The following is a 40,949-nucleotide window of genomic DNA, read 5'->3' as shown; positions in this document are numbered from 1 at the left end:
AATTTATGCCCCGATTAGTTCTTTGTTAGTATTGTTTTTGGAAGGAAGACAAAGGTCCATATTTTTTATTTCAAAAAAAATATTGCACTTATTGATTATTTAAAAATATATTTGTATGTATATTTAAGCAATAAAAATGATACACACAAAACACTCATTAAGAGTGCGTTACGGAGAAACAGACCCTATGAAATACGTTTATTACGGCAATTACGCAGAGTACCTCGAAATTGGCAGAGTAGAACTTTTCCGAAGCATAGGAATGTCTTATAATGAGATTGAAAATCAGGGAATTTGGCTGCCTGTTTCAGAGTATAAAATCAAGTATCTGCGCCCTGCTTTTTACGATGAAAAACTGGAAATACATACCTATATCAAGAAAATTCCGGGGGTGAGGATTGAGTTTGACTATGAAATTTTCAACGAAGAAAAAATCAAAATCACCGAAGCCTCCACTACTCTTTTCTTTCTGGATGCCGGGACAAACAAAGTAGTAAAATGTCCGGATTATCTCATGAAACTCATTAAAGAGAACTGGAATGAATAAATTTCAATCATAATAATAAAATAATGAAGATTGCATTTTTAGGACCGCAAGCCAGTTTTACGCAGCTTGCCGCTATACAGCTTTTCCCTGACGAAGAACTTATCCCTCAGCCCAATATTCTGGATTGCTTTATAGCCGCGGAAAAAGGTGACGTTGACAAAGCTGTAGTACCTCTGGAAAATTCTATTGAAGGTACAGTTTCCATGACGCTTGACTATTTATATAAAACACCCGGAATTAAAATACAGGCAGAAGCTGTCATGCCCATTGCCCATCATCTGATGATACATCCGGATTCTGATCCGCAGAATATTGATAAAATCTACTCACATCCGCAGGCGTTGGCTCAGAGTTTCCACTATCTCGATGAGCATTTCAAAGATATTCCCAAACAGGATTTCTCTTCCACGGCAGCGGCGGCAAGGCACGTTTCGGAAAACCCTGACCGGAATCTGGCGGCAGTGGCAAATCAGTTTGCAGCCAACCTGTACGGACTGAAGATCATTCATCGCAATATTCATGATTTTGAGCAGAATCATACAAGATTTATTGTCATATCTAAAGAACCTTACCGCTATGAAAATGAAAATCTAAAAGTATTAGGGGAAAAATCAGGCTTGCTTATCACCCTTCCTGAAGATCATGCCGGAGGGCTTCATCAGGTTTTATCGGTATTTGCATGGCGGAAGATGAACCTCAGCAAAATAGAATCCAGAACACTGAAAACCGGACTTGGAAATTATTTTTTCTTTATCAATGTCGTCGGAAAATGGGAATCTGCCCTTTACCAAAATGCTTTGGAAGAGCTGAAAGCACTGGATGCCGAAGCTTATTTCCTGGGAAGTTACCATGAGTTTTATCTGGAAAGCTGAAACCGGCAACAATTTCAGCGATTCATGGTTTTAAAATTTAAATATTAACCACTGATAATCCATCGTATCGCTGATATGATGGATTAATCATATAGGTTTAAAAAACATTTGATTATATTTGAGTTCACTTAAAAAAGGAAAATAATGTATATCCTGGTCATTATCTTACTTATAATCATTATTATTCTCTTCAGCAATCTGAATAAAAGGATCAGGATTCTGGAAAACGAAATTTCTGAAATCAGAAAAAAACATTCCGAAAACGAAACTGCTGAAGTACAAGACATTTCTGAACCTATTGCAGTCGCATCAGTAGAGCAACATGATGAACAACCTACAATTCCCATTCTGAAACAAGAACCCAAAGACCGACTTGCTCCCCTGTTCGATTTTTTACAGCAAAACGCCTTAACGATAGCCGGAATTTTCACACTTGTACTTGGCATCGGGTATTTCGTAAAATATGCCATTGACAAAAACTGGATCGGCGAAATTGCAAGAGCAGGAATAGGATTTGCCTCCGGAGCAGGAATCATTTTAGTCGGACATTTTCTCCGCAGAAATTATGCTGCTTTTGCATCTATTATTACCGGAGGTGGTATTGCCGTATTATACTTTACCACCACTATTGCATTCCGTGAGTATCATTTGTTTTCGCAGACGACTGCATTCTCCGTTACTTGTCTCATTACCCTGATATCCATATCACTCTCCTACTATTATAAAAGTGAAATCCTCATTATCTTTTCGCTTTTCGGTGGGTTTCTGGCACCTTTAATGATAAGCAACGGGGAAAGTAATTACCCTTTTTTATTCATCTATATTACCGTTATTAATACCGGAATGCTGGCAGTAGCATTTCTTCAGAACTGGAAAAGTATCGGCTGGATCGCTTTTCTTTTTACTTATCTATATCTTTTTTACTGGACTGTTGAAAAAACAGAGATCGTCACAGTATATTTTTATATGGCGAGCTATATCATTTTCTATGCTTTTGCTTTGCAGAATTATTTCAGAAAGGGTGTTTTATCTTCATGGGATATCGTAATGCTGATACTGATTAATTTTACAAGTATCATCGGAACGGTTTATATTTTTAAACAATTAGGATACGAACCCATCATTATTTTCCCTGTCGCCTTTACTATAATCAATGCCATTCTTCTTTACAGGGAATATAAAGAAAGAAAATCCGGCATCAGCCAGTCGGTATTTGTGGGGATGACGGTGAGTCTTCTCACGGTAGCTGTTGCTTTACAATTTAAGGCACATTTAATCACCAGTGTCTGGGCTATTGAAGCCACTCTTCTGTTATTTATCTGGAAGAAAACCAATCTCAGCATTTTCAGGATCTTTTTTTACATCATATTTCCTTTGGTCATTGTTGCCCAAATGATGACCTGGGCAGAATACATTGATGCGAAAAATCTTACGATCGCCTTCAATCCTATATTTCTCACAAGCTCTGTAACAGTATTTACCACCTTTGTCAATTTAATCTTACTCAAAAAAATCCCCGGAAGCAGAGAACAGGACAACAGCTTTTTTGAAAATACATTTACCGCTGTAAGCTATGCCGTAATTTATGTAGCCCTTTTACTTGAGATTATTTATCATATTTCTGAGAAACCGATGATAATCATTTTCAGTATCGGAATGTTGTTTAGTATCTATTATATCTTTACCTTAATACTGTTCAGAAAGAAGCTGGAAATCGGGCATATTCTGGAAACAGGTCTGCTGTACATCTTCTTATCCCTGATTATTTTTGACACCACCATCGCCGGCACCGGAATGATATCCGATATTGTAATGAAAAAAGCTGATCTGAACTCTTTTATTTTCTACGGATTATATCTTGTTCCTCTGATCTACACCGTACTGAAGATCCTTCCGGATTCGTCTTTCTTCAGAATCGGCATATCCTATTGGCTGCTCTCCATAACTATTGTTACAACAGTGAGTATGGAATTGTATCACCTCTATATATTGCTCATTGCAGAGAACATTTCAGAAGTTACAGGACTTCAGAAACATTTCAGTCTGCTTTATCTCCCGATCATCTGGGCGGTTATGGCAAGTATTTTCATTTATAAAGGATTAAAAAACAATGCCCGGGAATATGGTAAAGCCGGATTTGCCCTTCTGATCATTACAATTTTAAAGCTATACCTGTACGATGTCTGGGAAATGGATAATGTTTCAAGAATCATTGCTTTCATCATATTGGGGATCATCCTGCTGTTGAGTTCTTTCTTATTTCAGAGGCTGAAAAATATATTGAAAAGTATGGTTGAGAAAAAGGAAGAAAACAGGGAAAGTGACCACTCTCAATTATAAAAAAAAGTTTTATTTATAAATAATCTTTAAATTATTCCAAAATTAAATTCACATTTTATAAAAAATAACTATATTTATCACGTTTTTAATACGCACTTATTCCAAAACCTATGAAAAAATTACTCTACTCTTTTTTATTACTGGCTTCTGCTACTTTATTTGCCCAGAAGAATACATCTACAAAATTTGCTGTGGCCAATGATGTTGTCGGAACAGTAGATATGTTTACTGCCAATCATAAAAATGCGATTCAGAGTACGCGTACCTTTAAATCGGCGGCAGAACTTCCGCAAAATCTGAAAAAATTCAGTTTTATTGCAGACAACGGCCTGGTAGAATACAAGCTAAAACCCGGTCAGACCAACATCGACAGAATTGCGGTTTCAGACATCAACGCACAGTTCGGGTTTCCAAAAGATACTCCGGTACTTATTGACGGCTACGAATTCACTAACTCTGATACTTTAATTTTCGGAGATATCCTAAACAAAATGGAAGCTGTAGACTACAATGGTAAAAAAAGTGGCATCCGTTTCAACAAAGCAATAATTTCATAAAATCATATTTAAATCAAAGGATACTTCTAGAAGTATCCTTTTTGTTTATCGTAAAATCAGTAAGATAAAACTTGCGTTTAATATCTCTAATACCTGTCATTCCATTTCTTTTTCAGTTCCTCGTATATCTTTTTCTCGGTGGCATTATTTCCCGGTTCATACAGCTTCACATCCCGGATCTCTTCCGGCAGGAAATCCTGATCTATAAAATTCCCTTCATATGAATGTGCATACTTATACTCTTTGCCATAATCCAGATCTTTCATCAGTTTGGTAGGCGCATTTCTGAGATGTAGTGGCACAGGCAGATTACCTGTCTTTTTTACCAGTGCCAACGCTTCATTGATCGCCATATACGTTGAATTGCTCTTTGGGGAAACAGCCAGATATACAGCCGTTTCACTCAAAATAATTCTCGCTTCCGGATTTCCTATCACGTTTACTGCCTGAAAACAATTATTGGCAATCACCAAAGCATTCGGGTTGGCAAGACCTATATCTTCCGAGGCAAGTATCAGCATTCTTCTCGCTATGAACTTAATATCTTCACCGCCTGCCAGCATCCTCGCCAGCCAATATACGGCACCGTTAGGATCACTTCCGCGCATCGACTTGATGAAAGCCGAAATAATATCATAATGCTGCTCCCCGTTTTTATCATACAGCGCCATCGTTTCCTGCAGAACTTCCAGAACATCATCGTTAGTAATCTCCGATTTAGAAGAACCTTTATACTGATTAAGCACCAGCTCCACAGAATTAATGAGCTTTCTGGCATCCCCTCCGGAATACTGGATCATCGCTTCCTTTTCGGTAATGGCAAAATCTGTCTTTTCATCCAGATTAAATCTTTCAAGGGCAATATCTATTAATTCCTCAAGCTTTTCATAGCTTAATGCTTTCAGAACATACACCTGACTTCGGGACAGCAATGCGGAAACCACTTCAAAGCTTGGGTTTTCGGTAGTGGCACCGATCAGGACAATCCAGCCTTTCTCTACGGCATGAAGCAGAGAGTCCTGCTGCGATTTGTTGAAACGGTGAATTTCGTCAATAAATAAGATTGGTGATTTCCCTGAAAAAAGATTCTGCTTCTTGGCATCTTCTATCACGTCGCGTACATCTTTTACTCCCGATGAGACAGCAGAAAGCTTATAAAATTTTCTTCCTGACTGCTCCGAGATAATTTCAGCAAGCGTAGTTTTCCCCGTTCCCGGCGGTCCCCAGAAGATGAGAGAATTCAGCGAATTATTCTGCAACATTTTCCGTATCGTACCCTTCTCTCCTGTCAGGTGCTCCTGTCCCAGAACATCATCCAGTGTCTTCGGCCTTAATTTTTCGGCTAATGGAATATTTTGATTCAAGATATTTTAATTATTTGTTTGAGTTGATGTATTGATGTATTAGATATGAATACATTTTATTACTCACAAAGGTAGACAAAGTATTTTTTTAAATTATATATTACCCGCTGTGCATTTGATTCATTTCGTCACTTTGAATAGATTTTTGAAAAAATTATATCGAGAAGTTGAGCTACCAGCCGTCTGCATCCATAGGTTCTCGATACATTTTTCGCAGCTTCACTATAAAAAACATCTGAGCTAACAATACTCCCGCGGATTGAGCAGATTGAGCGGATTTTTTTATTAAAATCTGCTTAATTACCATGATCTGCGGGAGCTTATTTTTCCAGTGGCTTCGGATTGGCTGGTCAGCAATTGGATAAAAAATTTCTATCATTATGCATTCGATATACCTTCGTCAATTCGAGTGTTTGTTCGTAACAAAGTGAAGAAAAAAATGTATCGAGAATGAATTTATCTTCAAAATCACAACTTCTCGATACGATTTTTTTCAAAAATCTACTCGAAGAGACGAAAATTAATTCAAAATGCACAACTAATATTTACTCAAAAAAGAAACCCGCCGGTGATTGGCGGGTTACAATAATAGGTTTTATAAATATGTTATTGTTGTGAAGGAGGCTGCTGATTATTCTCCGGAGCAGCCGTATCCTTTCGGTTTACCAACAGTACATTGTATTGATCGGTAAGGGCATTCAGTTGATTAATAACAGTGGCGTAAGGCGAAGGTGAAGTTTCCACCAGAAGATGAAGTGCATCGATACGATCGCGTAATGCATAATAAGCGGCATTTACCTCTTCCCTTTTTGATTTAATGGTATCCGGATTTGCATCACCATATTCCTGGGTTCGGGAAAGATACTTTGCATTGAACTGGTCGTTGGCATATTTCAATTCATTTACCCAATCTGACAAATCAAAATAGGTGATCGCATCCATCAGTTCCGGTTTATTTTCCCAGTCGCGGATCAGGTTGTTGAGGGTGGCAGTTTCCGCTTGGTAATTCAGTCTTGGGATACCGCTTCCGTACAATGCAATATTATTGAGAATCAATTGTGCTTTCTGTCTTTTTACGTTGTCATAATGGTAAGACTGTGATAATGCAAAGTAATTGATCCCATTGATGGCATTGTCTCTTCTTTCATCCAGCAACAAGAGTTCCCTTGTCTTATCGTTAGCCAAAGCTTTTTTTGTAAAGCGCCTCCAGCTCCGCAATTCTGGCATTAAAAGCCGAAAGTTTGGTATCGATCTGTAAAGTTTCGGGATTGTTCAGGGCGATAATTCCTGAGAAATCTTTCACGTATTGCAGATATTCTGCGTTGCGGAGTAATTGTAGTTCAATTGTATTCATAATTTTTTAACATTGTTTGCGTTTTTTTATCAAGAAAACCTGTTGCGAGGGTGCAAGAAGGTTTCCTGCTTTCCGGAAAGTTTGTCGCAAGGGTGCAACAGCCTTTCTGGTTTACCAGAAAAGTCATTACAAGGGTGCATGGAACTTTCTGGTCTTCCGGAAAAGTCATTGCAAGGGTGCGACAAGCTTTCCGGAAAATGAATGACATCAATTTCTCAATTCATTCATTTCCATCACAAATATATGATTTCAGATAATATGTGCAAATATTTTTATTGCATCTATTATTATTTTAAATAAGAGGATATTCTTCAAACCAACAAATCGACCAACCCTATAATTTCTCCGACAAACACGCCTCCGGACTGCCGAAACTTCTGATAGATTTAAACTAATTTCCAATTTTTTAGCCTATTTTTGCAATGTTTTGAAACCTACAGCCAACAAGATCATCACTTTTCCTCTGGTAATTCTCATCCGGTTTTACCAATGGTTTATTTCGCCGCTGCTGCCTAAAAACTGCAGATACGAGCCTACATGCTCACATTATATGGTGAAAGCATTACAGGTACACGGCCCTGTTAAAGGATTCTGGCTGGGGGTAAAAAGAATTTCAAAATGCCATCCCTGGGGAGGAAGCGGCTATGATCCCGTTCCCCCTAAAAATTGTAAACATTAGAATAAAACAAACTACTAAAAAAATAGAAATGAGTAATATTTTTTTTCAGAATCTATCTCGTCATTTTTGCATTGATTACCCAATGTCTTTTTGCACAGAACTATCCGGACGGAATGTCGGAAGGAACTTTAAAAGTGAACTCTACCAACGTTCCCGTAAAGATCTACAGCACCACAGAATTGGGCGACCTTAATGTATTTCCTGACAGAAATGTAAACGGAAATGTACTGATCATTCTGAACGAATCAAACTTTGAGCCTGCTTATTTTAATATTGGTGCTCTTACCCTGGATAAGCTGAAACAGTCAAAATATCAGCTTTTGGATAAAAATTTCAAGCTTATAGAAAGTCCTGCAACAAAGGAAAACATTGAGTCTTTTAAATATGCCGTAAAATCTGACAAACCCATTGCTTCGACAGATCAGGTAAGCCTGGAAACTCCTTTTAAAATCTGGGATCCTTCAAAAGGGATTGTGCTTGGACCAATTACCCTGCACTTTTACAGCTTAATGTTCATTTTTGCATTCGGTTTCGGGTATGTTTTAATGACTAAAATATTTAAGATTGACAACGTTAACCAAAAATATCTTGAACCATTATTTACCTGGACATTGGTGGGAACAATTCTCGGAGCACGTCTGGGACACGTTATCTTTTATCAGCCGGAATTATTTAAAGAAGATTTTTGGAGTGTATTCTTGCCCATCAGCACCAAAAATGGTTTTCACTTTACAGGTTTTTCCGGATTGGCTAGCCACGGAGCAACCATTGCTTTGATCTTTACTACTCTTTATTATTCATTTAAAATCATTAAAAAAAATCCTTTCTGGGTATATGACAGGCTGGGAATCGTAGTCTCTCTGGGCGGTGCATTTGTAAGATTGGGGAATTTTTTCAACTCTGAAATTATTGGAAAACCAGCAGATCCCAACTCTCCTTTTGCTTTACTTTTCCCGCAACAGAGCAGTGAGTATGGGGTGACTGTTCCCCGTTATCCTTCACAGCTGTTTGAAGCTTTCGGATATGTATGTCTGTTTGTTCTTTTATGGATATTATACAGAAAAACCAACAAGAAATACCAGCAGGGATGGTTATTCGGACTGTTTTTCATCATTCTTTGGGCCATCAGATTCTTTGTAGAATTCCTGAAAGAACCTCAGGGAGACGAATTCATCCAGTTTGGAGGATTAAATACAGGACAGGTTCTATCAATCCCTTTTATGATTGCCGGTGTTGTGATCATGATTATTTCTAAGAAGTTTAAAATTACGCAGGCAGAAAACGAAAAACCTGAATAATTAAAAAAATATAATTACGGAACAGCCGTTAAAAAAAAGCAAGTCTATTAAGGCTTGCTTTTTTGTATTCTTACATCTATTTCCTATCCGTCTATCATCTACCCTTTTTTATAAAACCTTCTTAACCTTAGCATTCAATTCAGTAAAGACATTCCCGAATTCAGCAATAACATCAGTAGGCAGCATCGATTCCTTTGAATATTTTTCTGCCGCAAGCTCTGCCGCCTTTCCATGAAACCAGACTCCCAGAATGGCAGCTTCTTCTTCAGAATATTGCTGGGCCAGTAATGAGGTAATAACCCCTGTCAGAATATCTCCGCTACCTCCTTTTGCCAGTCCGGAATTTCCTGTAATATTGTAAAATACTTTTTTCTCCGGAGTGATGACCTGCGTATGATGATCTTTTAAGACGATATAAATCTGAAGTTCATAAGCCTTATTTTTAGCTAATACCGTCCTTTCAAAAGAATTCTCTGTCTTCCCGAAAAGTCTTTCAAATTCTTTCGGATGAGGCGTAATAATGGATCTTTGCGGAATTAAAAAAAGATTGTCATGATTCTCAGCAATTATATTTAATGCATCAGCATCCAAAATCAAAGGCTTTGAGTAATTTTTTAAGAATTTTAAAAGGCTTTCCGATGTTTTTTTGTGGGTTCCTAAACCAGGGCCAATTCCACATACGGCGGTTTCATCAATTTCGAACCGGTCGATATAGTCGGCACCCCCTTCTATAAACATGGCTTCCGGGTCAGATGTTTGCAAAATTTCATAGCCACATTTCGGAGCCAATATAAAAGTAAGGCCGGCACCTGTCTTTAGAGCTGCTCTTGTAGAAAGTACTGCCGCACCCATTTTCCCATAACTTCCTCCCACAATAGTAACCTTTCCGTAGGTCCCTTTGTGCGAAAATTCATCCCTGATCTTAAATATATTTTTAATCACTCCATCATCGATCACAAGGTCACCTGTTTCGGTATCGTCAATATAATCCTGACTTAAATTGATATCCAAAACCTGAACTTTTCCTGCAAACTTTCCGGTTTCGGTATGGAAAAAACATTTTTTCCAAAACTGAAAGCTCAGCGTATAATCTGCCTTAAAAACCACAGCATCTGTATTGAAAATACCATCTGCCAAAAGTCCTGAAGGAAGATCGATGGAAATTTTTATATTATTTTTCAGGTTTAAAAATTCTACAAGATCCTTCATTTCATTCTCTAAACTTCTTGAAAGTCCGGTTCCGAAAAGCGCATCGATAATCACTGTTCTGCTGTCAAACCGGTAGTTCATTGCTTCTTTGAATTCTCTTACCGTTATTCCTGATATTTCTTTGATCTGCTTAAAATTTTCCTGAGCATCTGGTGAAAACTTCGCTTTGGAATTGGTGAATATATCAATATCAAAACCCTTCTGATACAGTAATCTTGCAACAGCAAAGCCATCTCCTCCATTATTGCCGCTTCCACAGAATATGGCGAAATTTCTGTGATGATTACAATTCTCGGAAATCCAGTCTACACATGCTTCTGCCGCCCTTTCCATAAGTAGGATTGAAGAAATCGGCTCATTCTTTATCGTATATTGATCGCAATTGCGAATCTGCTCTGCCGTGAAAATTTTCATTGAAGTCGTTTTAGTGATATCGTAAGAGCAATTTACAAAAAAAGTACATTTAAAAATATACATTAAAGGATTTATCATAATATATTGGGAAGAAATTTATACTGGACCTATAATTTATTTATTGTGATTTCCATTAAAATATAAATAATTCCACATTTTTTTGTAACTTAATTCCCTGTTTTCGGATAAAAAAACTAAAAAAATATAATATGGGATTTGTAAAAGAATTTAAAGAATTTGCATTTAAGGGTAATGTTCTTGATCTTGCTGTCGGTGTGATCATTGGTGCTGCTTTCAGTGCGATTGTCAAGTCATTTGTAGATGACATCATCACTCCTCTCCTGCTGAATCCTGCGTTGGAAAAAGCGAACGTAAAGAACATCGCAGAACTTTCCTGGGGAGGTGTAAAGTACGGTAATTTTTTATCTTCCGTGATCAGCTTCCTGATTGTCGCCTTTGTGTTATTCCTCTTAATTAAAGGAGTGAACAGTCTTAATAAAAAACCGAAAGAAGAAGCTCCTGCCGCACCGGTAATTACTGAAGACCAGAAACTGCTGATGGAAATCAGAGATCTTTTGAAAGCTAAGAATAATGCATAAAAGAAAAGCACTTCAACCCGAAGTGCTTTATATATTTTCTGGTACAGTCAATTACTGAATCTGTAGAATACTTGAGATCTGCTCTGCCAGCGAAAGCCCGATTCTATCCTGCGCTTCCAGTGTAGACGCGCCTGTATGAGGAGTCATAGAGATCTTAGGATGGCTCAGAATTTCCTTTGAAGGTGTCGGTTCGTTAATAAATACATCAAGACCGGCAAACCTCACTTTCCCGGAATTCAATGCTTCAATTAAAGCGGTTTCATCAATTACTCCGCCTCTTGAACAGTTGACAATGGCAACACCGTCTTTCATCATTTCAAACTCATTTTTACCGATCATATAACCGTCTTTCTGAGCCGGAACGTGAAGGGTAATAAAGTCAGAATGCTTCAAAACATCGTGAAGCGGTTCTGTTTCAATATCTACATTGATGAACTGCTTGTTGTAAAAAGTCACCTTAATGCTTGCCTTTCCGACATTGCTATCTGCTGCAACGACTCTCATTCCAAGACCCAGAGCGATTTTAGCCACTTCCTGCCCGATTCTTCCCATTCCTACAATACCGATGGTTTTTCCTTTCAGTTCGATACCTGCTGCATATGCTTTTTTAAGAGCCGCAAATTCTGTATCACCTACTACAGGCATTTTTCTGTTGGAATCCTGCAGAAATCTTGCCCCCGAAAACAAATGGGCAAAAACCAGCTCTGCCACCGACTCTGAAGATGCTGACGGAGTATTAATCACGTGGATTCCTTTTTCTCTTGCATAATCCACATCAATATTATCCATTCCTACGCCGCCACGCCCGATAATTCCCAGAGACGGACAGTTGTCGATGATATCTTTTCTTACCTGTGTTGCACTGCGTACAAGCAGCGTACGGATCTTGTGTTCATTAATGTAATCCATTAAAAGCTCCTGGGGAACTTTGGTGGTAATTACTTCAAAACCTTTCTCAGTTAATGCATCAATACCGGATTGATCCAAACCGTCGTTTGCTAAAACTTTCATAAACTTTGTAGATTATTGTAGTAAAGATTAAAAGACAGACCAGTTTATAGTAGAATTAATCGTTTAATCTTTAAATTAATTTTTTTATTCTTCTTCTTTGAAAACTTCAATGGTTACCTGTTTTTCTACCAGATCAGTAAATTTCCCTTTGTATCGCGTAGCTCTTACCAGATGATTGTCGATCCAGTGATAGTTTCCGCCTCTTGGCTTTCCGCATAACACACTATGATACTTAAATCCGTGTTTATCGAGCCAGTCGATGGTGATCTGTTTAAGGTTTTCAGTTCGCGAGGTAAAAAAACAAATCTGATGTCCTTCGTCGTACCATCTGTTGATGGTTTCCAATGCATCAGGAAAAGGTTCGCAGGTAACCATTCTTTCGGGTTCTTCGTTCGGAACATCTTCTGTAATGGTTCCATCGATATCGATCAGGTAGTTTTTTACGCCGTCTTTTAAGATAGGGCTAATGTGCTCTTTGTACTCTAATTCCATCATAAAAATTTGAATGGCAAAGTTACGTCTTTTACATCAATAAGCCCTGTTAAACTTAGTAAATGTTAATTTTTTAAACCTAAATCAAATATTTAATGAATAATTTTAATCAAGACTAATAATTTTTACAATTAAAGTTAAAAATATTCTTTTTAAGGGTAATAAAATTCTGAGATCTGCTTTCAATTTAAATTCAAAATCATGATGTTTAACCAAAAATTTCCAAAATACATTTATTACACTTACATTTGTAGAAATGGAAGAATACGTAGTTTTAGTAGACTCTGAAGATCAGGTTACCGGCATGATGGAAAAGCAGCAGGCACACATCAACGGTCTTCTGCACCGCGCTTTTTCGGTATTCCTGTTCAACAGCAAAGGTGAAATGCTTTTGCAGAAAAGAGCTGCGGGAAAATACCATTCTCCCTTAAAATGGACCAATGCGGTATGTTCTCATCCGAGAATGGAAGAAACTTACCTGGAAGGGGCAAAACGCAGGGTAAAAGAAGAACTCGGAATTGAAACTGATCTTTCGGAAAAATTTAGTTTTATTTATAAAGCCGATGTCGGCAACGGGCTTTGGGAACATGAACTTGATCACGTGTTCGTGGGGACATTCGAGGACGAATTTCATCTGAATAAAGAAGAAGTTGAAGAAGTAAGATACATCACCATAGAAGATCTGGATCGGGAAATGTCCGAAAACCCCGAAAACTTTACTGAATGGTTTAAGATCATTCTTGAAGAATATAAACATCATTTTAATTCATGAAAAAAATTATTCCTGCTTTCCTTTTATTCGTGGGAACGCTGCTGTTTGCACAATCCATTCCTTCAGAGATCTATGAAAGTGAAAACTACTCTATCACCCATCCTGCCGGCTGGAAAGTGACCAACAATGATGAAATTATCAATATTTTCCCGCCTAATCAGATAGGAGCCATTACCATTTCAGAATATCACGATCTGAACCTCCCAAAAACGGAAACCAAAAAATTTATCCTTGCTCTTTACAAGTCTTCCGATGACGAAAAGAAAGTGATCTCTAAAGGAAGTAAAAAAGGATATACAGAATATTTTTACGAGTACTTCGACGAGAAAGAAAAGCTTTTTTGGCTTACAAAAGTCTTTCAGAAAGACAAGGATCTTTACCTGATTTCCATTAACTGCGGGCAGAAATACTGGAGCGGGAATTATGTAAAACTTTTTAAAGAAGCATTCAACAGTTTTAAATTAAAGAAATAGAAATAATAATTAAATATGAAGAAAACAGCATTGTACGACAAGCACGTTTCTTTGGGCGCTAAAATCGTACCTTTTGCAGGTTTTGAAATGCCTGTACAATATTCCGGAGTGACGGAAGAACATTTTGCAGTAAGAGAAAAGGCAGGATTGTTTGACGTTTCCCACATGGGACAGTTTTTTATTGAAGGAGCGGGTTCCAAAGAACTTCTACAATACGTTACGACCAACAATGTAGATGCTCTTGAAAACGGAAAAGCTCAGTATTCATGTCTTCCTAACGAAAATGGAGGAATTGTGGATGATCTTATCGTTTATAAAATGGAAAACGATAAATATTTCGTGGTCGTTAATGCTTCAAACATCGATAAAGACTGGAATCATATTTCAAAATACAATACTTTCGGGGCAAAAATGACGAATGCTTCAGACGACATGTCTTTATTGGCAGTTCAGGGTCCGAAAGCAACGGAAATTCTTCAGAAATTAACAGAAACCAATCTTTCGGATATTCCTTATTACCATTTTACAGTCGGTTCTGTAGCAGGGGTGAATGATGTGATCATCTCCAACACGGGATACACAGGAAGCGGAGGTTTTGAAATTTATTTTAAAAACGAAGATGCCGTAACGCTTTGGGATGCTATCATCGAAGCAGGTCAGGAAGAAGGAATTATTCCTTGCGGACTTGCTGCCAGAGATACTTTAAGACTTGAAAAAGGATTCTGCCTCTACGGAAACGATATCGACGACACTACTTCTCCTATCGAAGCTGGCTTAGGTTGGATCACGAAATTCGATAAAGATTTTGTTTCCAAAGATACTTTCGCGAAACAGAAAGAAGAAGGCGTAACCAGAAAATTGGTTGGCTTTGAATTGACCGATAAAGGTGTTCCAAGACACGACTATCCTGTTGTAGATGCGGAAGGAAATGTGATTGGAAAAGTAACTTCAGGAACACAGTCACCAATGAAAAAAGTTGGTTTAGGTCTTGCGTATGTAGATAAACCTCATTTCAAGTTAGGTTCTGAGATCTTTATTCAGGTGAGAAATAAGAATATTCCTGCCCAAGTGGTGAAGGCACCATTTGTATAACATTCATATTCAATTGTCAAAGTGAAAATTTTTGAGAAGTTTTAATAATACTGTAAAACCTGCCCTTTCAGCAGGTTTTATTTTTTTAAGGAGCTTGATCCGGCTTGGAATTTATGCTGAGCCGGTCGAAGTACTCTATCTTTTTTCCTCACCCTAAATCCCTCTCCTCGGGAGAGGGACTTTCCAGCAGCTAAAAAGGATGCCATTTCTGTCCGGGCTAGGGCTTGGTCTTTCCATTCAATGTATGTTTTTTTGTGAATGTTTACCACGATAGAAGGAATTACTTTACACCAAAAAATTCTCTCAAAGCTTCCACATTTTTTTTGTCATTCCCAACAAAAATCTGTTCATCCGTCAGAAAAACCGGGCGCTTCAGGAATGTATAATGATCCAATAATAATTCTTTAAAATCATTTTCTGTTAAAGACTTTACGTCAAGCCCTCTTAACTTGATCTGTGTCGATTTTTTTGCTGAACAATGCTTCGTAAGATTTTGTAAGGCTGTACATCTCCTGCAGCTCTTCTTCCGTCAGCGGCTGTTTTTTTATTTCGTGCATTTCCCAGTCTGTAAGATCAAACTGTGCCAAAATTTTTCTGCAGGTATCGCATGTATTTAAATGAAATACTTTTTTTCATATAAGATGGTATAAATTTTATTTTGAAACGAAAACACTAAAGTTTTCTTTTTTCAAAAGTAAGATTTAATCTAAGATTTTAAAAATTATAAATACCTTTTATTCAAATTTTAAAAGGATGGATAACAAACCAATTACTTTTCAGTTTATTTCCGAGCCTTCTGATGTAAATTACGGTGGAAATGTTCACGGTGGAAGCGTGATGAAATGGATCGACCAGGCCGGCTATGCATGTGCAACAACATGGAGCGGGAATTATTCTGTTACAGTTTATGTAGGCGGAATTAGATTTTATGAGCCCATCAAAATTGGGGAAATCGTAAAGGTTGAGGCACAGGTTATTTACACAGGTTCATCCAGCATGCATATTTCTATTAATGTATTTTCAAGAAATCTCAAGCAGCCGAACTTTGATAAGAAGACACACTGCATTATCGTTTTTGTTGCTGTTGATGAAAATGGCAAAAAACTCCCTGTCCCCAAATGGATTCCCGAAACCGACGAGGAAAAACGGCAGGAACAGTACGCCAAACGCCTGATGGAGCTGAGAACACAGATCGAAGATGAAATGAAACCCTTCCTGTAATGCTGAGAAAAGACTTTATAAAACTTTCGTCCCTGGGATTCTTAGGTTTCTATTCCTGCGGAATTTTTAATGTAAAAAACAGAGATAAAACATTGGCTATTCAGTTATACACCGTTCGTGATGCAATTGCAGAAGATCTTGAAAAAACACTGGAAAGACTCTCTAAGATGGGTTTTACAGGACTGGAAATTTATGGTTATAATGGCACTTTTTTTCGGTAAAAGCAGAAACGAATTTCAAGCTCTGTTGAATAATCTCGGTTTAAAGGTGATCAGCTCACACCACACTACCGGAATACTTCATAATGATAAAGGAACGTTATTGAACAATTGGGAAAAAACTGTTGAGGATTTACATTTTATTGGTTCAGAATACATGGTTTGCTCTTATCTTTTTCCTGAAGAAAGAACGGTTGAGAATTATAAAAAACTTCCCGGGTTATTTGATACATCCGGAGAAATTACAAAAAGTGCCGGAATTCAGTTTGCTTATCACAATCATGATTTTGAATTTGAAAAATTTGACGCTATTCAAAATATTTATGATTTTATTTTAAATAATACTTCATCCGATCTGGTTAAAATGGAACTGGATCTCTACTGGATCATGAAAGCCGGAATTGATCCTTTACCTTATTTTGAAAAATACCCGCAAAGATTTCCATTGTGGCATGTGAAAGACATGAAAGCCAAAACAAAAGACTTTGCGGAAATTGGTAATGGAACCATCGATTTTAAAAGAATTTTTACAGCTAAAGAAAAAGCCGGTCTTCAGCATTGGTTTCTGGAACAGGATTCCAGTGATAAAAATATGTTTGAAAGTATTCGTATAAGTCGTGATTTTATTATTAAAAACGATTTCTTTCTAAAATAATTTTTATATTTGTGCAGTAAAAGGAAATGGTGTTCTTCCTTACCCAACCGCTTTTTAAGCTGATGACGCCTGATTAAAAGGATTATTAACAGTAATTTGATCAGGAAAATTATGTCACAAAATTCAAAGACTTTAAGCCGAAAAACAACAATTCATCTCCGATTTTTCTTACGGAAATATCCTGCATTATTATATGTTATCAGATGGTTCTCGATCAGTATTATCATCGGAATTCTTGTAGGAACTGCTTCTGCGGGATTTTTAGAATCATTGTCATGGGCTACAAATTTCAGAGAGAAGCATATGTGGCTGATTGCTTTTCTGCCATTGGCCGGGTTGATCGTCGGAATGTTATATTATTACTACGGAAAAAATGTTGAGGCAGGCAATAATCTGTTGCTTGAAACGATCCATGAGCCGGGCAAAGAAACTATTCCTTTCAAAATGGCTCCTTTTGTTTATCTGGGGACGATAGTCACTCATTTTTTTGGCGGATCAGCAGGACGTGAAGGAACAGCTCTGCAAATGGCAGGTGCTATTTCAGACCAGTTTACCCGTCTTTTGCGACTCAATCAGAATGAAAGAAAAGTATTAATTATCTCAGCAATTGCGGCGGGATTCGGTTCAGTTTTCGGGACCCCTTTAGCCGGCGCAGTTTTCGGATTGGAAGTTTTTTTAATCGGCAAAATACGCTACAACGGTATCTTTCCTGCTTTTGCCTCCGCTATTCTGGCAGATCAGGTGACCAAACTCTGGAAAGTACAACACACTCATTATCATATTGATTTTATTCCGAAAATTGACTTTTTATCATTTACATACTGCATTGTAGCCGGAATTTTATTCGGAGTTTGTGCTGCAACCTTCAGTAAAATGATGCATAGGACGAGTGTTTTTTTCAAATCAAAAATAAATTATCCGCCATTTAGATCTTTATTTGGTGGGGTAATTGTCGCTCTCGCAGTATTTGTAATGGGCACAACAAGATATATTGGGCTTGGAATTCCTGTTATTGAAGAAGCTTTCGGTAAACAGCTCCCTCTATATGATTTCGCTTTAAAAATGCTTTTTACAGTGATTACCCTTTCGGCTGGTTTCAAAGGCGGTGAGGTTACCCCATTGTTTTTCATCGGCGCTACATTAGGCAGTGCGCTTTCTATTATTATCCCTCTTCCATTTGCCTTATTGGCGGGAATGGGCTTCGTAGCCGTCTTTGCAGGCGCCACCAATACTCCGCTGGCCTGTACACTCATGGGAATTGAATTGTTCGGAGCTGAATGTGGGGTTTATGTAGCGGTGGCATGTATTGTTGCCTATCTGTTTTCAGGGAATAACAGCATTTATACAAAGCAAAAGATCGGAGAAGCTAAAAACAGCAGATTCACAGATCTTACCAATAAGAGTTTTGAAGATTTGTAGAATTTATTAAATGACAAAAACCTTCCGGTTTTCCAGAAGGCTTTTGCGTATTAAATGTGGAAATGTTTATTTCTAGTTGAAATAATTCTTAAATCGCCTGATTGCATGTATAAACCTGTGGGCAAGCAATGTACTGAATACAATACTTCGGTCCCGTTACAGACCCTGAACAGCTGCATCCACAAAGTGAAAGATCAGGTGTTCCGCTTACTCCTCCTGTGATGTTTTTAAGATCGGCTTTTTTTTAATTTTGTAGCATTTTTCAAAAAATTTTTCATTGTGATTTGAATTTAAAGATTATATATTTTAATTACATTCTCAAAGTTAAACAAATATTAATTATTCAACGCATAATTTAATATTAAATTTTTTAATTAATTTATTTCGTTCAAGTTATTATAAGTATAACGGAAAATTACACATAAATATTTCTTAAACACCTGTACTTATTCTGTAAATTCAAGATCTTTATCGTGAGTTTCTGATATAGTGAGCGATGAGTAAAAGGCAAGACCAAATACGATAATTCCCACCAACGCTGCACTCACAATGACTGAGAAATCCCGCTTGAAGAAATCAAAAGTTAAGATCATCACAGGAACAAGTCCTCGCACCATATTCGGTACTGTAGTCGTGGCCGTATTTCTTATATTCGTACCGAACTGCTCGGCTGCCAGAGTGACGAACATCGCCCAGTAACCGGTTCCCAACCCAAGCCATATACAGAAAATATAGTATTTTGTTTCTGTATCTGTATTTCCGAAAAGCATAATGGCGACGCCGATAATGGTAAAAACCAACATATAGAAAATAGCCATTTTCCGTGACTTTAGAAAATGAGAAATAAATCCGCTCGCCAGATCACCTACAGAAATCCCAATATAAGCCCACATAATTGCTTTTCCCGGATTTAGCTCTTTAATTCCAAGTTCAGGAGCAAACTGATTGGCGAGAACCGCTAAAATTCCGATACAGTACCAGGTAGGCAATCCGACTGCGATGCATTTTAAATATCTTATTAAACGATCTTTATGGGTGAAAAATGAAAGAAAATTTCCTTTGGAAACAGATTGATGTTCAATATTTTTATAAATCCCGGATTCAGATACACTGATCCGCAGGAACAGTAGTAAAATTCCGAGAATTCCCCCCGATGATGTAAGAAATATTCCAGCCGCCAGACAATTCTACGGTCAATTGAGCTACAACCGCGCCCATTAACCCAAAACCTGCTACAACCGAAGTACCAATTGCTCTTAAATTCTTTGGTAAGCTTTCGGAAACCAGCGTAATTCCGGCTCCAAGTTCTCCTGCAAGTCCAATTCCTGCAATAAATCTTAAGGCTGCATATTGATATACTAAATGCGTTTGTGGAAAATGCGGCAAAAAACCACAGGCAATATTAGCAAGAGAATATACTAAAATCGATCCGAACAATACCGACAACCTTCCTTTTTTATCTCCGAAGATACCCCAGAATATTCCTCCAATCAGCAGTCCGACCATTTGTGCATTGAGAATAAAGGTTCCGTCTGTATCGGGCTTTAAACCTAGAGCTTTTAAACTCGGAATTCTAACAATCCCAAATAATAGCAGATCATAAATATCTACAAAGTATCCCAAAGCGGAAATAATAACTGGAATTGAAAAAATGTACTTCATTTTTGAAGACAGGGAAAGCTCTTGCATCTTTGATTAATTTTGCTAAAAATAAAAAACCTTCCAATTTCTTGAAAGGTTTTTATGAAATATCTTTTTTTTGATTTTTATCTCGCAATATTTACGGCTCTTGTTTCCCTGATTACGGTGACTTTTACCTGTCCAGGATAAGTAAGTTCATTCTGGATTTTTTTCAGAGATGTCGTATGACAGCTGAGAAGCCACTTCGTCATTCACTTTTCCGCTTTCCACCATTACTCTTAGTTCTCTACCCGCCTGTATTGCATAAGCCGATGAAACGCCATCAAAACTTAATGCAGCAGATTCAAGGTCTTTTAATCTTTGGATATAAGATTCAAGAACCTGTCTTCTGGCACCCGGTCTTGCTCCTGAAATGGCATCCGCTACCTGAATGATTGGTGACAATAGTGAAGTCATTTCTACTTCGTCGTGGTGAGCACCGATTGCGTTAACAACCTCTGCATTTTCACCATATTTTTCAGCCCACTGCATACCTAATAAAGCGTGAGGAAGTTCAGATTCCTGCTCAGGAACTTTTCCGATATCGTGTAATAGACCTGCTCTTTTTGCTAACTTTACATTTAATCCTAATTCAGCAGCCATCGTTGCAGCGATATTAGCAACTTCTCTTGAGTGCTGTAGAAGGTTTTGCCCGTAAGATGAACGGTATTTCATTCTACCTACGATTTTAATTAATTCAGGGTGTAATCCGTGGATTCCTAGATCAATAATTGTTCTTTTCCCCACTTCAATGATTTCTTCTTCAATCTGCTTTCTTGTTTTTTCAACAACCTCTTCAATTCTTGCCGGGTGAATTCTTCCGTCTGTAACCAGTCTGTGAAGGGATAGTCTCGCAATCTCTCTTCTTACCGGGTCGAAACATGAAAGAAGGATTGCTTCAGGAGTATCATCAACGATAATTTCTACACCTGTTATTGCTTCTAGTGCACGGATATTTCTACCTTCTCTACCGATGATTCTGCCTTTTACCTCATCAGATTCAATATTGAAAACCGAAACTGAATTCTCAATTGCCTGCTCCGTACCAATTCTCTGAATAGTCTGGATAACGATTTTTCTCGCTTCACTTTTAGCATTCAGCTGCGCTTCTTCCATGATGCTCTGAACATGTGCCTGAGCTCTTGTTTTAGCTTCAGCTTTCATGGTTTCCACCAATTCTGCTTTTGCCTCTTCTGCCGTGTAATTGGAAATCTTTTCAAGAACTTCAACTTTTTTAGCCGTAGCTATATCCAGCTCATGCTGTTTTTTCTCTAAAATTTCTGTTTTCTTTGCATAATCTGCAATTTGCTTATCCAGATCTTTTTCAAGTTTTCCGGCTTTGCTTAGCTCATCATTAAGCTTGTTTTCCTTATCCTTAATTCTTTTCTCAACCTCCTGCATTTTCTTTTCACGTGACTGAATATCTGCATCATGCTGTGATTTCAGCTCCAAAAATTTTTCTTTTGCCTGAAGGTTTTTTTCTTTTTTTATGGATTCGGCTTGTACATTGGCTTTTTCTATAAGATTTTCGGCATTTTTCTTTGCATCGTCTATAATAAATTTTGCCTTAGTATTCAGTGAACTCTTAGAGAAAAATATCCCTGCTGCAGCTCCGATTACCAGGCAAACAATGCCGACTATAACTTCTATCATAATTTATATCGAGTTTTAATTGTATTTACATAAAAAAAAGCCTACAATAATCCAGAGATTGAGAGTAAACTCCTAATCAACACGATTTGAACTGATTTCCACTGTCTGTAATCCGGATGGACCGGCACGCCATTCAATGGACATTTGTTCGGTAATTGTTTAGCGTTGAGTTTACCTTTAATGTGTTAGAATTATTGTAGGCAGCACTTTTTGGGAAAAAAAATCTATTTCCCTGTTTCATTCAACGATTGATTGATTTTCACTAATCTTTCGTTGGTAGATTGTATTGTTTTATCGTAGTTCATAGACACCACTTCCGCATTGGTTCCCAGTTTCAGGGCACACATTGCCAAAGCATCCTGTTTGTCTCTCACATCGAAATTCTGTTCAAAATCTTTAATCATATTTTCAATCTGCTTCCCGACCTTACGCAAAGTTTCTTCTTCTGCTGCCGGTACGTTCAGCGGATATACCCTTCCTGCAATGTTGATGGTTATTCTTCTTACCTCCATTATAATCCACTGTTTTGAAGCTGTGCAATACAGAAATCTATTTCCTTTACCAATCTGTTGATGTGATTTTTCATCAACCTGTTATGTTCAGGATTTCCTGATATTGCTGAATAAAGTTTTATATTTTTTTGTTCTTCTGCTAATACCTGACTTTTTTTTCCTTTCCTCATCATATCTCTTCTTCAGGTCTTCATGCTCAATATTTAATTCCGAAAACTTTTCAGAAAGATTTTTATAATTCTTTTGTAATATTAAAATCTTTTTCTCTAATTCTGAAAAATTATTTTCTAAATCTTGAAGCATTTCAGGTTTTGTATATTCTAACTATTAGCAAAAATAACAAAATATTAACACTAACAAAAATAAAAGTCTCTATATTTTGTTTTCAAAAGGAAAAGGAGACACAAAATGCATCTCCTTTTTATATTTTCAGAATATTTCTTATTCAAATTTCAGTACAAAAAATATCGCTCTGGTCTGTAAGGTAGACATTGCAGACGTCCAATACGGAGGTGTTGTTGCATTATCTGCCACAATTTCATTGTTCATGATAAAAGTACCTCTTACCGCCGGAGTAAGTTTAAACTTGTTGAAGTAAAACTGTATCCCCATTTCTGCAGACCATGCAAAATTGTGCGTCGTAGATCTGAAAACCTGTTGTAAATTATCATCAGTAGAGTCTGAATTTGACTGTAAATTAACAATATAATTCACCCCTGCTGCCACGTATGGTCTTGAGTTATACCATCTTTGTCCGTGGAATTCAAGCAATACCGGAACATCCACCAAAGTAGTTTTAATCTCTCTTACTCTGTCGTTTTCTGTTAAAGGAATAGGAATAAATGCATCGTTTGTTAAAGTCCCCTCTTTATATTGGTCGTTCGACTGTGTATTGAAAGTCAACTGTCTCTGACCGAATTGTAACCCTGGTTCCAATCTTAAGTCCAGATAATCGTTTAGTCTCCATTTTGCGATCAACCCCGCACCGAAACTATAACTTTCTTTGGATGTAACAAGATTGTGATTATTATCCATACCATATGTAGGATTCAAAACGATACGGTAGTCTAGTCTGTTACCATTCAGATAAAAACCCCAGCTGAATTTCTGCTCGTCAAAGTCTTCCAACTTATCCATTCTGTTTCGGGTTCTGAATTGCGCGTTTGCTAAAACTGCAACATTTACTGAGGTTAAAACCAGTGCTCTTAATAAAAATTTACTCATAGGTTACTTTGTTGCTTTATAAATTGTGGCTATACCTAAACTTAGTTTTTTATATTCAACTTTTTTTAAATCCTGTATCTAAAAGAATTTGTCTCATCTTTTCCCCGAAAGGAAAAGCGTTTACAGAATCCGGAAGGTATGTGTATGCCCTATTATCCTTAGAAACCAGTCTGCCGATGGCAGGTAATACATTTTTGAAATAAAACATATAAAATGGTGCTAAGAAACCCTCAACCTTTGAAAACTCCAGTATATAAACACTCTTGTTATCTTTAACAACTCTTCTTAATTCCGCCAAACCCTTGGTAAGGTTTTCAAAATTCCTCACTCCAAATGCAACGGAAACTGCATCAAATCTATTGTCCTCGAAAGGTAAATTCTCTGCATCGCCTTTTTGCATGGAAATTTTGCCGTCTAATTTAAGTTTTTTTATTTTAATAACGCCAACATTTAACATTTGTTGCGATAAATCTAATCCTATTACTCTGGAACCCGTTCCTTTTTCAATAGTAATAGCGAGATCTCCCGTTCCTGTAGCCACATCCAGCACTTCCTGCGGGCTGTCATTTTTCATCCATTTCACCAAAGTATTTCTCCATAGAACATCTATTTTCATGGATAAAACATGATTCAGAAGATCATATTTCGGTGCAATATTGTCGAACATATCCTCAACCTGGCTCTTCTTGGTAGCTTCAGAGTTGTAGGGCGTAATTTTGGTAATATCTTTTGTCAAAACTTAAAACTTGTAATATTCGTTATAATAATTCAGGTAATCCTGTTTTCTGAAAATCTTCGATCTGGATTCCACTTGCTGGATGTTTTTGATCACTTTATCGTAATCTTCATCGACGTTGTAATAAAAATCATCCGTAAACAATTTGTTGAAGTGTCTTGCTCCTCCAAAGTATGCTTTTCCGTCAATGACAGTCTTATCCAGTGCCAAAAGTAATGAATCTTTCTTAAGGTTGTATCCATAGTACTGATCATTAATATAATAATCCTGATGGGCAATATTAATAAGGCCTCGAACTTTATTCACCTCGAAAGCAGAATCAAACAGTAATTTTTTATGCTGATCAAAAACTTTAATTGAATTCTTTCCTTTATTTAAATCAACAGGAACGGTTTGCCCGCCGGCAATTGTGCCTTCCGCTCCGTTATTTATTTTATAGTAAAATGTATTGGAAGTAGGATTATCCACCACATAATAATTCTTTTTGGCCAAAAGGAAGAAGTAAATCCCAAAGGCAAAGATAACAGCCACGATTGCAATAAGTAAGCCTTTTAAGGATGGATTATTTTTCATAGGATTGTAAAGTACAATTTTTGCAAATTTAATAATATTTTTAATTCTCTGTTATTAATATTAATTATTAACTTTGCATCTTTAAAAAATCATTTAAACGAATGCCGAATACGATCATTATTGGTTCTGGATCTTACCTTCCCAGCAAAATTATCGGGAGAGACTATTTCTTAGATTCAGATTTTTATACTGAAGACGGGGTGAAGATTGACAAACCTGCAGAAGAAACGATTGCAAAATTTGTAGAAATTACAGAAATAGAAAACAGAAGATTCATAGAAGATGATCTATCCAATTCTCAAATCGGTTACGAAGCTGCAAAAATAGCTATTGAAGATGCAAAAATAGATCCCGAAGAACTTGATTATATTATTTATGCAAGTAATTTCGGTGAAGTTACCGTTCATGGATATGCCGATTTTATGCCGACGATGGCCGCAAGAGTGAAAAATAAGCTTGGTATTAAAAACAGAAAATGTGTAACCTATGACATGCTTTTCGGATGCCCGGGATGGGTAGAGGGAATGATTCTGGCTGATAATTTAATCAAGGCTAAAGTTGCCAAGACTATTCTTGTGATCGGCGCTGAAACCCTAAGCAGGGTAACAGATCCTCACGACAGAAACAGAATGATCTTCGCAGACGGAGCCGGAGCAGTTGTTGTAAAGGCTACAGATGAAGAAAATGTAGGAATTATCGCTCACAATACAATTTGTGACAATGGTATCGAGCTGGATTATCTTGCCAATGGGCCTTCAATCAACAAAGACTCAGATCAGACACGCATATTTGTGAGAATGCAGGGAAGGAAAATTTATGAGTATGCCCTTAAAAACGTTCCTACAGCTATTAAAGAAACTATTGAAGACGCAGGTCTTTCCATTGAAGACATCGACAAAATCCTGATTCACCAGGCCAACGCCAAAATGGATTACGCCATGATCGAAAGACTTCATAAGCTTTATGATGTGAAAGATTATGATCATTCCATCTCTCCAATGACGATTCAGGACTTCGGAAACTCTTCCGTAGCCACAATTCCTACGATGTATGATTTAATAATTAAAGGAAAAATGGACGGTCATTCGTTTAAAGAAAAAGGTAACATTGTAATGACTTCGGTAGGTGCCGGAATGAACATCAATGCTATCGTTTACAGATTTCCTTAATAATATTATTTAATATAAAATATAAAAGAGCACAGGGAAATTATTCTTTGTGCTTTTTTTAAACGGATTATGCAAAGAAACTTTTTTTATTATTGCAGCCATCTTCCTATTTCTGGAAGTATATATTTATCAGGCCATAAGAACACTTACAGATAATTTCTGGATAAAGATAGGCTATTGGGCTGTTTCTCTGGCAGTGTATGGGATTTTCGCTTATGAAGTGACACACTTCAGCAAAGCCGACAGAAGTATGATGAGAGCACAGATCATGATATCGCTCTTTTTGGTCTTTATTCTTCCTAAAATCTTTATCGTTTTGTTCCTGTTGATTGATGATCTCATTAGAATCTTTGGCTATCTTATAGGTTTGGCAGGATCTTCAGAAAATCATTTTCCTGAAAGAAGGAAATTTTTAAGCCTTGTAGGCTTAGGATTAGGAGGTGTTCTTTCTGCACTTTTCATTGATGGAATCACATTCGGGAAATACCGTCACAAAGTAAGAAAGGTGAGAATTAATTTAAAAAATCTTCCGGAAAGCTTTAAAGGCTATAAAATCGTTCAGATTTCAGATGTTCACAGCGGAAGTTTTTCCGATCCTTCAAAATTAGAACACGCAATCAATCTTATTAATGAGCAAAAGCCGGATCTGGTTTTATTTACGGGTGATATGGTGAATAATGTCGCTGATGAATTTAAACCATTTATTCCTCTGTTTTCAAAAATAAAAGCTAAAGACGGAAAGTTTGCTGTTTTGGGTAATCATGATTATGGTGATTACGTACATTGGACTTCATCCGCAGAAAAACAACAAAATCTTAAAACCCTGATCGAGTATGAGCGACAAGCCGGTTTTGATATGCTTCGTAATGAACACAGAATTATTGAGAAAAATGGTGAGAGATTATACATTCTGGGGGTTGAAAATTGGGGATTAAAACCTTTTCCACAGTTCGGAAGATTAGATAATGCGCTTAAAAACATACCTGATTCTGCCGCTAAAATATTAATGAGCCATGATCCTACCCACTTTGATTACGTGGTAAAAAAACACCCGGGAAACGTTCAGCTGACGCTTTCCGGCCATACACACGGAATGCAGTTTGGCCTTGATCTTAAAAATATAAAATGGTCACCGGTTCAGTACAAATACCCGAAATGGGCAGACCTTTACGAAAGTGAAGGAAAAATGCTCTATGTCAACAGAGGCTTTGGGGTTCTGGCTTATCCTGGAAGAGTAGGAGTTTTACCAGAAATTACACTTTTTGAATTGGCTTAAAATTTAAGGTTTAAAGCTTTACCTATATTTTAAAAACCATAACCTGTAATCTAAAATCTGCAACCTATTAAAAAATATAATCTTTCATACGGGAAGTAGCCATTTCTTTCTCGTTGATCCAGGTAAGGAGGGCATCTAATTTGTCCTCCATTTTTTTGCCTGAATTAAATCTTCTGTGCATAGGAACATCAAAATGGTACTTTCCGAAATCAGTAAACTGCCACGAGTTTAAATAGATCAAAACAAACTCATCATTCTTCAAAGTTTCAAAAACCATGTTCTGATAAAATTTCATCGGCAGAATCTGAAATACAAAATCATTATAAGGAAGTTGACTGTAAGGAGAGATACTTTCCGGCACAATACTCAATCCGTCTTCTTCAATAATTTCCGTATTTCTTTTCAGGCGTTTGAACGGGAAAAGAATATCAGCATTATCAATATTTGAAACATAATTAAATTCCATTAGCTTTAAACTTTGCTGAGGAACTTTGAAATCTTTCTGACGAATTCCCTTAATCTGCTTACCCAATAAATCCTGAATATTTTTTTTGGTAACTTCAATTTCTGCAGGATCTGAATTCTGATTATAAAAAGCAATTTCATGCCCTTTGGATGAAATTGCTTTTAGTAAATGCTGAAGCTTTCCGGCGATGGAAATCTCTACAAAAAAGCTTGCTTTAGTATCATGTATATCTAAAATTCTGAGGATGGCTTTTGTATTTTCAACAGATATTTTTAAACGCTCATCATCGGAAACGTTAGCTCCGTTTTTACACTCCGCTTCAATAGTTATGATGTTGAAAGTTAATAATACCATATCAATTTAATTTTAGATAAAAACTGAAAACATTTAAAAATCAGATGTTAATAATCTTTTCACTTAAAGTATAACTTTATATTTATTATACTTTACCTAGCTTTATCTTAAGATTCTTAATCATGTCTTTTGTCATTTCAGAAATTCCGAAATTATAGGTTAGTCCCCAGTCTTTTTTAGCCACGGAGTCATCAATAGATGCCGGCCACGAATCAGCAATCTGCTGTCTGAAATCCGGTTTATAATCGATCTCAAAATCCGGGATTTCTTTCTTGATTTCTTCAGCCAGTTCTTTTGGAGTAAAAGACATCCCTCCCAGATTATAGGAAGAACGAACGGTTAAACTTTCTTTTGGGGCTTCCATTAACTTAAGTGTGGCGTTGATAGCATCATCCATATACAACATCGGCATTCCTGTATTTTCAGAGATGAAGCTTGTATATTTCCCCTCTTCTATCGCTTCGTAAAAAATCTCTACAGCGTAGTCGGTTGTTCCTCCACCGGCAGGAGTTTTCCATGAGATTAATCCGGGATATCTGATGCTTCTTACATCTACCCCGTGTTTATCAAAATAATATTCGCACCATTTCTCTCCTGCCATTTTTGATATCCCGTATACTGTTGTCGGGTTTAATACCACATCCTGACCAACATTTTCTTTTGGAATCCCTTTTCCGAAAACAGCAATGGAACTAGGCCAGAAAATCTTCTGAATAAGACCTTCCTTTGCCATTTCACAAAAATGAAGAAGAGGTTCAAGATTAAGCTTCCATGCAAAAACAGGTTGCTTTTCCGAAGTACCGGACAGCAAAGAAGCCAAATGATAAACGGTAGTGATTTCATAATCTTTTATCACCTGCCTTACCAACTGTGTGTTTGTTACATCCATTCGTTCGTAACTTCCTGCAGAAGTAATTCCCTTTTGCCATCTGTCGAGTCCTGAAGCAACAACATTTTCAGCTCCGTGAATTTCAACAAGTCTGTTGGTAAGTTCGGTGCCGATCTGTCCTAAAGCACCTGTAATAAGTATTCTTTCCGTGTGGGATTCCATTTTGATTTTTTATTAGTTGATGAAAGCAAAAGTAAATATTTTAAAGTCTATCTTAAAACAAAATTGTAAAATGGATTACAAAATTCGCTATTGAAACAGATTATCATTTCACTTATTTATTTACTTCCACATTTTCAGCATTATATACAGACTGCAAATATTTTTATGAAGCAAGCTATGAGTTGTTCCTACAAATAAAGGTTGAAAGGACACATTTTTAGTTACATTTTACTGACATTTATCATATCAAACAATAAATTTTTCATAATTTTCGCTCCTGTAAAACAACTTCATTGAAAGCAAAAAAAACTTTATAAGCAACTATATTTCCAAGTGGTTATTGCCATTATTGCCGGGATTCTTTTAGGAAGGTTCTATCCGGAACTCGGAGAAAAAATGAAGCCTCTCGGCGACGGATTCATTAAACTGGTAAAAATGATCATTGCTCCGGTAATTTTTATCACCCTTACATTAGGCATCGCCCACATGACAGATCTGAAAAAAGTAGGAAGAATTGCTGTGAAAGCCATGATTTACTTTTTAACATTCTCAACACTGGCTTTAATTATCGGACTGATTGTAGGAAATGTATTACAACCCGGACACGGTCTGAATATCGATCCTTCTACCCTTTCCGGCGATGTTTCCCAGTATCAGCAGAAAGCCCACGACTCTACCCTTACAGGCTTTATTATGAACATTATTCCGGAGACGCTCTTCAGTCCGCTGGTAGGAGAGAATATTCTTCAGGTGCTGCTTGTTGCTATACTGATGGGTATTGCTTTGGTTTTAACGAAAGAAAAAAGCCGTAAAGTAACAGAGTTCTTACAGGATCTCTCCACGCCGGTTTTCAAAATTGTGCATATGCTGATGAAACTGGCTCCGATAGGAGCATTTGGTGCTATGGCCTTCACGATTGGAAAGTACGGACTTCATTCCGTTCTGAATCTCATTTTTCTTGTTGGCACATTTTATATCACATCAGCTCTTTTTGTGGTTCTCGTTCTCGGAGCTGTTGCCTGGTACAATGGCTTTAATATTTTTAAACTCATGTACTTTCTGAAAGAAGAACTTCTTCTGGTATTAGGAACCAGCTCTTCGGAATCTGCTCTTCCGGGAATCATGGAAAAGCTTGAAAAAGCAGGCTGCTCAAGAGCTATTGTAGGACTTGTAGTTCCTACAGGATATTCTTTCAATCTTGACGGCACAAATATTTACATGACTTTAGCGTCCCTGTTCATTGCCCAGGCACTCAATATTCACCTTCCTATTGAAAAACAGATTATGCTGCTTTTAGTCGCCATGCTCAGTTCGAAAGGTGCAGCAGGCGTTACGGGTGCCGGTTTCGTAACTTTGGCAGCTACCTTAGCAGTTGTTCCGGAGATTCCTATTGCGGGAATGACCTTAATTTTGGGAATTGATAAATTCATGAGTGAATGCCGTGCGTTAACGAATGTAATCGGGAATTCCGTAGCAACGGTTGTGGTGGCCAACTGGGAGAAACAGCTGGACAAAAAGCAACTGCAGTATTGTCTGGATCATCCTAATGATATCGAAAAAAAGCTGGAAGTATAGATCAATCTTTCCATTTAGAATTTAGGTGATAAAAAAATGTCTTATTATGCAAGCATCTTATAACACCCGATGCATACACCATGTGACGACCGATGCAAGCATCTTATAACACCCGATGCATGCTCCTTGATGCGCTCGAAGCAAGCATCCTGCACCGTCCGATGAAAATCTCACGGAGTATAAAGAATTATATATTCTAAAATTAAACTTATCTCGTTGAAGATTATGGTTTCAGGAAATAAGACTATAGTTATTTATATCAGAATATTAAGGCTTGAAGGCAGCACCTTAACATGAATCGGTGATTTTATTTTATTGAATTCACCATCAAGATGCCAGTTTTTCGTATTGACCTTAAATTCAATTTCCGATACCGGTAAGTAGGTAATATAATCATCATCCTTCAGTTTTTTGGTAAACATTCTGAAGGCAAAAAGCGGAGAATACGTCAGGGGAAACTTTTTTCACCAGCACCATATCAACCAGCCCATCACTTTTGCTTGCATTGGGCGCGATATAGGCATTATTTCCGAACTGTCTGGTATTGGCTATGTTCACCATCAGATATTTACCGTTGTATTCCTTATATTTTTCATCAAAAAATTTCACCTTGATCGGTTTGTAGCTGAAAAACGTTTTAAGAGAAACTTTAATATAATTTTTAAAGCCGCGGGTTGTCTTCTCAAATTCCTTTACTACTTTGCCATCGAATCCCGTCCCTGAAACATTGATGGAAAGCCTGTCATTAATGGTAAAAGTATCAATCTTCCTGGATTTCTTTGCATTAAGCTTTTCGAGAAGCTCATCCAGATTTTTACTGAATTTTGTTTCATTGGAAAAACCGTTTCCGGATCCGGCAGGGAAAATAGCCAGGATCTTTTCTGTATTGATAAGATTTCTCGCCACTGTAGAGATTGTTCCGTCTCCTCCTATCGCCACGAAAATATCAACTTCATGAAAATGTTTCCGGATAAAATCATCGGTTCCAAGAATAGATTCCGAAATATAATACAAAGGATTCTGAACCTTGGTATTCAGCTCATTGAGAAACGGATGATAGTTCTTTTTGGCTGAAAAAGGATTAATGATAAAGGCAATGTTTTCCATTGATGCAAAATTAAAAAATGCTTCCTTACCAGAAAGCATTAAATTCAATTAATTTTCATTCTCCTTGCAAAATCGGGCTTTATATAACCGCTAAGATCATCCCAGGATACCGTGAGAATAATATCTCCGATATCGTAATCATGGGCAATTTCGTTCATATTATAATGAAAATACAAGTTCAAATCATCAAAGTAAAAGTTTTTGGTCACCGGAAACGTAACAGCTGATAAAATATTGTAGGCTTCGCGGTCATAGGTTTTGATCTGCTGCATCATTGTCGTTCTTTCAAGACTCAGCCTTAAAATCCGTCTCACCGTCTCTTCAGAAAGCACAACGATATCAGACAGCCTGAGTTTCTTTTTGTTCTTAAAATCAAAAACTTTCTCTTCGTAATGGTATCGTGACTTTTCCGCTCCCGACTCGTTTTCATAATACTGAACAGAGACGTAATTATTTTTATTCATACGTACATTCATCTGCGAAATATATGACCACTCCTGTTGCTGTTTTACTTCAGAAAGATTTCCTGAATTCATCATCCGGTCGTAGACATTCTGTTTTTCCTGTTTTAAGTGAGCCTCAAGTCCGTTTTTAGAAAAATCAGAGATTTGCTTTCCCTCATAAATTTCTTTGAGAAGCTTTTCATCTTCAACATCGGGAAACCATAAAAGCTTTGAAGAATACCGTACCAAAACCGAATCTGATATCTTTGCCGTATCTTCTTCTATCACAGCATCAATATTGATTCTCCCATAGCTGTTCTTTTCAGCATCCTTCTTCTCACTTCTGAGTTCTTTACACCCGGACAGAAGCAAAAGCAGCATGACAGTCCATATGAGATATTTTTTTTCATCATTCATGTTTAATTAAAATCTAATAATTAATACCCATTCTCTTTTTAAATTCCCGATTGATGGTTCCTTTCAATTCTTCCCACGATACCGGAATCGTAATGTCTCCTGCAGCAAATGCGGCAATTTCGTAAGGACTGTAATGAAAATACAGATTTTTTTCATCAAAATAAAAGTTGTCGGTTGCCGAAACTACATTCACCAAAAGCATTTCCGAATTGTTAACCTTTCCGTTAGAGTCTGTAGTTCCACTGTTTATTTTATTGATATTTTTCATGAGCATGGCTTCAATCTTTGCTTTCGGCATCGATGTGATATCTTTCAGCTCAAGCTTTTTATTGTTTTTTAAATCAAAAACCCTTTCCGAAAAACCGTAATTATCGTGAGCGCCTCCTTCATAAGAACCCCATAGGTACTGAATATGCATATAATCTTTCGTTCTTGATTTAAGATTCATTGCCATATCAGAATACCATTCCTGGGCAAATCCCAGATCTGAGATCCAGTCTTTTGAATCTTTTTTTAATCTTGCTGAAGTATTCATTTTTATTATTTTCAAGTCGTGTCTGAAGACCTTTCTTCGAAAAATCCTGAATATTTTTATCTCCGAAATAAATGCTGTCAAGCAGGCTTTTATCCTTAATAGTCGGAAATACCAGCATTTTGGATGAATATTTAATCTTCAATGAATCATTAAGCTTTACAGAATCGCTTACTTTTACCGAATCTACACTGAATGTATTGTTCTGTACAGTATCCTTTTTCACAGTATCGGTAGAATTGTTTTCCGTTTTTTTACAAGCCGATACAACAAAGAGTGTCGAAAGAGCCAAAACGGCAATCGTGTTTTTCATAATTCTGATTTTCCTTCTTATATGCAAAAACCATTCAAATATTGAATGGTTTTACATTTATTTTAAAATTATATTGCTTTTTTATTTCTTTACAAGACTGATTACCTGATTCTCCTGCTTAGATGCCACCCCCCCAAATCTGCTTGAATGCAGGATAATATTCTTTAGGATAGGTAGGGCTCAGAACTTTCGTCGTGGAAACCACTTCTATGGTATTCCCTTTCTGTTCGGCAAAATAGCTGTATTCGATTTCTTTATCATCGGTTACAATTTTCTTACTCTTAGGCATTTCTTCGATTGCATACCCTTCCGGAATTTCTAAAACGATTTTTTTCACTCTTGTAAATGGTGATGTGAAATCTATCATATATTTTCTTTCTTCTGTCTGATCAAACTCATTGGAGCTTTTGTTCAGGAAAAGCATTGGATTAATGATGATTTTCTTCCCGATCTTATCGATCAGATTATCCGAAGAAAACTTCATGGTGCTTTCAAAATCTCCGTTTTCAGCAACTTTAGAATCAATATCCGTAAAGTCTATTGCAAAATTTTCTTTGTACTGCTTCTTGTATTTATCGGCATTATCATCATAACTTTCTTTGGCAAACATGGCGTAAGTTCCCGTATCTTTATCGGAATAGTTCCCCGAAATGCTTCCGTCATTATTGATTTTCGCAGTTGCCGTAAGGTAGGTGAAACTTGTTTTTGCATTGGTAAGGGAAAGCTGCTGTACCTTATCTTTTGAGATCAGTATCCCGAACTGGTTCCAGTCTCTCGGCGGAAGTTGGTCTATCGAAGATTGCTTTGCCGTGGCATCATACAAATGGAAGCCGTCTTTTGTCTGGATCGCCGCAATTACAAAATTCATGTTTGAAACATTGGGAGACGCAATATTGATGAGTCCGTTGCTTACTGTTGATATGACAAGAGGATCTGCTTTAAGACCAGCCTCACGAAACATCATCACTAAGAAAAGATTGATCTCGGCAGCATTTCCGGTTTTGGTTTCCAGCATTTTCTTAATACCGTCTTCTACATAAATTCCTCTGTCTTTGTTCCAGGTAAATGTATTTTTCACATAATTAAACACCGCATCCGCTTTTTCAATTTCATTTGAAATTCCTGATATATTGGCTGGCATATTTTCTTTGGCCAGTCTGGTTTTCTTCAATTCTCCTCCGAAATCTTCATTTTCATATAAGCGCTCTTTTATCTGTTCCCACGAAGAAGAATAAAGCTTCAGCTCACGGTAGTTGGTAGAATGCAGCTCTGCGCTTATTTTTGTTCTGTAGTTCCTGTCATTATTAACAAACTTTTCTGTTTTAAATCCTTTTACATTTTCATATCCGAATCTGTACGTTCTATAGTTCATTCCGTACATCATTCTTTCTTCAATTTCCCTGTATTTAGGGCTTAAAAATCCTGTATAATTGACATTGTAAGAAATGTTTTCCGGGCTGTCCAAAACATATTCTGTGTACAGCGAAGGCGTATCGGTTTCGATTAAGATTTCAGGTATTATGAATAGAAAAGGCGATGTCACCTCATACTGATATTCAATAACAGAACCATTTTTCACATTTGGGAAAGCAAATTTTGTAATGGAAACATACTTGCTTTCTTTACTTTTATATTTCGAACTTTTATCGACTTTGGTCGCCACGGAGGTTCCGTTTTCGAGATTATAAGTAAAAGCTTTCATTTTGGAAAGCGTTTCCTGACTGCTTCCGTTCTGATAAAGCGGAATCTCCAGGTTCAACCAGTCTTCAGCCTTGTCTTTATCATAAATTTTCACTCTGTAAAAAGCCTGTTTAATAAGATTTCCTGTATTATAATCAATGCTGAAATGTAAAGATTTGTAAAGAATTTCAGCCGGTGCATTTTCATCCAGAACTGATTTTTGTTTAGACAAATCTGCATCATTGAATTTTGGGGCATCAAGAAACTTATGCTTCTGAGCTTCCACAAAAATGAAATTCACAGAGCAGAAAGCGATAAATAATATTTTTTTCATGTGTTAAATTTTAGATATTAAAATTTTTGAGTTATCGATATTAATAGTTTTTTTTCTGAAATTGACGTAATCATTGTATTTCTCCTTCGGATAAAGCCCTTTGTTGATTCTGATGGATCTGTTGACCTTTAGACCGTCACCGTTTTTCACAAAGCTCAGTTTATAAGTCCCGAATTCAGAGTTCAGAACAATGTTTTCAGGAAGTTCTTCTACCTTATAATTCTGTGGCAAAGTAAAGTTTATTTCATAATCATCTTCAAACGACTGTCTCAGTTCAAAAGGCAGTTCTCTATTGTCCTCTTTTTTATATACATTATCAGAGTAAATCGGGACTGCTCTGAAAATCATACTGCTTCCGGCATTTTTAGAATAGTTGTTTGCCTTGAAGTCAAGATCATATTTGGCAACAGCATTATCCTTATCATTAAGGAAATTCTTCAGTTCGATCTTCTCAAAATGCAGAACATCCAGCATATTTTTCACTGCTTCCGTTCTTTCTTTCGGAGACAGAGTGGCAAGAATAAGGTTGTTGTCATACTGAAGTCCTGTGTAGGAAAAATTACCTTCTCCGAGAATACTGTTATCTTCATTGACTTTAATTTTAAGCAATTGCTTTTCTTTGCTTTGTTCAGCCGTGTAAACAGGAGTATTAACCAATTCTATTCCCTCTTTTCTGATTGACAGAACATTTCTATCTGTTGTACTGTAACTTAAATGATTAAAAGCTATCTGCTGAGATGTATTTTCCAGCCATATATTTCCCTTTTCTGTCGGCACCATTAAAATGACATGATTACCACCCATTTTGGGAAAATCTTTATCAAAAGATACAGGCGAACTACCCGAATTGATTACTGAATAATATGAAGGAATTCCGGCTTCGTCCAACAAAGCTTTCATATAATTGGTGAGTCCCTTACAATCGCCATAACCTTTTTTCTGAACCTCATCCGGAAGCATCGGCTGCCAGCCGCCAATTCCTAATGCCACAAAAATATATCTTGTCTTGCTCTGCATATACTGATAGATTTTCTTAACTTTTTCTTCAGTAGTTCCCTGAAGATTAAGACTCATAACTTCAGCTTTAATACCTGGTGTTGATACAGAAACCGGTTGCAGAATGCTATTGTAATACCACGTCCCGAAATCACTCCAGCTGTTTATACTTCCTTGTTTTCCTTCAAGATTGAACTTCGTTAAAGCAAAACTTACTTTAGGTAAAATTTTTACCGGCTGAGGCGATAAAAAGACATCATCAATTGCAGGAACATTTTTATAGGTATAAATCTTTTCGCCGGCACTTTCGGATTCACTAACCGCAGTGTAATTGTATGACGAGGGATAAATTTTTGATTTCAGCTCAATTCCCGATTTATTGATGATCTTCATCTGTGCTTCTTCCAATGAAACTTTCGTAGTGTTGAAAGGGATAAAATCCGGTAAAAAGACCGTATTTTCATCACTGATCTGATAAGAAAACTCAACGGTGTACGGATATTGTGTCGGCGTATAAGACAATGCCATCACACGGTTGTCTGAATAAAAAGTTCCTTGATTATTATTGGCAAAGTCCCCGAAATCCGATTTGGAATATGATTTTATTTTTTTACCGGATTCATCGTATATATTAACTTTCACATCGGAAATGCTGTTCCCTTTCTCGTAAGGAATATATACCTGCGCATCTGACTCTCCGTCTTTATTAAGAACAGTTTTTACGGTATAAAACTGATACCTAATATCATCTATCTTGTTGATCTGAATGGTAGTAAGATCTTTTCTGATGACTGCATCGGCGTTTTTCTTTAAATTTTCAGGAATTGCTGAAGCCGGAAAGCTTTGGGAGTAATATAAGGATGCCACGGAAAGGGCCACGGTACAAAGTATTTTAATCATGGTTATTAAAATTTAGCAAAAATAATAAAATCTCTGCGAGTCTTAAAATTAAATTTAATACATCAAATGTGAAAATCAAAAAAGACCTCATTAACTGAGGCCTTTGTATATTTAGTAAGTGCTAACTATGCATCAATTTTTGCATATTTGGCATTCTTTTCGATAAATTCTCTTCTCGGAGGCACTTCATCACCCATCAACATGGAGAAAACACTGTCTGCTTCCACAGCGTTGTCAATAGTTACCTGCTTAAGAATTCGGTTTTCAGGATTAAGGGTAGTTTCCCAAAGCTGCTCAGGATTCATCTCCCCAAGACCTTTATAACGCTGTACTTCTACACCTTTTCCGTCCGGAGAGATTTCCAATGTAAATTCTTCACGTTCCTTTTCGTTGTAGGCATATACCTTTTTGTTGCCTTTTTTCAATAAATATAAAGGTGGCTGAGCGATATAAATATAACCGTTCTCAATCAGTTCCTTCATATATCTGAAGAAGAAGGTTAGGATCAACGTAGAAATGTGAGATCCATCGATATCGGCATCGGTCATGATAACAATTTTATGGTATCTTAACTTCGCCATATTCAACGCTTTACTGTCTTCTTCTGTTCCTACTGAAACCCCGAGAGCAGTATAAATATTTTTAATCTCTTCATTATCATAGACTTTATGAAGCATTGATTTTTCTACATTCAGGATCTTACCTCTTAACGGAAGAATAGCCTGGAAGAAACGGTCACGTCCCTGCTTCGCTGTTCCACCCGCGGAATCTCCCTCTACCAGGAATATTTCTGATTCTGCAGGATCTTTTGAAGAACAGTCAGACAATTTACCGGGAAGGCCGGAACCTCCCATTGGGGATTTTCTCTGAACCATTTCACGGGCTTTTTTTGCAGCCTGTCTTGCTTTTGCCGCTAAAACTACCTTTTGAACGATGATTTTTGCTTCATTGGGATTTTCTTCCAAAAAGTTGGTCAGCATTTCACCCACAATCTTGTCTACAGCACCGGAAACTTCAGAGTTCCCCAGTTTTGTTTTAGTCTGTCCTTCAAACTGAGGTTCCATTACTTTTACGGAGATTACTGCTGTTAATCCTTCACGGAAATCATCTCCAGTAACCTCTACTTTTTCCTTTTGAGGAATACCCAGATCATCCGCATATTTCTTAAGAGTTCTCGTTAAAGCACGTCTGAAACCTGCCAGGTGAGTACCTCCTTCGTGCGTATTGATATTATTAACATACGAGTGAAGATTTTCGGTAAATGATGTATTGTAACGCATGGCTACCTCCACCGGAATATCATCTCTTTCACCCTCCATGAAGATCACATTCTCCATGATGGATTCACGGTTTCCGTCGATATAAGCAACAAATTCCCTTAACCCTCCTTCAGAATGGAAAACTTCAGTTCTGAAAGATCCGTCTTCCAACGTTTCTCTTTCATCCGTTAATGTAATGGTAATTCCTTTATTAAGATAAGAAAGCTCTCTTAAACGGCTTGCCAAAGTATCATAGTTGTACACCAGCTCTGTAAAGATAGAATCATCCGGCTGGAAAAACTGTTTGGTCCCTCTCTGGTCACTGTGGCCGATTTCTTCAACCCCTGTCTGCGCCTTTCCTCTGGAATATATCTGCTGATAAACGTTTCCGTCTCTGTAAACGGTGGTTACCATTTCATTAGAAAGTGCATTCACACACGATACCCCCACTCCATGCAGACCTCCCGAAACCTTGTAAGAATCTTTGTCGAATTTCCCTCCGGCCCCGATTTTTGTCATTACAACCTCAAGAGCAGATTTTTGTTCTTTTTCATGAAAATCTACCGGAATACCTCTACCGTTATCACTTACTTCAATTCCGTTTCCCTCTTTAATGGCAACGAAGATTGTATCGCAGTATCCTGCCAAAGCCTCGTCAATAGAATTATCCACTACTTCATAAACCAAATGATGGAGACCTCTCACTCCCACATCACCAATGTACATTGAAGGACGCATACGAACGTGTTCCATCCCTTCCAATGCCTGAATACTACTAGCTGTATATTGTTTCTGACTCATATAAAATATTAAAAATCCTGCTATATGCAAAGACCCACAAATATCGTGATTTTTTTCGAGGTATGAAAGTTAAAATACATCAAAAACGTATTGTCTTTTCCACAGAAATAAGGGGTAATTTATTTTAAAGGGATTAAAGTTAAAACCTATTTTTCAAACTATTACTGTCGTAAATCATGCTTTATATCTCTAATTTATGCGTAAATTTATTAATTCAAAAATTGATGATTATGGACGACTTTCTTGCAGCCCGCGCCCAAATGGCAATGTCCCTCGGTTTTCATATTATTTTTTCATGTGTCGGCATGGTAATGCCTTTTCTGATGGCATTTGCGCACTGGAAATATTTAAAAACAAATGATGAAATCTATAAAGGGCTTACCAAAGCATGGAGTAAAGGTGTTGCCATACTTTTTGCAACCGGTGCCGTTTCCGGTACGATGCTTTCTTTTGAGCTTGGACTTCTCTGGCCACAATTCATGAAGCATGCCGGCCCTATTTTCGGGATGCCTTTTTCTCTGGAAGGAACAGCCTTTTTTATTGAAGCCATTGCGATAGGATTTTTTCTGTATGGCTGGGACCGGTTTAATAAATGGTTCCATTGGTTTTGCGGGTTCCTGGTGGGGGTAAGCGGACTGGTGTCCGGTATCCTTGTGGTTGCTGCGAACGCCTGGATGAATTCACCGGCGGGTTTTGATTATGTAAACGGACAGTATTTAAATATAGATCCCATAAGAGCAATGTTCAATGACGCATGGTTTCCCCAGGCACTGCACATGACGGTTGCAGCTTTTTGCGCGACAGGGTTTGCTGTTGCCGGTGTTCATGCGTATATGATTATACGGAAAAAAAATATTGAATTTCATACCAAAGCCTTCAAAATTGCTGCCGGATTTGCTTTGATCGGAGCATTTGGAGCACCTTTAAGTGGTGATGTTGCGGCCAAATCCGTAGCAGAAAGACAGCCCATAAAATTAGCCGCTATGGAAGCTCATTTTAAAACAGAAAAAGGCGCCGCTTTTGTGATTGGCGGCATTCCGGATGAACAGAAAGGAGAAATAAAATATGCCGTGAAAATCCCGAAGGTTCTAAGCTTTCTGGTAAGTAATGATTTTAACGCTGAAGTAAAAGGACTGAATGATTTTCCAAGAGATGAATGGCCTCCCGTGATAGTTGTTCACTTTGCTTTTCAGATTATGATTTTCTTTGGTGTTATCATGATAATTATAGGAATTATTTATTTGTATGCCGTGTTTTTTAAAAAGGAATGGTTGAAGAAAAACTGGCTGCTGAAAACATTCTTAGTTGCCAC

36 protein-coding genes, 6 pseudogenes and 1 riboswitch (1 of these 43 running past the window's edge) are annotated in these 40,949 nt (G+C 37.2%); of the genes and pseudogenes, 19 read left to right on the top strand and 23 right to left on the bottom strand.

Annotation, left to right across the window (positions count from 1 at the left end; translation table 11 throughout):
- Positions 1–136 precede the first annotated feature (136 nt).
- From AAHI02_RS21110 to AAHI02_RS21095, 4 genes are all read left to right on the top strand, one after another.
- Complete coding sequence (locus AAHI02_RS21110; RefSeq protein WP_346984847.1) at positions 137–547, top strand: thioesterase family protein; 411 nt, start codon at positions 137–139, stop codon at positions 545–547.
- A gap of 23 nt (positions 548–570) precedes the next feature.
- Positions 571–1,419: a prephenate dehydratase gene (gene pheA / locus AAHI02_RS21105; protein ID WP_346984846.1), complete on the top strand. Its 849-nt coding sequence runs from the start codon at positions 571–573 to the stop codon at positions 1,417–1,419.
- A 144-nt stretch (positions 1,420–1,563) separates the two neighbouring features.
- On the top strand, positions 1,564–3,759 hold the full coding sequence (locus tag AAHI02_RS21100; RefSeq protein ID WP_346984845.1) for a DUF2339 domain-containing protein: 2,196 nt from the start codon (positions 1,564–1,566) through the stop codon (positions 3,757–3,759).
- A 110-nt stretch (positions 3,760–3,869) separates the two neighbouring features.
- Positions 3,870–4,316 (top strand): hypothetical protein, encoded by a 447-nt coding sequence (locus AAHI02_RS21095; protein ID WP_346984844.1) that lies wholly within the window; start codon positions 3,870–3,872, stop codon positions 4,314–4,316.
- A gap of 86 nt (positions 4,317–4,402) precedes the next feature.
- Here the strand turns inward: AAHI02_RS21095 and AAHI02_RS21090 are convergent, their stop codons facing one another.
- From AAHI02_RS21090 to AAHI02_RS21080, 3 genes are all read right to left on the bottom strand, one after another.
- Positions 4,403–5,680: a replication-associated recombination protein A gene (locus AAHI02_RS21090; protein WP_346984843.1), complete on the bottom strand. Its 1,278-nt coding sequence runs from the start codon at positions 5,678–5,680 to the stop codon at positions 4,403–4,405.
- Between the two features lie 606 nt (positions 5,681–6,286).
- Positions 6,287–6,865: a DUF6261 family protein gene (locus tag AAHI02_RS21085; RefSeq protein WP_346984842.1), complete on the bottom strand. Its 579-nt coding sequence runs from the start codon at positions 6,863–6,865 to the stop codon at positions 6,287–6,289.
- A complete protein-coding gene (locus AAHI02_RS21080) occupies positions 6,858–7,034 on the bottom strand; it encodes a hypothetical protein (RefSeq protein WP_346984841.1) in 177 nt (58 codons plus the stop codon). Before AAHI02_RS21080 ends, AAHI02_RS21085 begins: the two co-directional genes overlap by 8 nt.
- A 50-nt stretch (positions 7,035–7,084) precedes the next feature.
- Here AAHI02_RS21080 and AAHI02_RS21075 point away from each other — a divergent pair, with 50 nt between their 5' ends.
- The 3 genes from AAHI02_RS21075 (at position 7,085) to lgt (ending at position 9,011) form a co-directional block, all read left to right on the top strand.
- The gene (locus tag AAHI02_RS21075; RefSeq protein WP_346984840.1) at positions 7,085–7,291 is read left to right on the top strand and encodes a hypothetical protein; all 207 of its coding nucleotides are present in this window, start codon (positions 7,085–7,087) and stop codon (positions 7,289–7,291) included.
- A 170-nt stretch (positions 7,292–7,461) separates the two neighbouring features.
- A complete protein-coding gene (yidD, locus tag AAHI02_RS21070; protein ID WP_346984839.1) occupies positions 7,462–7,713 on the top strand; it encodes a membrane protein insertion efficiency factor YidD in 252 nt (83 codons plus the stop codon).
- Between the two features lie 509 nt (positions 7,714–8,222).
- Positions 8,223–9,011, top strand: coding sequence for a prolipoprotein diacylglyceryl transferase (lgt, locus tag AAHI02_RS21065; RefSeq protein WP_244428700.1), 789 nt, complete (start codon positions 8,223–8,225; stop codon positions 9,009–9,011).
- A 108-nt stretch (positions 9,012–9,119) separates the two neighbouring features.
- Here the strand turns inward: lgt and AAHI02_RS21060 are convergent, their stop codons facing one another.
- A complete protein-coding gene (locus AAHI02_RS21060; RefSeq protein WP_346984838.1) occupies positions 9,120–10,634 on the bottom strand; it encodes an NAD(P)H-hydrate dehydratase in 1,515 nt (504 codons plus the stop codon).
- A 209-nt stretch (positions 10,635–10,843) separates the two neighbouring features.
- Between AAHI02_RS21060 and mscL the strand changes: the two genes are divergently transcribed.
- Positions 10,844–11,233, top strand: a complete 390-nt coding sequence (gene mscL / locus AAHI02_RS21055; protein ID WP_346984837.1) for a large conductance mechanosensitive channel protein MscL — start codon at positions 10,844–10,846, stop codon at positions 11,231–11,233.
- A 51-nt stretch (positions 11,234–11,284) separates the two neighbouring features.
- On the opposite strand, the gene AAHI02_RS21050 is transcribed toward mscL, so the two are convergent.
- The gene (locus AAHI02_RS21050) at positions 11,285–12,244 is read right to left on the bottom strand and encodes a D-2-hydroxyacid dehydrogenase (RefSeq protein ID WP_346984836.1); all 960 of its coding nucleotides are present in this window, start codon (positions 12,242–12,244) and stop codon (positions 11,285–11,287) included.
- 84 nt (positions 12,245–12,328) lie between these two features.
- Positions 12,329–12,736 (bottom strand): phosphoheptose isomerase, encoded by a 408-nt coding sequence (locus AAHI02_RS21045; RefSeq protein WP_042722544.1) that lies wholly within the window; start codon positions 12,734–12,736, stop codon positions 12,329–12,331.
- Positions 12,737–12,992: 256 nt separating this feature from the next.
- Here AAHI02_RS21045 and idi point away from each other — a divergent pair, with 256 nt between their 5' ends.
- From idi to gcvT, 3 genes are read left to right on the top strand one after another with little or no spacing between them, the layout of a single operon-like run.
- Complete coding sequence (gene idi, locus AAHI02_RS21040) at positions 12,993–13,508, top strand: isopentenyl-diphosphate Delta-isomerase (RefSeq protein WP_346984835.1); 516 nt, start codon at positions 12,993–12,995, stop codon at positions 13,506–13,508.
- A complete protein-coding gene (locus AAHI02_RS21035; protein ID WP_346984834.1) occupies positions 13,505–13,981 on the top strand; it encodes a hypothetical protein in 477 nt (158 codons plus the stop codon). The genes idi and AAHI02_RS21035 overlap by 4 nt, the downstream gene beginning before the upstream one ends.
- Positions 13,982–13,996: 15 nt before the next feature.
- On the top strand, positions 13,997–15,073 hold the full coding sequence (gcvT, locus tag AAHI02_RS21030; RefSeq protein ID WP_346984833.1) for a glycine cleavage system aminomethyltransferase GcvT: 1,077 nt from the start codon (positions 13,997–13,999) through the stop codon (positions 15,071–15,073).
- A 280-nt stretch (positions 15,074–15,353) separates the two neighbouring features.
- Here the strand turns inward: gcvT and AAHI02_RS21025 are convergent.
- A pseudogene (locus AAHI02_RS21025) lies at positions 15,354–15,660 on the bottom strand (ArsC/Spx/MgsR family protein).
- A gap of 166 nt (positions 15,661–15,826) precedes the next feature.
- Here AAHI02_RS21025 and AAHI02_RS21020 point away from each other — a divergent pair.
- The 4 genes from AAHI02_RS21020 to AAHI02_RS21005 all read left to right on the top strand — a co-directional run bounded on the left by AAHI02_RS21020 (position 15,827) and on the right by AAHI02_RS21005 (position 18,586).
- Positions 15,827–16,294, top strand: a complete 468-nt coding sequence (locus AAHI02_RS21020; protein ID WP_346984832.1) for an acyl-CoA thioesterase — start codon at positions 15,827–15,829, stop codon at positions 16,292–16,294.
- The gene (locus AAHI02_RS21015) at positions 16,294–16,515 is read left to right on the top strand and encodes a hypothetical protein (protein ID WP_346984831.1); all 222 of its coding nucleotides are present in this window, start codon (positions 16,294–16,296) and stop codon (positions 16,513–16,515) included. The genes AAHI02_RS21020 and AAHI02_RS21015 overlap by 1 nt, the downstream gene beginning before the upstream one ends.
- Positions 16,496–17,167, top strand: a complete 672-nt coding sequence (locus AAHI02_RS21010) for a sugar phosphate isomerase/epimerase (RefSeq protein WP_346984830.1) — start codon at positions 16,496–16,498, stop codon at positions 17,165–17,167. The genes AAHI02_RS21015 and AAHI02_RS21010 overlap by 20 nt, the downstream gene beginning before the upstream one ends.
- A gap of 13 nt (positions 17,168–17,180) precedes the next feature.
- Positions 17,181–17,246: riboswitch (Fluoride riboswitch) on the top strand.
- 32 nt (positions 17,247–17,278) lie between these two features.
- A complete protein-coding gene (locus tag AAHI02_RS21005) occupies positions 17,279–18,586 on the top strand; it encodes a voltage-gated chloride channel family protein (RefSeq protein ID WP_346984829.1) in 1,308 nt (435 codons plus the stop codon).
- Between the two features lie 446 nt (positions 18,587–19,032).
- Here AAHI02_RS21005 and AAHI02_RS21000 read toward each other — a convergent pair.
- The 7 genes and pseudogenes from AAHI02_RS21000 to AAHI02_RS20970 form a co-directional block, all read right to left on the bottom strand.
- Positions 19,033–20,275, bottom strand: a pseudogene (locus AAHI02_RS21000) (MFS transporter).
- Positions 20,276–20,352: 77 nt separating this feature from the next.
- Positions 20,353–21,919 (bottom strand): annotated as a pseudogene (rny, locus tag AAHI02_RS20995) (ribonuclease Y).
- 224 nt (positions 21,920–22,143) lie between these two features.
- On the bottom strand, positions 22,144–22,431 hold the full coding sequence (locus AAHI02_RS20990) for a cell division protein ZapA (RefSeq protein ID WP_346984828.1): 288 nt from the start codon (positions 22,429–22,431) through the stop codon (positions 22,144–22,146).
- A pseudogene (locus AAHI02_RS20985) lies at positions 22,431–22,734 on the bottom strand (hypothetical protein). The gene AAHI02_RS20990 and the pseudogene AAHI02_RS20985 overlap by 1 nt, the downstream one beginning before the upstream one ends.
- 138 nt (positions 22,735–22,872) lie before the next feature.
- Entirely contained in the window at positions 22,873–23,655 is a 783-nt protein-coding gene (locus AAHI02_RS20980; RefSeq protein ID WP_346984827.1) for a porin family protein, read from the bottom strand.
- 3 nt (positions 23,656–23,658) lie between these two features.
- A pseudogene (gene ubiE / locus AAHI02_RS20975) lies at positions 23,659–24,322 on the bottom strand (bifunctional demethylmenaquinone methyltransferase/2-methoxy-6-polyprenyl-1,4-benzoquinol methylase UbiE).
- Between the two features lie 72 nt (positions 24,323–24,394).
- Complete coding sequence (locus AAHI02_RS20970) at positions 24,395–24,964, bottom strand: hypothetical protein (protein WP_346984826.1); 570 nt, start codon at positions 24,962–24,964, stop codon at positions 24,395–24,397.
- Positions 24,965–25,065: 101 nt separating this feature from the next.
- Here AAHI02_RS20970 and AAHI02_RS20965 point away from each other — a divergent pair, with 101 nt between their 5' ends.
- Together AAHI02_RS20965 and AAHI02_RS20960 are read left to right on the top strand one after the other, a co-directional pair.
- Positions 25,066–26,133: a ketoacyl-ACP synthase III gene (locus tag AAHI02_RS20965; RefSeq protein WP_346984825.1), complete on the top strand. Its 1,068-nt coding sequence runs from the start codon at positions 25,066–25,068 to the stop codon at positions 26,131–26,133.
- Positions 26,134–26,182: 49 nt separating this feature from the next.
- On the top strand, positions 26,183–27,409 hold the full coding sequence (locus tag AAHI02_RS20960) for a metallophosphoesterase (protein WP_346984824.1): 1,227 nt from the start codon (positions 26,183–26,185) through the stop codon (positions 27,407–27,409).
- 67 nt (positions 27,410–27,476) lie between these two features.
- Here the strand turns inward: AAHI02_RS20960 and AAHI02_RS20955 are convergent, their stop codons facing one another.
- Together AAHI02_RS20955 and AAHI02_RS20950 are read right to left on the bottom strand one after the other, a co-directional pair.
- Positions 27,477–28,229 carry a polysaccharide deacetylase gene (locus AAHI02_RS20955; protein WP_346984823.1) on the bottom strand — a complete coding sequence of 251 codons (753 nt, stop codon included), beginning with the start codon at positions 28,227–28,229 and terminating at the stop codon, positions 27,477–27,479.
- 85 nt (positions 28,230–28,314) lie between these two features.
- Entirely contained in the window at positions 28,315–29,280 is a 966-nt protein-coding gene (locus AAHI02_RS20950; protein ID WP_346984822.1) for an NAD-dependent epimerase/dehydratase family protein, read from the bottom strand.
- Between the two features lie 333 nt (positions 29,281–29,613).
- Between AAHI02_RS20950 and AAHI02_RS20945 the strand changes: the two genes are divergently transcribed.
- A complete protein-coding gene (locus AAHI02_RS20945) occupies positions 29,614–30,855 on the top strand; it encodes a dicarboxylate/amino acid:cation symporter (RefSeq protein ID WP_346984821.1) in 1,242 nt (413 codons plus the stop codon).
- A gap of 254 nt (positions 30,856–31,109) precedes the next feature.
- Here AAHI02_RS20945 and AAHI02_RS20940 read toward each other — a convergent pair.
- The 7 genes and pseudogenes from AAHI02_RS20940 to gyrB all read right to left on the bottom strand — a co-directional run bounded on the left by AAHI02_RS20940 (position 31,110) and on the right by gyrB (position 39,637).
- A pseudogene (locus AAHI02_RS20940) lies at positions 31,110–31,962 on the bottom strand (YegS/Rv2252/BmrU family lipid kinase).
- A 44-nt stretch (positions 31,963–32,006) separates the two neighbouring features.
- The gene (locus AAHI02_RS20935; protein WP_346984820.1) at positions 32,007–32,822 is read right to left on the bottom strand and encodes a hypothetical protein; all 816 of its coding nucleotides are present in this window, start codon (positions 32,820–32,822) and stop codon (positions 32,007–32,009) included.
- A 13-nt stretch (positions 32,823–32,835) separates the two neighbouring features.
- Entirely contained in the window at positions 32,836–33,357 is a 522-nt protein-coding gene (locus AAHI02_RS20930) for an RsiV family protein (protein WP_346984819.1), read from the bottom strand.
- On the bottom strand, positions 33,278–33,667 hold the full coding sequence (locus tag AAHI02_RS20925; RefSeq protein WP_346984818.1) for a hypothetical protein: 390 nt from the start codon (positions 33,665–33,667) through the stop codon (positions 33,278–33,280). Before AAHI02_RS20925 ends, AAHI02_RS20930 begins: the two co-directional genes overlap by 80 nt.
- A 118-nt stretch (positions 33,668–33,785) precedes the next feature.
- Positions 33,786–35,681: a transglutaminase-like domain-containing protein gene (locus AAHI02_RS20920; protein WP_346984817.1), complete on the bottom strand. Its 1,896-nt coding sequence runs from the start codon at positions 35,679–35,681 to the stop codon at positions 33,786–33,788.
- Between the two features lie 3 nt (positions 35,682–35,684).
- A complete protein-coding gene (locus AAHI02_RS20915) occupies positions 35,685–37,577 on the bottom strand; it encodes a DUF3857 domain-containing protein (protein WP_346984816.1) in 1,893 nt (630 codons plus the stop codon).
- Positions 37,578–37,702: 125 nt separating this feature from the next.
- Complete coding sequence (gyrB, locus tag AAHI02_RS20910; RefSeq protein ID WP_346984815.1) at positions 37,703–39,637, bottom strand: DNA topoisomerase (ATP-hydrolyzing) subunit B; 1,935 nt, start codon at positions 39,635–39,637, stop codon at positions 37,703–37,705.
- 230 nt (positions 39,638–39,867) lie between these two features.
- Between gyrB and AAHI02_RS20905 the strand changes: the two genes are divergently transcribed.
- A protein-coding gene (locus tag AAHI02_RS20905) for a cytochrome ubiquinol oxidase subunit I (RefSeq protein WP_346984814.1) crosses the window boundary here: on the top strand, positions 39,868–40,949 show its 5' portion. 262 nt of this gene lie beyond the right edge of the window; 1,082 of the gene's 1,344 nt are visible here — the first part of the coding sequence; the start codon lies at positions 39,868–39,870; its stop codon lies off the right edge, out of view.

The organism is Chryseobacterium sp. POE27, assembly GCF_039727685.1.
Taxonomy (GTDB): Bacteria; Bacteroidota; Bacteroidia; order Flavobacteriales; family Weeksellaceae; genus Chryseobacterium.
The sequence above is the reverse complement of the archived record's forward strand: the minus strand, read 5'-3'. Positions and strand labels throughout refer to the sequence as shown.

Bases quoted from the DNA above. Each gene is read 5' to 3' on its own strand.
- AAHI02_RS21100 (WP_346984845.1), top strand. From the start codon at position 1,564: ATGTATATCCTGGTCATTATCTTACTTATAATCATTATTATTCTCTTC.
- pheA (WP_346984846.1), top strand. From the start codon at position 571: ATGAAGATTGCATTTTTAGGACCGCAAGCCAGTTTTACGCAGCTTGCC.
- AAHI02_RS20970 (WP_346984826.1), bottom strand. From the start codon at position 24,964: ATGAAAAATAATCCATCCTTAAAAGGCTTACTTATTGCAATCGTGGCT.
- AAHI02_RS20955 (WP_346984823.1), bottom strand. From the start codon at position 28,229: ATGGTATTATTAACTTTCAACATCATAACTATTGAAGCGGAGTGTAAA.
- AAHI02_RS20925 (WP_346984818.1), bottom strand. From the start codon at position 33,667: ATGAAAAACACGATTGCCGTTTTGGCTCTTTCGACACTCTTTGTTGTA.
- AAHI02_RS21015 (WP_346984831.1), top strand. From the start codon at position 16,294: ATGCTGAGAAAAGACTTTATAAAACTTTCGTCCCTGGGATTCTTAGGT.
- AAHI02_RS21020 (WP_346984832.1), top strand. From the start codon at position 15,827: ATGGATAACAAACCAATTACTTTTCAGTTTATTTCCGAGCCTTCTGAT.
- AAHI02_RS21035 (WP_346984834.1), top strand. From the start codon at position 13,505: ATGAAAAAAATTATTCCTGCTTTCCTTTTATTCGTGGGAACGCTGCTG.
- lgt (WP_244428700.1), top strand. From the start codon at position 8,223: ATGTTCATTTTTGCATTCGGTTTCGGGTATGTTTTAATGACTAAAATA.
- AAHI02_RS20965 (WP_346984825.1), top strand. From the start codon at position 25,066: ATGCCGAATACGATCATTATTGGTTCTGGATCTTACCTTCCCAGCAAA.
- AAHI02_RS21095 (WP_346984844.1), top strand. From the start codon at position 3,870: ATGAAAAAATTACTCTACTCTTTTTTATTACTGGCTTCTGCTACTTTA.
- AAHI02_RS21005 (WP_346984829.1), top strand. From the start codon at position 17,279: ATGTCACAAAATTCAAAGACTTTAAGCCGAAAAACAACAATTCATCTC.
- AAHI02_RS21110 (WP_346984847.1), top strand. From the start codon at position 137: ATGATACACACAAAACACTCATTAAGAGTGCGTTACGGAGAAACAGAC.
- gcvT (WP_346984833.1), top strand. From the start codon at position 13,997: ATGAAGAAAACAGCATTGTACGACAAGCACGTTTCTTTGGGCGCTAAA.
- AAHI02_RS20990 (WP_346984828.1), bottom strand. From the start codon at position 22,431: ATGGAGGTAAGAAGAATAACCATCAACATTGCAGGAAGGGTATATCCG.
- AAHI02_RS20920 (WP_346984817.1), bottom strand. From the start codon at position 35,681: ATGAAAAAAATATTATTTATCGCTTTCTGCTCTGTGAATTTCATTTTT.
- gyrB (WP_346984815.1), bottom strand. From the start codon at position 39,637: ATGAGTCAGAAACAATATACAGCTAGTAGTATTCAGGCATTGGAAGGG.
- mscL (WP_346984837.1), top strand. From the start codon at position 10,844: ATGGGATTTGTAAAAGAATTTAAAGAATTTGCATTTAAGGGTAATGTT.
- AAHI02_RS21045 (WP_042722544.1), bottom strand. From the start codon at position 12,736: ATGGAATTAGAGTACAAAGAGCACATTAGCCCTATCTTAAAAGACGGC.
- AAHI02_RS20935 (WP_346984820.1), bottom strand. From the start codon at position 32,822: ATGAATGATGAAAAAAAATATCTCATATGGACTGTCATGCTGCTTTTG.
- AAHI02_RS21010 (WP_346984830.1), top strand. From the start codon at position 16,496: ATGGCACTTTTTTTCGGTAAAAGCAGAAACGAATTTCAAGCTCTGTTG.
- AAHI02_RS20980 (WP_346984827.1), bottom strand. From the start codon at position 23,655: ATGAGTAAATTTTTATTAAGAGCACTGGTTTTAACCTCAGTAAATGTT.
- AAHI02_RS21060 (WP_346984838.1), bottom strand. From the start codon at position 10,634: ATGAAAATTTTCACGGCAGAGCAGATTCGCAATTGCGATCAATATACG.
- AAHI02_RS21080 (WP_346984841.1), bottom strand. From the start codon at position 7,034: ATGAATACAATTGAACTACAATTACTCCGCAACGCAGAATATCTGCAA.
- AAHI02_RS20930 (WP_346984819.1), bottom strand. From the start codon at position 33,357: ATGAATACTTCAGCAAGATTAAAAAAAGATTCAAAAGACTGGATCTCA.
- AAHI02_RS20915 (WP_346984816.1), bottom strand. From the start codon at position 37,577: ATGATTAAAATACTTTGTACCGTGGCCCTTTCCGTGGCATCCTTATAT.
- AAHI02_RS21050 (WP_346984836.1), bottom strand. From the start codon at position 12,244: ATGAAAGTTTTAGCAAACGACGGTTTGGATCAATCCGGTATTGATGCA.
- idi (WP_346984835.1), top strand. From the start codon at position 12,993: ATGGAAGAATACGTAGTTTTAGTAGACTCTGAAGATCAGGTTACCGGC.
- AAHI02_RS20950 (WP_346984822.1), bottom strand. From the start codon at position 29,280: ATGGAATCCCACACGGAAAGAATACTTATTACAGGTGCTTTAGGACAG.